The organism is Rhizobium sp. CBN3, assembly GCF_030518245.1.
Classification (GTDB): Bacteria; Pseudomonadota; Alphaproteobacteria; order Rhizobiales; family Rhizobiaceae; genus Rhizobium; species Rhizobium aethiopicum_A.
Genome location: NZ_JAULSE010000020.1, coordinates 1 through 56,678, shown reverse-complemented (window position 1 = coordinate 56,678; position 56,678 = coordinate 1). Strand labels below are relative to the sequence as shown.

The following is a 56,678-nucleotide window of genomic DNA, read 5'->3' as shown; positions in this document are numbered from 1 at the left end:
GGTCTCCGCATTCAAGAGCGACATCGCATCGCTGCGCACCGGCCGTGCTTCGGCCAACATCCTCGATCCGGTCACGATCGAGGCCTATGGTTCGCGCGTGCCCTTGAACCAGGTCGCCAACATCACCGTGCCCGAGCCGCGCATGCTGACGGTTTCCGTCTGGGACAAGTCGATGGTCAGCGCCGTCGAACGCGGCATTCGCGAATCCAATCTCGGCCTCAACCCGATCGTCGACGGCCAGAGCCTGCGCATTCCGCTGCCGGAATTGAACGAGGAGCGCCGCAAGTCGCTCGTCAAGGTGGCGCATGACTATGCCGAGAAGAGCAAGGTGGCGATTCGCCATGTCCGCCGTGACGGCATGGACGGCCTCAAGAAAGCCGAAAAGGACGGTGTAATCGGCCAGGACGAGAGCCGTGCGCAATCCGAACGCGTACAGAAGATGACGGACGAGACGATTTCCGAAATCGACCGCTTGCTTGGCGAGAAGGAAAAGGAAATCATGCAGGTCTAGTGGACCTGTGCCTTTGCCTGGAAAGACCGGACGGGAAATGTCGGAATCTGTATTTGTGACTGTGCCAGAGCATGTTGCCATCATCATGGACGGCAATGGCCGTTGGGCCAAGCAGCGCGGCTTGCCGCGCACGATGGGCCATCGCAAGGGCGTCGAGGCGGTCCGCGAGACAGTACGCGCCGCCGGCGCGGCCGGTATAAAATATCTCACCCTCTTCGCCTTTTCCTCGGAGAACTGGCGCCGGCCCGAAGCCGAGGTTTCCGATCTGCTCGGTCTGCTCAAGGCTTTCATCCGGCGTGACCTTGCCGAGCTTCATCGCCAGAATGTGCGCATCAAGGTGATCGGCGACCGCCACAGCCTGCGCAGCGACATTCTCGGCCTGCTGCTTGAGGCGGAGGAGACCACCAGGGACAACACGGCGCTGACGCTGGTCATCGCCTTCAATTACGGCTCGCGCGATGAAATCTCGCGCGCCGTCGTGAGTCTCGCGAGGGACGTCGAGTCCGGCCGCCTGCGGGCACAGGACATCACTCCCGCGCTGATCAACGCCCGTCTCGACACGGCCGGCATCCCGGATCCGGATCTCATCATCCGCACCAGCGGCGAGGAACGGCTTTCCAACTTCCTGCTTTGGCAGGCCGCCTATTCGGAATTCATCTTCATCCCGGAATATTGGCCCGATTTCAGCCCGGAGATTTTCCGCTCGGCGCTGGAAAAATTCGCCTCCCGCGACCGGCGCTTCGGTGGCCTGTCATCGCAGGCAGCCGCGGTCGGCACCTGATGCAGAGGGAATTGAAGCTCCGCATCGTTTCAGGATTGATTCTCGCGGTCATCGTTCTTGTCGCCACCTGGTATGGCGGCCCTGCCTTTCGCACCCTGGCGGTGGTGATCGGTCTGCTGATCTACTATGAATGGTCTAAGATAACCGGCATTGCGCGGGATTGGGTCGCCAATGTAGTCGGTTGGATCGGCGAAGCGGCGATCGCCTTCCTTGTGCTTGTCGGCAATTTCGAATTCGCCGCCGGCATGCTGGCCGGCGTCACCGCCGTCGGCATAGCCCTGATCATCCTGCACGGCACGAGTCGCTGGCTGCCGGTCGGCCTCTTCTATGCCGGCGCCACAGGCCTGGCGCTCGCCGCGATCAGAGGCAACGACCAGCCCGGTCTTTACGCCATGCTTTTCGTATTTGCCGTCGTCTGGGCGACCGATATCCTCGCCTATTTCGTCGGCAGGGCGCTCCGCGGACCGAAGCTTGCCCCGTCGATCTCGCCGGGAAAGACATGGTCTGGCGCTATCGGCGGCGCCGTTTCCGCGGTCGCAGCCGGCGTCCTTCTCGCCCATTTCCTCCTTCCGGGCACCGAAGTCGTCGCCGCCGGCGTGGCGCTCATCCTGTCGGTCTGCAGCCAGTCGGGCGATCTTTTCGAATCCTTCATCAAGCGAAAATTCGGCGTCAAGGATTCGAGCCGTCTCATCCCGGGCCATGGCGGCGTCATGGACCGCGTCGACGGACTGATTTTCGCCTGTTTTGCGGCGTTCTTGCTTGCTACACTATTTTCCCTGATAAAGGGGGCTGGCATGACGTCGCTCGGAGCGGCATTGTTCGGCCTCTGATGACGCGGCAGCCTGACAGAAGGAATCCATGGACGTGATGACCGGCATATATGCATTCGTGATGGGGAATATCGTCACCTTCATCCTGGTGCTCTCGCTGCTCGTCTTCGTGCATGAGATGGGCCATTACCTTGTCGGGCGCTGGAGCGGCATCCGTATACTTGCCTTTTCGGTCGGCTTTGGTCCCGAGCTATTCGGCTTCACCGACCGCCATGGAACGCGCTGGAAGATCTCCGTGATCCCGCTTGGCGGTTACGTCCGCTTCTTCGGCGACGAGGATGCGTCGAGCAAACCGGACAGCGACAAGCTCGCCGCCATGTCCGAAGAGGAGAGGGCGCGCTCCTTTGCCGGCGCCAAGCTGTGGAAACGTGCCGCGACCGTCGCAGCCGGTCCGATCGCCAATTTTCTGCTGGCGATCGCCATCTTCACTGTTCTCTTCACAGTCTATGGCCGCATGATCGCCGACCCGGTCGTTGCCGAGGTCAAGCCGGAGAGCTCGGCGGCCGCCGCCGGCATCCTTCCCGGCGACCTCCTGGTTGCCATCGATGGCGGCAAGGTCGAGACGTTTGAAGATGTGCGCCGCTATGTCGGCATGCGCCCCGGCCAAAGGATTGTCGTCACAGTCGAGCGCGGCGGCCAGAAGCTCGATGTGCCGATGGTGCCGCAGCGCGTCGACCAGACCGATCAGTTCGGCAACAAGATGGAAGTCGGTCAGATCGGCATCGCCACCGACAAGAACTCCGGCAATTTCCGGCTGCAGACCTACACGCCGCTCCAGGCGCTGCGTGAGGGCGTGATCGCCAGCGGGCAAATCGTCACGGACACCTTCAAATATATCGGCAACATATTCAGCGGATCGATGCGGGCCGATCAGCTGGGCGGGCCGATCCGTGTGGCTCAGGCTACCGGCCAGATGGCGAAGCTTGGCGTTGGGGCAGTGTTGCAGCTTGCTGCGGTGCTGTCGGTTTCGATAGGATTGCTTAACCTGATGCCGGTTCCGGTACTTGATGGCGGCCACCTGATGTTCTATGCGGTGGAAGCGGTCAGAGGAAAACCGCTGGGTGCCAAGGCTCAGGAAATTGCATTTCGTATAGGCCTGGCAATGATATTGACATTGATGGTTTTCACGACCTGGAACGACATCAGCCTGAGCTGAAGGTAAACGCGTAAGGCAAGGGAATTACTATTTATTTACGATGTTTCAAGGCTGTAGTGGCGAATGGGTCACGCTTGGAAATGAAGTAAACAGAAATTAACGCCCTCCCTTGCTTGTATGTCAAAAGCGGGTAAAACGACACACGTGACCGGAATCGGGTTCTCCCGGGGACGGGGACGAGGGAAAAAAGGTAATAGGTGAAATGAAGGCTGGTTCAAAGTTTTTGAACGCAGTATCGGCGGTTGCGCTGTCTGCTAGTGTTGTTGCTTCGGGCGCAGGTGCTTTGACGTTCGTTTCCGCTACGGCCGCCGAGGCCGCGGTCATCCAGCGCATCGATGTGCGTGGCGCAAGCCGCGTCGGCGCGGAAGCCGTCCGGTCGAACCTCACCATCACGCCCGGCAAGAGTTTCTCGAACACTGATATCGATAACTCGGTCAAACAGCTTTACGGCACGGGCTACTTCTCCGACGTGAAGATTTCGGTTTCCGGCGGCACGCTCGTCGTCAACGTCCAGGAGGCCCAGCTCGTCAATCAGGTCGTCTTCAACGGTAACCGTAAGATCAAGGACGACAAGCTCGCGACGATCGTCCAGACGCATGCTGCCGGTCCTTACAGCGACACGCAGATTCAGTCCGACATCCAGGCGATCAAGGATGCCTATGCCGCCACCGGCCGCAGCGAAGTCGAAGTGACGACGCAGGTGGTGCCGCTGGGCGAAGGCCGCGTCAACCTTGCTTTCGTCATCAACGAAGGTGACCGCACCAAGATCGATGCGATCAATTTCGTCGGCAACAACGCCTATAGCGCCGGCCGCCTTGCTGCCGTAATTCAGACAAAGCGTTCGAACTTCCTTTCGTTCCTGACCCGCAAGGACGTCTACAACGAAGACAAGCTCCACGCCGACGAAGAAGCGCTGCGCCAGTTCTATTACAATCGCGGCTATGCCGACATGCGCATCGTCTCTTCCGATGCCAGCTTTGACGAGGCAACCAACAAATACACGCTCACCTTCAACATCGAGGAAGGCCAGCGCTACGACTTCGGACCGGTGACCGTCCAGTCGACCGTCGAAGGCGTCGGCTCGGATCAGCTGCTGCCGCTGGTGCGCACGAAAGAAGGCCACCTCTACAGCGCCAAGGAAGTTCAGAAGTCGATCGAAGCGATTTCCGATCAGGTCGCCTCCGCCGGTTATCCCTTTGCGCGCGTCACGCCGCGCGGTAACCGCGACCTCAACAACAACACGATCGGCGTCGAATATCTCGTCGACCAGGGCGAGCGCGCCTATGTCGAGCGCATCGAGATCCGCGGCAACAGCCGCACGCGCGACTACGTCATCCGCCGCGAATTCGACATGAGCGAAGGCGACGCCTTCAATCAGCAGATGATCACCAAGGCCAAGCGTCGTCTGGAGGCGCTCGGTTACTTCTCTTCGGTCAATATCTCCACGCAGCCGGGCAGCTCCCCGGATCGTGTCGTGGTGGTGGTCGACGTGCAAGATCAGTCGACCGGTTCGTTCGGTGTCGGCGCGGGTTATGCCGCCGGCGGTGACGGTCTGCTGCTCGAAGCGTCGATCGAAGAAAAGAACTTCCTTGGTCGCGGTCAGTACATCCGCATCTCGGCCGGCGGCGGTCAGGAAGGCTCGCGCGCCTACGGCGTCAGCTTCACCGAACCCTATTTCCTCGGCTACCGCCTGGCGGCGGGCTTCGACGTCAACCACAGCGAAACGTCGAGCAACGACAATTACGACTACGAGGAAACCAGCGTCGTTCTGCGCGTCACGGCGCCGATCACGGAAGATCTGGCGACGACTTTCCGCTATAACTACAAGCAGATGAAGTACGACGCTGACAACAGCGATCTTTCCGATCTGTCCGCTCCGTATCAGCACCTCGTTGAGGACAGCCCGTGGACACGTTCTTCCGTCTCGCAGACGCTGACCTACAACACGCTCGATGACACGGTTCTGCCGCGCGAAGGCATCTACGCGACGGCGACGCAGGAAATTGCCGGCCTCGGGGGCGACTCGCAGTTCTACAAGATCTACGGCAAGGCTCGTTACTATCACCTGCTCGCCGACGATGCCGATATCATCGGCTCGGTTTCGGCTTCGGCTGGCTATGTCGTCGGGTTCGGCGAGCACCTGAACGTCTTCGACCAGTTCACGCTGACCAATGGCGACATTCGCGGCTTCGAGAACAAGGGTATCGGCCCGCGCGTCAGGGGTGACAACGACGATCCGCTGGGCGGTACAACCTACTTCACCGCATCGGCCGAAGCGACTTTCCCGATGCCGGGCTTCCCGCGCGACTTCAACCTGCGCGGCGCGGTCTTCGCCGACGCCGGCACGTTGTTCGGCAACGACGTTGATCTGAGGGGCGACGGCATTGAGGGCGAAGACGCCTCGCTGCGCGCTTCCGTCGGTGTCGGTGTCGTTTGGCAGTCTCCTTTCGGTTCATTGCGTCTGGATTACGCAATCCCGGTCCTCAAGGAAGACTTCGACAAGACGCAAAACTTCAAGTTTGGCATCAACAACCAATTCTGATATCGGCAGTCCGGAACTGTAAGACTCAATTCCGTTCTGGAGCATTGCCGATGGAGCAAAACGTTTTTTTTCTGCCCCATGAAGGTCTGAAGCTCGCTGAGCTGGCAGGGTTTCTTGGGGCGGAACTCGCCAATTCCGATCATGCCAATGTCATCGTCAGGTCCGTCGCCCCCATCAGCCGGGCGCGGGCAGGCGATGTCTGCTATATCCTGTCGCGCCGTAATCGCGAGGAGTTTGCGACATGCGAGGCCTCGGCGGTGATCTGCGACAAGGCGCTTGCCGATCTCGTTCCTCCGCATCTTCCGGTTATCCTTTCGTCCAATCCGCATGCTGCCTTCGCAATGGCGGGCGGCCTGTTCTACCCCGCAGCATTGCGTCCGGTCGCTCTTTCGGGTGAAAGCGGGATTGCTCCGAGCGCAGTGATTGATCCGAGCGCCAAACTCGAAAAGGGCGTGATCGTCGAACCGCTGGCCGTCATCGGTGCGCAGGCCGAGATCGGGGAAGGAACCCGCATCGGCGCGAACAGCGTTATCGGTCCGAACGTCAAGATCGGCCGGGATTGTTCGATTGCGGCTGGAGCGAGCATTCTTTGTGCGCTGATCGGCAATGGCGTCATCATCCACAACGGTGTTCGAATCGGCCAGGACGGTTTTGGTTATGCACCGGGTCCGCGCGGCATGATCAAGATCGTTCAGATCGGCCGGGTGATCATCCAGGACAATGTCGAGATCGGCGCCAACACGACCATCGACCGCGGTGCCATGGACGACACGGTGATCGGCGAGGGGACCAAGATCGACAATCAGGTCCAGATCGGCCACAACGTCCAGATCGGCCGCCATTGCGCCATCGTTTCGCAGGTCGGTATCGCCGGCAGCACGAAAATCGGCAATGGCGTGCAGATCGGCGGCCAAGCGGGAATCAAGGGACATGTGACGATCGGCGATGGCGTGCAGATCGCTGCCAAAAGCGGTATCATGACCGACCTTGCCGCCGGCGGACAATATGGCGGTATACCTGCACGTCCGCTAAAAGACTATCTGAGAGAGGCCGCGCAACAGGTATCGAAATCCAAGTTGCGCGGGAGGAACCCTGGAGGCAAGCAAAATGACTGAGGAAGCCACGACCACGCTTTCTTCGGCTGATATTACCGAGATCATGAAGCTGCTGCCGCATCGCTATCCGTTTCTCATGGTCGATAAGATCATCGGGATCGACGGAGACAACACGGCGATCGGCATCAAGAACGTCACGGTGAACGAACCGCATTTCACCGGCCATTTTCCGGAAGCGCCGATTATGCCCGGGGTTTTGCTGATCGAGGGCATGGCTCAGACGGCGGGTGCCATCTGCGCCAAGAAGGAAGGTCAGACCGGTAACCTCGTCTACTTCATGACCATCGAGAATGCGCGCTTCCGCAAGCCGGTCGTGCCCGGCGACCGCGTCGAATTCCATGTCAAGAAGAACAAGCAACGCGGCAATATCTGGAAATTCCATTGCGACGCCAAGGTTGACGGCGCACTTGTCGCCGAAGCTGACATCGGCGCGATGATCGTTCGTAAGGATCAGGCATGAGCAAGATCGCCGAAAGCGCCCGTATTCATCCGATGGCTGTCGTCGAAGACGGGGCTACCATCGGCGAGGGCGTCAAAATCGGTCCTTTTTGCCATGTCGGGCCGCATGTCGTCCTGCATGCGAATGTCGAGCTCCTGGCGCATGCGGTCGTCACCGGCCGCACTGTGATCGGCAATGGCACGCGCATCTTCCCGATGGCCGTCGTCGGCGGTGATCCGCAGAGCGTGCACCACGGCGGTGAGGAAACGACGCTGACGGTCGGCGCCAATTGCACGATCCGTGAAGGTGTGACGATGAACACCGGCACGGCCGATTTCGGCGGTGAGACGATCGTTGGCGACAACAATCTTTTCCTTGCCAATTCCCACGTCGCGCATGACTGCCGGGTCGGCAACCATGTGATCATGTCGAACAACGTCATGCTCGCCGGCCATGTCGTCATCGAGGATCGCGTGATCCTAGGCGGCGGCTCGGCTGTTCACCAGTTTACCCGCGTCGGCCGCCACGCCTTCGTCGGCGGCCTGTCGGCGGTGAGTTACGATGTCATTCCCTATGGCATGCTGAACGGTAATCCCGGTCTGCTGGGCGGCCTCAACGTCGTCGGCATGACGCGGGCCGGCATCGACCGCGCCGTCATCCACCGGGTGCGCCGCGCCTACAAGGCGATCTTCGAAGGAACGGGTTCCGTGCGCGAAAACGCCGCCGCGATCCGCGAGGAATATGCCGATTGCGAGCAGGTCGTGCAGATCCTCGACTTCATTGCGGCCGAGAGCGACCGCGCGCTGTCCTCGCCGACCCGGGGGCAGAAGGGCTAGTCCGTGGCTTTAACAGGCGACACCGCTGCGGGCCGGCTGGCGATCATCGCCGGCGGTGGCCTTCTGCCTTCCTATGTCGCCGAAGCCGCGCGCGCGGCTGGCGAAAATCCCGTTATCGTCGCGCTGAAGGACGAGAGTGATCCACGCTGGGAAGGCTATGATCACGCTGTTATCGGCATCGGCGATTTCGCCGCCCTCGAGGGTCTCTTCAACCGATACGGCGTCGGACGTGTGGTGATGTCGGGAAGCGTGCGCCGCCGGCCGGAATGGCGCGAGGTGCGCCCGACGTTGCGCATCCTGATGAAGGTTCCGGCCGCCATTCGCACACTGCTCTCCGGCGGCGACGATACGGTTCTGCAGATGGTGATCCGGTTGATCGAGGGGAACGGCCGGCGCGTCGTCGGCGCCCACGAGATCGCCCCCGACCTGCTCGCTTCCGTTGGCCCGCTTGGCGCCGCCGCGCCCGGCGAGGAAGACCGGCGCGATATCAGCCAAGCCGCCAATGCCGCCGAGACGCTTGGCCGGCTGGATGTCGGCCAGGGTGCAGTCAGCATCGGCGGGCGCGTCGTCGCGCTGGAAGGACTTGAGGGCACAGATGAGATGCTGGACCGTGTCGCCGGCCTGAGGGCCGCCGGACGGATCTCGCCGCGCCGCCGCGGCGTGCTCGTCAAGCTCTGCAAGCCGCAACAGGACATTCGCGCCGACCTGCCGGCGATCGGCGTTGCCACAATTTTGAACGCTGCGAAAGCCGGCCTTGCCGGCATCGCAATCGAAGCCGGTCGCTCGCTGGTGCTCGATCGGGCCGCAGTCATCAGCGCCGCCGACGAGGCTGGGTTGTTTGTCTGCGGCATCGACCGCGGTCTGCCGGCATGGGGGCTCGAATGAACGGAGCGCCGCTGAAGATCGCCGTCATTGCCGGGGAAGTGTCGGGCGATCTGCTCGGCGCTGATCTCATCGCTGCGCTGAAGCGGATTTACAGTGGACCGGTGGAGCTTGTCGGCGTTGGCGGCGAGGGGCTGCAGGCGGAGGGGCTGAACTCCCTGTTCGATTTTTCCGAGCTGTCGATCATGGGAGTCACCCAGGTGCTGAGCCGGCTGCCAAGGCTGTTTGGCCTGATCCGTCGCACCACGGCTGAGATCATCGCCGCAAAACCGGATATCCTTGTCATCATCGACAGTCCCGATTTCACCCATCGCGTCGCCAAGCGGGTGCGCACCGCGTTGCCCGATCTGCCGGTCGTCAATTACGTCTGTCCAAGCGTCTGGGCCTGGAAGGAATATCGCGCCACGCGCATGCTCGGCTATGTCGATCACGTGCTTGCCGTCCTGCCCTTTGAACCGGCAGCCATGCAGCGCCTCAATGGTCCGAGGACAACCTATGTCGGGCATCGTCTGGTCGCCGATCCAGCGCTGCTGGAGACACGTCGCCTGCGCGTGGGAAGGCAGCCAGGCAATGGCCCGATCCTGCTTCTTCCCGGATCGCGCTCCTCCGAGATCCAGAAGCTTCTGCCTTACTTCGAGGTCGCCACGAATGAACTCGTCGCCCGCAACGGGCCGACACGCTTCATTCTGCCGACGGTGACGCACAGGCAAGCGCTTGTCCGCGAAATGACGGCTGGGTGGGCCGTAAAGCCGGAGATCGTCGTCGGCACGCAAGCAAAATGGAAGGCCTTTGCCGAGGCCGATGCAGCCATGGCGGCGTCCGGAACCGTTATTCTCGAACTCGCCCTTGCCGACGTTCCGGTCGTCTCTGCCTACAAGGTCGACTGGATCATGCGCATGCTGACATCGGGCATCAAGACCTGGACCGGCGCGCTGCCGAACCTGATCGCCGATTACCCGGTCGTGCCGGAATATCTGAACGATGTCGTTCGCGGCGCAAGCCTTGCACGCTGGATGGAAAGGCTGTCGGTCGATACCTATCAGCTGAAGGCGATGAAGGAAGGTTACGATCTCATCTGGCAGCGCATGCAGACGGAAAAGCCGCCCGGCGAACAGGCCGCCGAAATCCTTCTCGACGTTTTGAAAAAGAAAAAACCCGGCCATTCCTGACCGGGTTTCTTTTTGAGCTCTGAAGCGATCAGCGCTTCGAAACCGGGATGTAGTCGCGCTTGGGTTCGCCGACATAGAGCTGGCGGGGACGGCCGATACGCTGTTCCGGATCCTCGATCATCTCGTTCCACTGAGCGATCCAGCCGACGGTGCGGGCAAGCGCGAAGAGCACGGTGAACATGGTGGTGGGGAAGCCCAGCGCCTTCAGCGTGATGCCGGAATAGAAGTCGATATTCGGATAGAGTTTCTTCTCGATGAAATATTCGTCGGTGAGCGCGATGCGCTCCAGCTCCATCGCCACTTCCAGCAACGGATCGTCCTTGATGCCGAGTTCGCCGAGCACTTCATGCGTCGTCTTCTGCATGATCTTGGCGCGTGGATCGTAGTTCTTATAGACGCGGTGACCGAAGCCCATCAGGCGGAACGGATCGTTCTTGTCCTTGGCGCGGGCGATATATTCCGGAATGTGGTCGACCGTGCCGATCTCGTTCAGCATGTTGAGCGCGGCTTCATTGGCGCCGCCGTGCGCGGGGCCCCAGAGGCAGGCAATGCCGGCGGCGATGCAGGCGAACGGATTGGCGCCCGACGAACCGGCGAGACGGACGGTCGAGGTCGAGGCGTTCTGCTCGTGATCGGCATGCAGGATGAAGATGCGGTCCATGGCGCGGGCAAGCACCGGATTGACCACATATTCCTCGCAGGGGACGGCAAAGCACATGCGCAGGAAGTTCGACGCATAGTCGAGGTCGTTCTTCGGGTAAACGAAGGGCTGGCCGATATGATACTTGTAGGCCATGGCGGCAAGCGTCGGCATCTTGGCGATCATGCGCAGGCTGGCGACCATGCGCTGGTGCGGATCGGTGATGTCGGTCGAGTCGTGATAGAAGGCCGACAGCGCGCCGACGCAGCCGCACATGACGGCCATCGGATGCGCATCACGGCGGAAGCCGGTGAAGAAGCGGCTCATCTGCTCATGCACCATCGTGTGATGCGTGACGCGATAGTCGAAATCCTTCTTCTGCGCAGCCGTCGGCAATTCACCGTAGAGCAGGAGGTAGCAGACCTCGAGGAAATCGCCATGCTCGGCGAGCTGCTCGATCGGATAGCCACGGTGCAGCAGCACACCTTCGTCACCGTCGATATAGGTGATTTTCGATTCACAGGATGCGGTCGAGGTGAAGCCCGGATCGTAAGTGAAGGAAGCGGTGTTCTTGTAGAGGGCACCGATGTCGATGACGCTCGGGCCGATCGTGCCGCTTTTGACGGCGAGGTCGACTGATTTGTCACCGATTTTTATTGTAGCGCTTTGATCCGTCATGCTGTCCTCCGAAATGTCGGTGGCGCCACAAAAGCGCCATAGGGGTTAAGCGTCCTTTCCGATAGCTATATGATCGTGACGCTAATGCCAAGTTACCGTGATGGCATTTTGTGCATTGCGGCATCACCTTTTAGGCACTGCAGCGATGAGCCGCACGCATAGCGGAAGCCGATGATTCGACTGACCTTTTGCTCCTTTGGTTTTTGCGTCTTATTTCAACCGATTATTCTTGCCGGATTTACGTGAAGGTTGCATTCTGACGACTTCGCGGGGTGATCTTGGGCGGGGCATGCAGGAATTGACGACAGCCGAATTGCGGCCGCAAGCGGGCGTCGGCCTTGCCGATCCGCCGGATTTTCCTGCGCCTGCGGTGGTGACTCAATCGGTAAGGACGCAGTCGCAGACCCCATTGCGTCGTCGGCTGCTGGCCGCCGCCTGGCAATCGCTGCGTGCCGGAGCCTGCATGCTGGGCGAAGAGGCCGATCATGGCCGCCTGCTGCTGTTCTCGCCGGTCTTCCTCGGAGCCGGCTCGGCCTTCTGGTTTCTCGGCGGATCGGATTTTCCCCTCGTTGCATCGCTGCTCTGCCTGCTAGTGTCGGCGGCCGCGGTTTTCCTCACCGGTCCCAGCCGGCCGGCCTTGCGCGCAAGTTTCATGGGGCTCGCACTTTTCGCCGGCGGCATGCTCTCGGCTCAGTTCGAGAGCTGGCGGGCTTCGACGGCGATCCTCGATTCATCCGTGACAACGACGGTGACCGGCCGCGTCGAACGGCGGGAAGGCGACGGCCGCGGGCGCTGGCGCTACATTCTTGCCGTCACCGGCACCGAGGCGCCGGAGTTGAAACGGCCGCCAAGACGCATCACCGGGATCGTCCGGGGCGCCGATGTGCCTTTCGAGATCGGCGACATCATCACCGGCAGGGCACGGCTGACGCCGCCGGCAGGCCCCGCACTTCCCGCGCTCAACGACTTCTCCTTCGGTGCCTATTTCGACGGCATCGGCGCCAACGGTTTCTTCTACGGTGCGCCGGAGAAGCTCGACGCGCAGGTCGGCCCGCAGGCGGCCAGGTGGACGTCGGACGCGCTGCTCGAATGGCTCTACCGGCTGCGCAGCAGCATCGGCGACCGCATAAGATCGATCCTGCCCGGCGACACCGGCGCTTTTGCCGCTGCCCTGGTGACGGATGAACGGCGCGCCATCTCGAAGACGACGACGGAGGCGCTGCGCCAGTCCGGCCTTGCCCATATCGTCGCAATCTCGGGCCTCAACATGGCGCTGTCGGCCGGCATCTTCTTCGTCGGCTTCCGGATGCTGCTCAGCCTCTTTCCCGGTGTCGCCCAAGCCTGTCCGACAAAGAAGATCGCCGCTGCCGGTGCGCTCATCGCCGTCACCGCCTATTACCTGATCTCCGGTTTCGGGGTTTCGGCCGAGCGCGCTTTTATCATGATGGCCATCATGCTGATTGCCGTCTTCTTCGACCGGCCGTCGATCAGCCTGCGCAATGTCGTTCTCTCAGCGCTCATCATCATCGCCATTTCACCTTCGGAAGTATTGGGACCGAGCTTTCAGATGTCCTTTGCCGCGACATTGGCTTTGGTATCGGGCTATCAGCTGTGGAAGGACAGGCGTGTCCGCGAAAACGCTTTTCCGAAATTGCCGATCATCAGGCCGGTGGCCGTAGTCGCCAGTTTCTTCGGCGGCGTCTTCCTCACCTCGCTGATCGGCGGCTTTTCCACCGCACTGTTTTCGATCGAGCATTTTCATCGCCTGACGGCTTATGGCCTGCCGGCAAATCTTGCGACGATGCCGATCATCTCCTTCATCGTCATGCCGGCCGGGTTGCTGGCGATGTTGCTCATGCCTTTCGGTCTGGACGCTCCGCTCTGGAAGGTGGTCGGATTCGGCCTCGATCTGGTGATTGCGGTTGCCAAGACGGTGTCCGGCTGGGGCGGGGATATCGGCATCGGCCGCTTGCCCGGCTGGTATTTCGCAATGGCGGTGGCAGGCTTTCTGCTGCTGACGCTGCTGCGTACCCGGCTGCGCCATATCGGCACATCGATCATCGCCATCTCGACCCTTATCGTGCTGCTTCTGCCGGTTCCCCGGCCGCCGGATCTGGTGATTTCGGAGGATGGCAGTCTGGTTGCGGTCGTCGCGGCTGAGGCAATAGCTTCCAACCGTGAAAACCCGCCGGATTTCATCTTCGACCAGTGGCAGCGAGCGCTGGTCCTGCCGACACATGATCCGCCGAAGATGCTGGATGGTCCGGCTATCCCGGCGGAAGGAGAAGACCGCCGTGTCAGGCTTTCCCGCGATCAGCAGAACGAAGCGAGTGCAGCGATGCGGGCAGCCGCAGCAGGCGGTGAAGCAAACCGCTTTTCCTGCGTCAAGAAGGCCTGGTGCACATCAAGACTCGGCAATGGCCATATCGTCACCGTCATCGACAATGCCGCCTATCTTGGCCCGGCCTGCGATACGGCCGATATCGTCGTGACCTCGGTCCGTCTGCGTTTCAACAACTGCCGTTCAGGTGGCGCGCTTTTCACCGGCGAGACGCTACGCAGGACCGGTTCCGTCGAATTGCGCTTCGCCGACAGCGGCCCGGAGGTCACCACCGCCTTCGATGCTTTGTCGCGACCATGGATGCGCCATCGCGCCTATGATTGGCGCAACGATCGTTTTACCGATTCCAGCCTATCCGGCGTCAGTGATAGCGACGGATGAGGCCGACGAGCTTGCCCTGCACCTTGACCCGGTCGGGCCCGAAGATGCGGGTCTCGTAGGCCGGGTTGGCGGCCTCGAGCGCGATCGAGGCACCCTTGCGGCGGAAACGCTTCAGCGTTGCTTCCTCGTCATCGACGAGGGCAACGACGATATCGCCGGGACTTGCGGTGCTGCCGTTGCGGATGATCACGGTATCGCCGTCGAAGATGCCGGCGTCGATCATCGAATCGCCTTTGACCTCCAGCGCATAGTGCTCACCGGAGCCGAGCATATCCGCGGGAACGACGATATCGTGAGTGTTGTTCTGGATCGCCGAGATCGGAACGCCGGCGGCGATACGCCCCATGACCGGCACGGAGATGGAGTTGCCATTGTCGGCGACCGGCTTTGGCGCAGCGGGGGCGGCGACCGGCTGGGGCTTGCCGAGGCTGCCCTCGATGACGCTCGGCGAAAAACCGCGACGCTGAAGACTGGGGTTATAGGCCTCCGGAAGCTTGATCACTTCGAGCGCCCGGGCGCGGTTCGGTAGGCGGCGAATGAAGCCGCGCTCCTCGAGCGCCGTGATCAGCCGGTGAATGCCGGATTTCGAGGCGAGATCCAGGGCATCCTTCATTTCGTCGAAAGAGGGAGGAACGCCGGATTCCTTCATGCGCTCATGGATGAAAAGGAGAAGCTCCTGTTGTTTGCGCGTGAGCATCGACGTCAGACCCCGTGATTGAAACAAATCCAGAACGGACACTATATGTTCCATATGTGTTCCGCAAGTAGCTAAATTTCCGTAAAACTTCGCGCCAACTCGTCGAGATTTTTATTTTCATTCGCCGGATTGGCACACATGTCTTGCATTGAGTGAGGTGCTGTCGCACATCTCTTGCCGGTTTCAGGAGGGATATTCATGAACGCGCATTCCGCCAAGTCGCACCCGCTGGATCATGTCGTGCTGCCCGTGGTCAATATCGATCTGGCGCGTGAAAGGCTCGGCAAGCTCGGTTTCACCGTCGCCGCCGATGCGCGCCATCCCTTCGGAACGGAGAATGCCTGCGTCTTTTTCGCCGACAAGACCTATCTGGAGCCGCTCGGCGTGGCGAGTGTCGAGGAGAGCGAGGCAGCGGCCCGCCAGGGCAATGTCTTCATCGCCCGCAATCGCGCCTTCCGTTTCCGCTGCGGCGAGGAGGGACTTTCTGCGCTGGCCTTCCTCAGCGAGGATGCCGGCCTCGATCATAAGCGCTTCGTCGGCAACGGCGCGAGCGCCGGTGAGATGTTGCAGTTCAGCCGACCGATGCGGATGCCGGATGGTTCGGAGAGCGTCGGCAGCTTCAAGCTGGCCTTTGCAGCTGATTTGCGCGCCCCCGATTTCTTTCTCTTTACCTGCCAGCGCATTAATTCGTTCCCGACAGATCGCGCCGCGCTGGAGACGCATGCCAATGGCGTGATCGGCATTGCCGAGATCGCGCTTTGTGCGCCGGAGCCGGCGGCATTCGCCGCCTTCGTCGGACTTGCGATGGGGCAGGCGGCGGTGGAGAAAACCGGTTTCGGCATGAATATCGCGGCATCGAATGCGAAGATCAGCCTGATGACGCCGGAAGGGCTGGAGGCCTATTTCGAGACTGCAGTCTCGTCAGCCGATCGCGGCCTGCGGGGGCGGGCAATCCTCTTCACTGTCGTCGATCTTGCCGTGACAGAAGCGCATTTGGCTGCTAACGGGGTGACCTACACGCGCAAGAACAACCGTATTCTGGTGAAGCCCACGCCCGGGCAGGGTGCGCTCTTCGCCTTCGAGGAAACACGATGAGCATCGACACGAATTCCGAAGTCAGGATCGGCGAAGGCGCAGGCCAGGTCACCTTTTCCAATACCGCCCGTCTGTCGCTGATTGCCGGCCCCTGCCAGATGGAGAGCCGCGACCACGCCTTCATGGTAGCCGGCACGCTGAAGGAGCTTTGCGCAAAGCTTGACATCGGGCTGGTCTACAAGAGCTCATTCGACAAGGCCAACCGGACCTCGCTTTCGGCCGAGCGCGGCATTGGCCTGGAAAAGGGCATGGAGGTCTTTGCCGACCTGAAGAAGGAATTCGGCTTTCCCGTCATAACCGACGTCCATACGGCCGAGCAATGCGCCGAGGTGGCCAAGGTGGTCGATGTCCTGCAGATCCCGGCCTTCCTTTGCCGCCAGACCGACCTTCTGATCGCCGCCGCCAGAACCGGCCGCGCCGTCAATGTCAAGAAGGGCCAGTTCCTGGCGCCGTGGGATATGAAGAACGTCCTGAAGAAACTCAACGCCAGCGGCAATCCGAATGTGCTGCTGTGCGAGCGCGGCGCTTCCTTCGGCTACAATACGCTGGTCTCCGACATGCGCTCGCTGCCGATCATGGCGGCGATGGGCGCTCCCGTGATTTTCGACGCCACCCATTCCGTGGCGCAGCCGGGCGGGCAGGGCGATTCCTCGGGCGGCCAGCGCGAATTCGTGGAAACGTTGGCGCGCGCGGCGGTGGCGACGGGAATTGCAGGCGTCTTCCTCGAAACCCACCAGGACCCCGACAACGCACCGTCCGACGGCCCGAACATGGTTTATCTCAAGGACATGCCGCGATTGCTTGAGAAGCTGCTTGCCTTCGACGCGATCGCCAAGGCCTGACGTTCAACAGACTGACATGATCGTGGTTTAGGCCACGACGGCATGCTGGTTCGAAGGCCGGAAATTGCAGCATTGTAATTTGCACGCCTTCGATTATGACAGGCTTCGACCGACTTATCACCCACCGAGCAGGAAGAACCCATGACTGCAATCACCGATATCATCGCCCGCGAGATCCTCGATAGCCGTGGCAACCCCACCGTCGAAGTCGACGTCTATCTCGAAGACGGCAGCATGGGCCGCGCGGCCGTTCCCTCGGGCGCCTCGACGGGCGCGCATGAGGCGGTCGAGCTGCGCGACGGCGGCAAGCGCTATCTCGGCAAGGGCGTCGAAAAGGCGGTCGAGGCCGCCAACACCGAGATCTTCGACGCGATTGGCGGCATCGACGCCGAAAACCAGATCCAGATCGACAACATCATGATCGAGCTCGACGGCACGCCGAATAAGTCGCGCCTCGGCGCCAACGCCATCCTCGGCGTGTCGCTCGCCGTTGCCAAGGCTGCCGCGCAGGCATCCGGCCTGCCGCTTTACCGTTACGTCGGCGGCGCTTCCGCCAGCCTGCTGCCGGTGCCGATGATGAACATCATCAACGGCGGCGCCCATGCCGACAACCCGATCGACTTCCAGGAATTTATGATCATGCCAGTCGGCGCCGATTCGATCGCTGAAGCCGTGCGCATGGGTTCGGAAGTCTTCCATACGCTCCGCAAGGAGCTTGCCGCGCAGGGCCACAACACCAATGTCGGCGACGAAGGCGGCTTCGCCCCCGGCCTGAAAAGCGCGCCCGAAGCCCTCGACTTCATCATGAAGTCCATCGACAAAGCCGGCTACAAGCCGGGCGACGACATGTGCCTCGGCCTCGATTGCGCCTCGACGGAGTTCTTTAAGGACGGCAAATACGTTCTCGAAGGTGAAGGCCGCACGCTCGAATCGGGCGCCATGGCCGAATATCTGGCCGAGCTTGCCGCCAAGTACCCGATCATCTCGATCGAAGACGGCATGGCCGAAGACGACTGGGAAGGCTGGAAGACGCTGACCGACCTGACCGGCAAGAAGACCCAGCTCGTCGGCGACGATCTCTTCGTCACCAACTCCGCCCGTCTTCGCGACGGCATCCGCATGGGCGTGGCTAACTCGATCCTCGTCAAAGTCAATCAGATCGGTTCGCTGACGGAAACGCTCGATGCCGTCAACACGGCGCACAAGGCGGCCTATACCGCCGTCATGTCGCACCGCTCCGGCGAAACCGAAGACTCGACCATCGCCGATCTTGCCGTCGCCACCAACTGCGGTCAGATCAAGACCGGTTCGCTGTCGCGTTCCGACCGTCTCGCCAAATACAACCAGCTGATCCGCATCGAGGAAGGCCTCGGCCCCCAAGCCCAATATGCCGGCCGCTCGATCATCAAAGGCTGATCGTTCCGATTTTCAACGGCTCGACCCGCGCCTCCCGGCGCGGGTTTTTTCTTGCGCGCTTATTACGGTCAATGAACGGTTAATCTCTGCGCGTTATGCTGAACGAATTGGTAATGCGTTCAAGAGCATGCGTGTATGTGGACAAAGCATCATAAGAAGAGAAAGCTCGGCCGCTTCGTCATCCCGGCTATGACGGTCGCCTTCCTTTCCTATTTCGGTTATCATTGCATCCATGGCGATTATGGCCTGCGGGCGACAGAGACGTTCGAGCGTCAGCGCGTCGCGCGCGAAAGAGAGCTTGCCGTCCTGAAGGCGAAGCGCGAACATCTGGAAAGCCAGGTCGCGCTGCTCAGTGACGGCTCGCTCGACAAGGATATGTTGGACGAAAAGGCGCGATATCAGCTGAATATGTCGCGTGCGGACGAGATCGTCATATTCAACCATTATTCCAATTAGCCGGAATTCGGTTAATTGGAATTTCTGATTAATTTCCAATAGCTTAGTGCCGAATACGAGCCATGCAATTATGGCATTGCTGTGGTCATATTTCTTCCCTATGGTACGCGCCATCGAGAAACGACAAACCCATAGGGAGGGTTGAATGGCGCCGCGAAAGACCGCGACCGTTTCCAGCCGCAAAACTGCAGCAAAACCAGCAGCCAAAGCATCGAATGGAGGCCCGGTAGCCGACTTCGATCGGGATGAGGAACTCAAGGCCTATCGCGAGATGCTACTGATCCGCCGCTTCGAGGAGAAGGCCGGTCAGCTTTACGGCATGGGCTTCATCGGCGGCTTTTGCCATCTTTATATCGGTCAGGAAGCTGTCGTCGTCGGCATGCAGATGGCGCAGAAGGAAGGCGATCAGGTCATCACCGCCTATCGCGACCACGGCCACATGCTGGCAACCGGCATGGAAGCGCGTGGCGTCATGGCGGAACTGACCGGGCGCCGCAGCGGCTATTCCCACGGGAAGGGCGGCTCGATGCACATGTTCTCGAAAGAGAAGCATTTCTACGGCGGCCACGGCATCGTCGGCGCCCAGGTTTCGCTCGGAACGGGGCTTGCCTTTGCAAACCACTACCGCGGCAACGGCAATGTCGCCATCGCCTATTTCGGCGACGGCGCTGCCAACCAGGGCCAGGTCTACGAGAGCTTCAACATGGCGGCTCTCTGGAAGCTGCCGATCGTCTATATCGTCGAAAACAACCGTTACGCCATGGGCACCTCGACCGCCCGTGCCACCGCCCAGTCGAATTACTCGCTGCGCGGCTCCGGCTTCGGCATCCCCGGCATCCAGGTCGACGGCATGGACGTTCGCGCCGTCAAGGCGGCAGCCGATGAGGCGCTCGAACATTGCCGCTCCGGCAAGGGCCCGATCATTCTCGAAATGCTGACCTATCGTTATCGCGGCCACTCGATGTCCGATCCGGCGAAATATCGCACGAAGGAAGAAGTGCAGAAGATGCGCTCCGAGCAGGACCCGATCGAGCAGGTAAAAGCACGCCTCATCGAAAAGGGCTGGGCTTCCGAAGATGATCTGAAGGCGATCGACAAAGATGTCCGCGACATCGTCGCCGACAGCGCCGACTTCGCCCAGGCCGATCCGGAGCCGGATGCATCCGAGCTCTACACCGACATTCTGCTCTAATCGGGGAGGGAACCCATGCCTATCGATATCCTCATGCCCGCCCTTTCTCCGACGATGGAAGAAGGCACGCTGTCCAAATGGCTGAAGCAGGAAGGTGACAAGGTCACTTCAGGCGACGTCATTGCCGAAATCGAAACCGACAAGGCGACGATGGAAGTCGAAGCCGTCGACGAAGGCGTCATCGGCAAGCTGCTCGTTGATGCCGGCACCGAAGGCGTCAAGGTCAACACCAAGATCGCCGTGCTGCTGCAGGACGGCGAATCCGCTTCGGATATCTCCGCCGCCAAGCCGGCCGCCGCCGCTCCGCAGGTGGCCCAGGAGGAGAAGCCGACCAATACCGGTTCTGCTTCCGCGCCGCTTCCGGCCGAGCCGAAGGCTGTCGTTCCGAACGACCCGGAAATCCCGGCTGGCACAGAAATGGTGTCGATGACCGTGCGCGAAGCGCTGCGCGACGCCATGGCCGAAGAAATGCGCGCCAGCGACGACGTCTTCGTCATGGGAGAGGAAGTCGCCGAATATCAGGGCGCCTACAAGGTTACGCAGGGCCTGCTGCAGGAATTCGGCGCCCGCCGCGTCATCGATACGCCGATCACCGAGCACGGCTTTGCCGGCGTCGGCGTCGGTGCCGCCATGGCCGGCCTTCGCCCGATCGTCGAATTCATGACCTTCAACTTCGCCATGCAGGCGATCGACCACATCATCAACTCGGCCGCCAAGACGCTCTATATGTCCGGCGGCCAGATGGGCGCTCCGATCGTCTTCCGCGGCCCGAACGGTGCCGCCGCCCGCGTCGGCGCCCAGCACAGCCAGGACTATGCCGCCTGGTACAGCGCCATCCCCGGCCTGAAAGTGGTAATGCCCTACACGGCATCCGACGCCAAGGGCCTGCTCAAGGCGGCAATCCGCGACCCGAACCCGGTCATCTTCCTCGAGAACGAAATTCTCTACGGTCAGCACTTCGACGTGCCGAAGCTCGATAATTTCGTCTTGCCGATCGGCAAAGCGCGCATCCATCGTCCGGGTAAGGACGTCACCGTCGTGTCCTTCGGCATCGGCATGACTTATGCGACGAAGGCGGCCGCCGAACTCGAACAGCTCGGCATCGACGTCGAACTGATCGACCTTCGCACCATCCGCCCGATGGACCTGCCAACGGTTATCGAATCGGTGAAGAAAACCGGCCGCCTCGTCACCGTCGAGGAAGGTTATCCGCAATCATCCGTCGGCACCGAAATCGCCACCCGCGTGATGCAGCAGGCCTTCGATTATCTCGATGCGCCGATCCTGACGATCGCAGGCAAGGACGTTCCGATGCCTTACGCCGCCAATCTCGAAAAGCTGGCACTTCCGAACGTCGGCGAAGTCGTCGATGCGGTGAAGGCTGTCTGCTACAAATAAGGGGAGGGTATCTCGATGCCGATCAATATCACGATGCCCGCCCTCTCTCCGACCATGGAAGAAGGCAATCTTTCCAAGTGGCTGGTCAAGGAAGGCGATAAGGTCAAGTCTGGCGATGTGATTGCCGAGATCGAGACCGACAAGGCGACGATGGAAGTCGAAGCCGTCGATGAAGGCACGGTCGCCAAGCTCGTCGTTCCGGCCGGCACCGAAGGTGTCAAGGTCAATGCGCTGATCGCCGTTCTCGCCGCCGATGGCGAAGATGTTTCCGCTGCTGCGAGCGCCGCAGGTTCCGCCGCTCCGGCCAAGGCAGAGGCCGCACCTGCGCCGAAGGCCGACGCTGCGCCGGCGAAGGCTGAGGCCGCTCCGGCCGCGGCACCGGCGCCTGCCGCTGCACCCGCGGCCGTTTCGGCTGGTGGCAACCGCACCTTCTCTTCGCCGCTCGCACGCCGCCTGGCCAAGGAAGCCGGAATCGACCTTTCTAATGTCGCCGGTTCCGGTCCGCATGGCCGCGTGATCAAAAGCGATATCGAAGCTGCCCTTGCCGGCGGCGCCAAGCCCGCTCCGGCGCCTGCCGCTGCTTCGGCTCCGCAAGCTGCTGCCCCGGCCGCAGCAGCGCCGAAGGGCGCTTCCGAGGAAGCCGTGCTCAAGCTCTTCGAGCCGGGCTCCTATGAGCTTGTGCCGCATGACGGGATGCGCAAGACGATCGCCCGGCGCCTCGTCGAATCCAAGCAGACGATCCCGCATTTCTACGTCAGCGTCGATTGCGAGCTCGACGCTCTGATGGCGCTGCGCGCCCAGCTGAACGATGCGGCTCCGCGCAACAAGGACAACGCTCCGGCCTACAAGCTCTCGGTCAACGATATGGTCATCAAGGCCATGGCGCTGGCGCTGCGCGACGTTCCGGACGCCAATGTGTCATGGACCGACAACAACATGGTCAAGCACAAGCATGCCGATGTCGGCGTCGCCGTCTCGATCCCCGGTGGCCTGATCACGCCGATCATCCGCAAGGCCGAGCAGAAGACGCTGTCTGTCATCTCCAACGAGATGCGCGATCTCGGCAAGCGGGCCAAGGACCGCAAGCTGAAGCCCGAGGAATATCAGGGCGGCACGAGTTCGGTTTCCAACATGGGCATGATGGGCGTGAAGAACTTCGCCGCCGTCGTCAACCCGCCGCATGCGACGATCCTGGCCGTCGGCGCTGGGGAACAGCGGGTCGTGGTCAAGAACGGCGAAATGGCCATCGCCACGATGATGTCGGTGACGCTGTCGACCGACCATCGCTGCGTCGACGGCGCGCTTGGCGCCGAGCTGCTCCAGGCCTTCAAGGGCTACATCGAAAACCCAATGGGCATGCTTGTCTGATAGCGAAGCGGAGGCGGAAATGACCAAGACCGTTCTTTGCTATGGCGACTCGCTGACCTGGGGTCATGACCCTGAGACAATCGGCCGTCATGAGTACAAGAATCGCTGGCCGAGCGTGCTTCAGGCAGCGCTCGGCAGCGAGGTGCGTATCATTCCCGAAGGGCTGAACGGTCGCACCACCGCTTTCGACGACCACCTTGCCGATTGTGACCGCAACGGTGCGCGCGTCCTGCCGACGATCCTGCAGACGCATGCGCCGCTCGACCTCGTCATTCTTCTGCTCGGCACCAACGACATGAAGCCCGTTGTTGCCGGCTCCGCCTTTGCCGCCTGCCAGGGCATCAGCCGGCTGGTGCGGCTGATCCGCAATCACGCCTGGCCCTTCGAATTCGACGGGCCGGAGATCCTGATCGTGGCGCCGCCGGCGATCTGCGCGACCGGCAATGTGCCCTTCGCCGCATCCTTTCCCGGCGGCATCGAGGAATCGGCAAAGCTTGCGACACTCTATCGCGATCTTGCCGACGAGCTCGGTTGTGGCTTTTTCGACGGCAATTCCGTCGCCAAGACCACACCGATCGACGGCATTCACCTTGACGCGGAAAATACCCGTGCACTCGGACGCGGGCTGGAATCAATCGTTCGGATGATGCTGGGGATCTGAGAATGACCGCCTTCGTCGTGCTGCGGCAGGCCTCACGGCGGGATGCCTCGGAGCTGGCGATTTTGGCAGATATTGCCTCGCATGGTTTTGCCTCCTGGCTCTGGTTCGCCGATGTCACGAAAGACGTCAGCGATACGCCGCTGGAGCGGGGCAGGCTGAAGATGAGCGAGGAGGAAGCCGTCGGCGGCTGGCGGGATGCGGTCGTCGCCGAGGCCTATGGCGAGGTCGCAGGTATCGCGATCGGCCATGCGCTGGACGAAGGCATCGGGGATATCGAGGCGACGATCGCGGCGACGGAGCCGATGCTCGCCTTGCAGAAAATGGTTGTGGGAAGCTGGTTCATCGGCAGTCTCGGCGTCTATCGCCACCTGCGCGGCATCGGCATCGGACGCAGGCTGCTGGAGGACCAGATCGAAAGAGCCGGTCGTCGGCCCGTCAGCCTGATCACCTCAAGCAATAATGAGGCGGCTTTGTCGCTTTATGAAAAAAACGGATTCTTGGAGGCTGCGCGCGCCGATGGCGTGCCGCTTTTCGAAAACAGCAAGAGACACGCGTGGGTGCTCATGACCCGCAGCGCAGTGTAACAAAAAGGGCAGGAAACACATGGCTGAATCCTACGACGTCATCATCATCGGCTCCGGTCCCGGCGGCTATGTCGCCGCCATTCGCGCCGCTCAGCTCGGCCTCAAGACGGCGATCGTCGAGCGCGAGCATATGGGCGGCATCTGCCTGAACTGGGGCTGCATACCGACGAAGGCGCTGCTGCGTTCGGCCGAGGTGCTCGATCACGCCAATCACTTCAAGGATTTCGGCTTGGTTCTCGAAGGCACGGTCAAGCCGGATGCCAAGGCCGTCGTCGGCCGCTCGCGTGCCGTATCTGCCCGCCTCAATGCCGGCGTCGGCTTCCTGATGAAGAAGAACAAGATCGACATCATCTGGGGCGAAGCAAAAATCACCAAGCCAGGCGAGATCGTCGTCGGCAAATCGTCCAAGCCGGTGGTCGAGCCGCAGCACCCGCTGCCGAAGAACGTCAAGGGCGAGGGCACCTATACCGCCAAGCACATCATCATCGCGACCGGCGCCCGTCCGCGTGCGCTACCCGGCATCGAGCCGGACGGCAAGCTGATCTGGACTTATTTCGAGGCGCTGAAGCCGGATGCGCTGCCGAAGTCGTTGATCGTCATGGGCTCCGGCGCCATCGGCATCGAGTTCGCAAGCTTCTATCGCTCGATGGGCGTCGACGTCACGGTGGTGGAAGTCATGCCGACCATCATGCCGGTCGAGGATGCCGAAATCACCGCAATCGCCCGCAAGCAGCTGGAAAAGCGCGGCCTCAAGATCTTCACCAGCGCCAAGGTAACCAAGGTCGAAAAGGGTGCGGGCAGCATCACCGCCCATGTCGAGACTGCAGACGGCAAGGTCCAGCAGATCACCGCCGACCGGATGATTTCGGCTGTCGGCGTTCAGGGCAATATCGAAAACCTCGGCCTGGAGGCGCTCGGCATCAAGACCGACCGCGGCTGTGTCGTCGCCGATGGTTACGGCAAGACCAATGTGGCCGGCATCTATGCGATCGGTGATGTCGCCGGCCCGCCGATGCTGGCGCACAAGGCCGAGCATGAGGGTGTCGTCTGCGTCGAAAAAATCGCCGGCCTGCCGAATGTGCATCCCACCGACAAGGGCAAGGTCCCGGGCTGCACCTATTGCAATCCGCAGGTCGCCTCCGTCGGCCTTACGGAAGCCAAGGCCAAGGAGCTGGGCCGCGATGTCCGCGTCGGCCGTTTCTCCTTTGCGGCGAACGGCAAGGCGATCGCACTCGGCGAAGACCAGGGCATGGTCAAGGTGATCTTCGACAAGAAGACCGGCGAACTGCTCGGCGCCCACATGGTCGGCGCCGAAGTCACCGAGCTCATCCAGGGCTTCGTCGTCGCGATGAACCTCGAAACGACCGAGGAAGAGCTGATGCATACCATCTTCCCGCATCCGACCGTATCCGAGACGATGAAGGAAGCGGTGCTCGATGCTTATGGTCGTGTGCTGAACGCTTGAGAATTTTCGGGGCGCCGCCCTTTTCCGGGGTGGAAAGCCACTCCGGTCGGGTGGAAAAAGCGAAAGGAAATCATCATGTCTATGGAGACGCAGGCGTTGCTGGTGTTTTTGCTGATCGGCCTGGTTGCGGGATTCCTGGCAAGTCTCGTCGTCGGTGGCGGCGGTTTGATCAGATGTCTGCTGAGCGGCATCATCGGCGCCTTCGTCGGCGGCTATCTGTTCAGCGCGCTCGGCATTTCGCTGGGCATTGAAAACGCTCTGGTCGTGCAGATCATCCACGCGACGGTCGGCGCCATCATCGTGGTGCTGGTCGCAAGGGCGGTCGCTTAGCGCAGTTTGAGGGCAGGACAGGCATGGAAAGCGTGGGCTGGATTTCGGCAATCATTATCGGCGGACTTGCAGGCTGGCTGGCCGGCAAGCTGATGGATGCACGATATGGAATTTTCCTGAACATCGTGCTTGGCATCGTCGGCTCGGTCGTCGCCACCGCTATCCTCGCCCAGTTTCATGTCCAACTGGCCGGCGGACGGCTCGGCTATTTCGTGACGGGTTTCCTCGGCGCCTGCCTGCTGATATTCGTTGCGCGACTTGTGCGGCGCTAAATTGCGACGCGTAGAGACTGTGCCGCATAGGGCGGCGGAAAGCTGACACGACAATGGTGACCATTCTCGACACGATCAATCCCGACGCCAAGCGCGTGCGTCATCCGGAGAAGGCGCATCGGCCGGATACGGAAGTCATGCGCAAGCCGGACTGGATCCGCGTCAAGGCGCCGACCTCCAAGGGGTACGCCGAGACGCGCGCGATCGTGAAGGAGCACAAGCTCGTCACCGTCTGCGAGGAGGCCGGCTGCCCGAATATCGGCGAGTGCTGGGACAAGAAGCACGCCACCTTCATGATCATGGGCGAGATCTGTACCCGCGCCTGCGCCTTCTGCAATGTCGCGACAGGCAAGCCGAATGCGCTCGACATGGCCGAGCCGGAGAATGTCGCCAAGGCGGTCAGAGAGATGGGTCTCAGCCACGTCGTCATCACCTCGGTCGACCGCGACGATCTCGAGGACGGCGGCGCCGAGCATTTCGAAAAGGTGATCTGGGCGATCCGTGCCGCCTCGCCGGCAACGACGATCGAGATCCTGACGCCTGATTTCCTGAAGAAGCCGGGCGCCTTGGAGCGCGTCGTCGCAGCCAAGCCCGACGTCTTCAACCACAATATGGAAACGGTGGCCGGCAATTATCTGACGGTTCGCCCCGGCGCCCGCTATTTCCATTCCATCCGCCTGCTGCAGCGGGTGAAGGAACTCGATCCCGCCATGTTCACCAAGTCGGGTATCATGGTCGGCCTCGGCGAGGAGCGTAACGAAGTGCTGCAGCTGATGGACGACCTGCGCACAGCCGATGTCGACTTCCTGACGATCGGCCAATACCTGCAGCCGACCCGCAAGCACCACAAGGTGGAAAGCTTCGTCACGCCCGAAGAGTTCAAGTCCTATGAGACGGTCGCCTACAGCAAGGGCTTCCTGATGGTCGCCTCCAGCCCGCTGACCCGCTCCTCGCACCATGCTGGCGATGATTTTGCGCGGCTGAAGGCGGCGCGCGAGAAGAAGCTGTTGTTGGCGGCTGAGTAAGAGTTCTGCTGCTGCGACAGGGCAAAATCCTCGCCCCCTTGAGATCGCCGCATGCCCCTCATCCGCCTGCCGGCACCTTCTCCCCGCGTGCGGGGAGAAGGGGATGTGCCGCACCGCCTCCTCAACCTTAACGCTGCGTTCGGCACGTCCCCTCTATCCGTTTTACGGGGAGAGGGTTAGGGTGAGGGGCAAGCAGCGTGGTACTGCGAGGATGACACGATGGACCACAGCGCAGATTTGCCACAGCGTCAGCAGATCGCCGACCTCGAGCAGGCGGCGGAGCATATCCGAAGAGCCCGACGCATTCTCGTCGTCGGCTGCTCCGGCGGCGGTAAATCCACTCTGTCTCTAAAAATTGCAGCGCGCTTCGGGCTTCCCTACATTTCGCTCGACCGGGACGTTTTCTGGCTTCCCGGCTGGGTGGCGCGCGACAGGGCGGAGCAGCGAAGTATCATCGCCAGCCGGATCCTCGAAGAACGCTGGATCATGGACGGCACCAACCCGTCCTCGCTGGACATCAGGCTGCCGCGTACCGATTTCGTCATCTGGGTCCGCATGCCGCGACTTCTCTGTATCTGGGGTGCGGTCAGCCGATGGGCGAAATGGATTGGCCGCACCCGACCGGAAATGGCACCGGGTTGCATCGAGAAGGTCGATTTGGAATTTCTGCGCTTCATCTGGACCTTCGAGCAGAAATTTGCACCGCGTGTTGCCGCCGGCATCGCCGAACATGGGCCCGATGTGCCCGTTCTTCAGCTAAAATCCCGCCGCCGGATGCGCGGACTCCTTGATCTTCTGGGCGCGCCCGCTTAAGTGCCGCCTATGCCGCAATTCGAAACGCACCGTTCCGTCCCGCACACGCCCGACCAGATGTTCGATCTCGTTGCCGATGTCGAGCGCTATCCCGAATTCCTGCCGCTCTGCGAAGCGCTTTCAGTCAGGAGCCGCAAGGAGCGCGACGGCAAGATTCTGCTCCTGGCCGACATGACGGTCGGATACAAGGCGATCCGCGAGACCTTCACCACCCAGGTGCTGTTGAACCGGGCCGAGCGCGCCATCGAGGTGAAATATATCGACGGCCCATTCAAATATCTGGAAAACCGGTGGCATTTCGCCGAAACGCCGGCTGGCGGCTGCACGATCAATTTTTTCATCGATTATGAGTTCAAGAGCCGCATTCTGGGCGCGCTGATGGGCTCGATGTTCGATCGTGCCTTCCGCATGTTCACCGAAGCCTTCGAGACAAGGGCGAACAGGATCTACGCCACGGTGTGACGAACCATACCAGGCGTCAGTCGGGCAGCAGCGAATGCACCATCTCCAGCGCCGTCTTGACCGTAGCCAGCCGCACCGCGTTGCGGCCGATATCGCCGTAAAGCATCTTTCGGTGGATGAATGCGCCGGTTCGTGATCTGGCGGCGAGATGCACGAGGCCGACCGGTTTTTCCGCCGACCCGCCGCTGGGTCCTGCAATGCCGGTGACGGCGACGGCGATCGTGGCGCGCGAGCGGAAGAGGGCGCCATGCGCCATCTGCCGGGCGGTCTCTTCGGAGACCGCGCCGAAGCTGAGCAGCGTTTGCTCCTGTACCCCGAGCACCTCGATCTTCGCCGTATTCGTGTAGGTGACGAAGCCGCGGTCGACGACGGCGGACGAGCCCGATATTTCGGTCAGCGCCCCGGCGATCAAGCCGCCGGTGCAGGATTCGGCGGTCGAGATCATTAGGCCGGCAGCCATGAAGTCGCGGATGATCGCCTCTGCCGCCGACTGGATATCCTCGGGAAAAAGGCTCATCGCTTCATTCCCCGATAGACGACGGTCGCCGTGGCGATCGCCGCGATGCCTTCGCGCCGGCCGACGAAGCCGATCTTCTCGTTGGTCGTCGCCTTGACCGAGCATCGTTCGATATCGATGCCGAGATATTCCGACAGTCTCGCCCGCATGGTCTCGCGGTGCGGTCCGACCTTCGGCGCCTCGGCAATCAGCGAGACGTCGGCATTCATGATCGTGCCGCCGCGCTCGCGTACAATCCGGGCGGCATGCTCGATGAAGATCTTCGAAGCCGCTCCCTTCCATTGCGGATCGGACGGCGGGAAATGATCGCCGATATCGCCGGCGCCGCAGGTGGCAAGCAGCGCGTCGGTCAACGCATGCAGCGCGACATCGGCATCGGAATGGCCTTTGAGCTTCTGATCATGCGGAATGAACACGCCGCAGAGCGTCACGCCGTCGCCCGGTTCGAGCTGGTGCACGTCATAGCCGTTGCCGGTGCGCACGTCGGGCAGCAGCGAGGCCAACAGCTTGTCGTCGGCCATGGCGATATCGCGCTTGACCGTCAGCTTGACGTTATCGGGCGTACCCTCGACGATCGTCACCGGAATGCCGGCCCATTCGGCGATCGAGGCGTCGTCGGTGAAATCGCTTCGCCCGCTCGCCGCCGCCTTCTCATGCGCGTCGAGGATCGCTGCGAAGGCGAAGGATTGCGGCGTCTGTGCCGCATAGAGGTGCTCGCGCGAGACCGTCGCCGATACGGTGCCGGCGCTGTTGGCGCGTTTCAGCGTATCCGTGACCGGCATTGCCGGCAGCACCGCCTGCGCACCATCGGCAAGGCGCACGGCAATGCGGTCGAGAAGCCCATGGTCGAAGAACGGCCGCACAGCATCGTGGATCAGCACATGGCTGACATTCTTGTCCTTGAAGTATCTTAGGCCGGCAAGCACGGACTCCTGCCTTGTCGCACCGCCATGTACTGTTTCGATCGGTGTTGCCGAGATGATATGGCGAGACGCCCTGGCAAACAGCGCCTCGTCGTCGGGGTGAATGACGACGACGATCTCAGCTGCCGCTTCCCATGTCATGAAGTTTTCAAGCGCATGGACGATAACCGGCTTGCCGCCGATCATGCGATATTGCTTGGGGCCTTCCTCGGAGGATCCGGCGCGCTCGCCGCGGCCGGCGGCGACGATGACAATGCCAGCCGATATCGGTTGCTTGGACGGCATTTGCAGCATAAATCCCCTAAATCATGCGGAATTGACCGGAGTGCTCTAACCTCTTGCTTTGGCCTTTTCCAGCATCTGCCCGAAAAATATCGATTCCGACCCGAGCCCTCTTGGCAAAGGCATGGATCTGTGGCTAAAAATAATGCAGTTCCATGGTGTGCCTGAAAGATAATCATTTGATTTGCAAGAATCTCGCAGCGCCTTTCCGAATCGGACCCGTGTCCGTGCGGAACCGCGTTGTGCTGGCGCCGATGTCCGGCGTCACGGATATGCCCTTCCGTGAGCTTGCCTGGCGCTTCGGCGCCGGCCTCGTCGTTACCGAGATGGTGGCGAGCCGCGAGCTGGTCAACGACACCGCCGAATCCTGGTCGCGGCTGAAGGGTGCAGGCTTTCGGCCGCACATGGTGCAGCTCGCCGGGCGCGAGGCGCACTGGATGGCGGAAGCGGCGAAGATCGCCGCCGATCATGGCGCCGATATCATCGACATCAACATGGGCTGTCCGGCAAAGAAGGTGATCGGCGGTTATTCCGGCTCGGCGCTGATGCGCGATCCCGATCACGCGCTCGGCCTGATCGAGGCGACGGTCAAGGCCGTCGACATTCCGGTGACGCTGAAAATGCGCCTCGGCTGGGATGAGAATTCCATCAACGCGCCCGACATAGCGCGCCGCGCCGAGGCGGCCGGCATTCAGCTCGTGACCATTCACGGCCGCACCCGCATGCAATTTTATGAAGGCCGCGCTGATTGGGATGCAATCCGTGCGGTCCGCGAGGCGATCTCCATTCCGCTGATCGCCAACGGCGACGTCGAGACCGCCGACGATGCGCAGGAAATCCTGCGCCGCTCCGGCGCCGATGCCGTCATGATCGGCCGGGGCTGCCAGGGCAGGCCGTGGCATGCCGGCGTGCTCGCCGGAGCGGCAGAACCGCGACGCGAGGAGATTGCCGATATCGCCGTCGAACATTACCGGATGATGCTCGACTTCTACGGCGAGGCAGTGGCGATCCGCCATGCCCGCAAGCATCTCGGCTGGTATCTCGAGCGGTTTGCGCCCGCACTCGCCGGCGGCGAGAAGGCTGACATCATGACCTCGCGTGACCCGCGTGAGGTGGCCGCGCGCCTTTATCACGCGCTGGCTGCAGGTGCGCTCGATAGCCGGGAGGCGGCATGACGAAGGATATGACATCTCCGCCCGACAACGCCGGCGGAACCGTTGCCATGGCCGTGCTGAACGCCATCCAGAACCCGGTCGTCATGGTCGATGAATCCGGTTTTGTCGCCTTCGCCAATTGGGAGGCGGAGGCCTTTTTCGGCGCCAGCGCGTCGCATCTGGCGCGATACCGGATCTCGACCTTCATTCCTTTCGGCAGCCCGCTGCTCGCCCTGATCGACCAGGTGCGTGAGCGCAAGGCGCCGGTCAACGAATACCGCGTCGATCTGAGTTCGCCGCGCCTCGGCCAGGACAAGCTCGTCGATCTCTACGTCGCTCCGGTGCTGAGCGAACCCGGCGCCGTCGTCATCGTCTTCCAGGAACGCTCGATGGCCGACAAGATCGACCGGCAGCTGACGCACCGCGCCGCCGCCCGCTCGGTGACCGGTCTCGCTTCCATGCTGGCGCATGAGATCAAGAATCCGCTCTCCGGCATCCGCGGCGCCGCCCAGCTGCTCGAACAATCGGTGATCGACGACGACCGGGCGCTGACCCGGCTGATCTGCGACGAGACCGACCGCATCGTCTCGCTGGTCGACCGCATGGAGGTGTTTTCCGACGAACGCCCGGTCGACCGCATGCCGGTCAATATCCATTCCGTGCTCGATCATGTGAAGGCGGTCGCAAAGGCCGGCTTTGCCCGCAATATCCGCATCACCGAGAGTTACGACCCGTCGCTGCCGGCGGTCTATGCCAATCGCGACCAGCTCGTTCAGGTCTTCCTCAACCTGGTGAAGAACGCCGCCGAAGCGGTGGGCGACCGGCCGGATGGCGAGATCATGCTGACGACGGCCTATCGCCCCGGCATCCGGCTGTCGGTCGCCGGCACGCGTGAAAAGATCTCGCTGCCGCTGGAATTCTGCGTCCACGACAATGGCCCCGGCGTGCCCGCCGATCTGCTGCCGCATCTCTTCGATCCCTTCATCACCACCAAGACGAACGGCAGCGGCCTCGGCCTGGCGCTGGTCGCCAAGATCATCGGCGATCACGGCGGCATCATCGAATGCGACAGCCAGAACAGCCGCACGACTTTCCGTGTTCTCATGCCGGCGTCGAAGGACGCCTCGCTCGAGGATGCCTCTTCCGCAAGCTCGACAGGACCTTCTCGATGACAGCCACGATCCTCGTTGCAGATGATGATGCGGCCATCCGCACCGTGCTCAACCAGGCCTTGAGCCGCGCCGGTTATGACGTTCGCATCACCTCCAACGCCGCAACTCTCTGGCGCTGGATTTCGGCGGGCGAGGGCGATCTTGTCGTCACCGACGTGGTGATGCCCGACGAGAACGCCTTCGACCTGCTGCCGCGCATCAAGAAGGCCCGCCCCGACCTGCCGGTCCTCGTCATGAGCGCCCAGAACACCTTCATGACCGCCATCAAGGCCTCGGAGAAGGGTGCCTATGATTATCTGCCGAAGCCCTTCGACCTGACCGAACTGATCGGCATCATCGGCCGGGCGCTGGCCGAACCGAAGCGCAAGCCCGCCAAACTCGAAGAGGATATGCAGGACGGCATGCCGCTGGTCGGCCGCTCGGCGGCGATGCAGGAAATTTACCGCGTGCTCGCCCGCCTGATGCAGACGGACCTGACGCTGATGATCACCGGCGAATCCGGCACCGGCAAGGAGCTCGTCGCCCGCGCCTTGCATGATTACGGCAAGCGCCGCAACGGCCCGTTCGTGGCGATCAACATGGCGGCGATCCCGCGCGACCTGATCGAGTCGGAACTCTTCGGCCACGAGAAGGGCGCCTTCACCGGCGCGCAGACCCGCTCGACCGGCCGCTTCGAGCAGGCCGAGGGCGGCACGCTCTTCCTCGACGAAATCGGCGACATGCCGATGGATGCCCAGACCCGGCTTCTGCGCGTGCTGCAGCAGGGCGAATACACCACCGTCGGCGGCCGCACGCCGATCCGCACCGACGTGCGTATCGTCGCCGCCACCAACAAGGATCTGAAGCAGGCGATCAACCAAGGCCTGTTCCGCGAGGATCTCTATTATCGCCTCAATGTCGTGCCGCTGCGCCTGCCGCCGCTGCGCGACCGCGCCGAGGATATTCCCGATCTCGTGCGCCATTTCATCCAACAGGCGGAGAAGGAAGGGCTCGGCTCCAAACGCTTCGATCAGGAAGCGCTGGAGCTGATGAAGGCCTATGCCTGGCCGGGCAATGTCCGCGAGCTGGAAAATCTCATTCGCCGGCTTATGGCTCTCTATCCGCAGGATGTCATCACTCGTGAGATCATCGATGCCGAGCTGCGCTCCGACGTGCCCGACAGCCCGATCGACAAGGGGCCGATCCGCAACGGTTCGATGACGATCGCCCAGGCGGTCGAGGAGAACATGCGCACCTATTTTGCGAGCTTCGGCGACAACCTGCCGCCGCCCGGCCTCTATGACCGTGTGCTGACCGAAATGGAATATCCGCTGATTCTCGCTGCGCTCACCGCAACGCGTGGTAATCAGATCAAGGCGGCCGATCTTCTCGGGCTCAACCGCAACACCCTGCGCAAGAAGATCAGGGAACTCGGCGTCTCAGTTTACAGAAGCTCGCGCACCGCCTGAGAAAAAGGCGGTGGGCTCCTCGTTTGCCCACCGCCACCTCCTCCCCAGTATCCGCCGCCACGGTCGGGAACAAAACTTAATCTATCCAAGCTTGAGCGCGGTTTGTATCTGCGCCGGCAAACAAAAACGCAGTGTCATCCGACGGTCACATAGTATTTGTGAGCTATTGTTTGCCGTTCACGAAATGTCATTGAAGTTGCTGCATTCGCCGCCGCCACGCCTGTGGATAAGCTGTGGATAACAGGTGGATCATATGGCTCGATCAGCGGAGGACAGCATTCCCGAATCCGCTCGCATGTTGCCTATCCGTTCCGAATCTCGTCATCTGCCGCTGCTGCTGTAGACTTCCGCCGCAACTGTCGTCGCCAGCTGCCATGGGCGCTCCGGCTGATGTCGTGGAGCGCCCTTTTCTGTACGGCCGGGCTGACCGGAGCTGCGACATCGTGTTCCATGGCGAGCAATTTGGCGGCGGCGCCTCGTATATCCTTGCGGCCGCCATAGATTATGCGGATCGATCGCTCATTGATGGTGCGACGCCGGCCTCGGACGGTCGGCCCATGTTCTAACCTGCGGGAGCTGCGTGATGGAATATCGTCGTTTGGGAAAATCGGGCTTGAAGGTGAGCGAGTTCTCCTTCGGCTCATGGGTCACTTTCGGCAAACAGGTGAATGGCGGCGACGCCGTTGATCTCATGCGGCTTGCCTACGACAATGGCGTGAATTTCTTCGACAATGCCGAAGGCTATGAAAGCGGCAAGTCGGAGGTCGTCATGGGCGAGGCGCTCAAGTCGCTCGGATGGAGCCGCGACAGCTTCATCGTTTCGAGCAAGGTCTTCTGGGGAGGTGAGAGGCCGACGCAGCGCGGCCTGTCGCGCAAGCATGTGACCGATGCCTGCCATGCGGCGCTGAAGCGGCTTCAGGTCGATTACCTCGACCTCTATTTCTGCCACCGCCCTGATATCGACACGCCGATCGAGGAAACGGTGCGGGCGATGCACGATCTCGTCGCGCAGGGTAAGGTGCTTTACTGGGGGACGTCCGAATGGTCCGCCCAGCAGCTGACCGAAGCTTATGCTGTTGCCCGGGACCTGCGCATCACGCCGCCCACCATGGAGCAACCGCAGTACAACATCTTCGAACGCCAGAAGGTCGAGGCCGATTATCTCCCGCTTTACGACCTGATCGGCCTCGGCACCACGATCTGGTCGCCGCTCGCCTCCGGCGTCCTGACCGGCAAATATAATAACGGCGTGCCGGACGACAGCCGCATGAACCTGCCCGGTTACGAATGGCTGAAGGAAAGATGGTCGAGCGATGCCGGCCGCGCTCAGCTCCGACAAGTCGGCGAACTCGCAAAACTCGCCGACGAGATCGGCTTGTCGATTACCCATCTCGCGCTTTTGTGGTGCCTCGCCAATCGCAACGTTTCGACCGTCATTCTCGGCGCCTCGCGCGCCAGCCAGCTGCAGGATAATCTCGCGGCCCTTTCGCACAGGCACAAGCTGACCGCTGACGTGTTAGAGCGCGTCGACGCGATTGTCGGAAACAAACCGGAAGAACCACGTCGCTTTTAAACAGTGGCCAAAACTGTGAGGCTGCGGGTGCTTCGCCTTGACAACATGACAAGCCGCGTTGCATTTTCGCCACAATGCGTTGCTTAAAGGTCACGCAAGGGTTTTGGACATTTCGCTCCCGATCGAGTCGTTCCGACGCTGGCTCTTCTGAGCCGGCGTTCTTTGGTTTCGATCGGATGGCGGGACGGCGGGGTGCCGTCTGAAGAGAGGCCGAATGACGCAGGATGGGGTAGCGCCGGCGGCGGCGGGCGAGGCGGTGACGACGGTGACCGATCGCCGCGCGCTTTTCGCCGTGCCTGGCCTCGTGCTCGCCGGCGGCGCGCTGCTCTGCGCCACGATCACACTCTTCATACTGCTCGGCCTGACGCCGATCGCGCCGACCTCGCATGTCGTCATCACCTCGGTGATCGTCAATTCCTTCTTCGTCCTGACGCTGCTGGCGCTGATCGCCCGCGAGGTGGCAAGGCTGCTCAAGGCGCGCACACGAGGCAGAGCGGCCGCGCGCCTGCACATCCGTATCGTCGTGCTCTTCTCGATCGTCGCGATCACGCCGGCCATCCTCGTCGCCATCTTCGCCAGCATCACGCTGAATGCCGGCCTCGATCGCTGGTTTGCGCTGCGCACCCAGTCGATCGTCAGCTCGTCGCGCAATATCGGCCAGGCCTATATGATGGAGAACGCCAGCTACCTGCAGGGGCAGACGGTCTCCATGGCCAACGACCTGGAGCGCAATCGCGCTCTCTACAGCCTCGACAGGACGGGTTTTGCCGAGCTGATGACGCGGCAGGCGAGGGGGCGCGGTCTGCTTGGCGCCTTCCTCGTCGAGCGCGACGGATCGGTGGTCGTCCAGGCCGACATCGCCACGGAAAAGCCGCTGCCGGCCATTCCGCAGGATGCGCTGGAAAAGGCCGCGGCCGGCCAGCCGACGCTGATTCCGCCCGGCGTCACCAACCTCGTCGGCGCCATTATCAAGCTCGATGCCATCCAGGGCACATTTCTCTATACGGTGCGGGCCGTCGATCCCAAGGTCATGGGCGCCATGCGCATGATGGAGGAAAACGCCACCGAATACCGCTCGATGGAGGCCAACCGCTTCTCGCTGCAGATCGCCTTCGCCGTGCTCTACATCGGCTTCGCGCTGATCGTGCTGCTTGCGGCGATCTGGACGGCAATCGCTGTCGCCGACCGCATCGTGCGGCCGATCCGGCTGCTGATCACGGCGGCCGACAGCGTTGCATCGGGCAATATGGATATCGTCGTGCCGGTGCATGCCGTCGATGGCGACGTCGCCAATCTGTCGCGCACCTTCAACAAGATGATCTCGGAAATCCGCACCCAGCGCGACGAGATCCTCGAGGCCAAGGACGAGGTCGACGACCGCCGGCGTTTCATCGAAGCGGTTTTGTCGGGCGTTACCGCCGCCGTCATCGGCGTCGAACAGGATCGACGCATCGCTATCGTCAACAGTTCGGCCGAGACGCTGATGTCGCTGTCGGCCGACGAGATGCTCGGCAAGCAGCTGGCCGACATCGCGCCCGAGATCGATCAGGTGCTGACCGAGGCGGCGGTGCGTCATCGCGGCGATTTCCGCAAGCAGATCGCGCTGGTGCGCGGCGGCACGGTTAGAACGCTGAGCGTGCAGGTCACCCGCGAGGAAGTGCGCGACATGAGCGAATCCTACGTGATCACGCTCGACGATATCACCGATCTCGTGATCGCCCAGCGCTCGACCGCCTGGGGTGACGTGGCAAGACGCATTGCCCATGAGATCAAGAATCCGTTGACGCCGATCCAGCTGTCCGCCGAGCGCATCCAGCGCCGCTACGGCAAGCAGATCAACCAGGACGACCGCACCGTCTTCGATCAGTGCACGGATACGATCATTCGCCAGGTCGGCGATATCGGCCGCATGGTCGACGAATTCTCGGCTTTCGCCCGCATGCCGAAGCCGACCAAGGAGCCGAGCGACCTGCGCGATATCTTGCGCGACGCGATCTTCCTGCGCGAGATGGGCAATCATCACGTCACCTTCCTCTCGGAGTTCGGCGATAAGCCGCTGGAGGGCCTGTTCGACAGTCGCATGCTCGGCCAGGCGTTCGGCAATCTCATCAAGAATGCCGTGGAATCGCTGGAAGCCGTCCCGAGTGACGAGCGCGACGAGCGCAAGGTTCTCGTGCGCGCCGCGCTCGATGTGGCCCGCGACCGTTTCACCGTCGACGTGATCGACAATGGTCGCGGCCTGCCGGTGGAAAACCGCCATAGCATTCTGGAACCCTATATGACGATGCGCGAAAAGGGCACCGGCCTCGGGCTGGCCATCGTCAAGAAGATCATCGAGGAACATGGCGGGCAGCTCGAGCTGCATGACGCGCCCGCCGATTTTGACCGGGGAAGAGGGGCCATGATCCGCGTGCATCTGCCACGCCTGGAGCCTGCGCCCGCCGCTCCCGCAGCCAATGACAAGGAAAGCGCTTATGGCCTCTGATATTCTCGTCGTCGATGACGAGCACGATATTCGCGAGATCGTTTCCGGCATTCTCTCCGACGAAGGCCATGAGACACGCACGGCCCATGACAGCGACAGCGCGCTGGCGGCGATATCAGATCGCGTGCCGCGGCTGATCTTCCTCGATATCTGGATGCAGGGCAGCAAGCTCGACGGCCTGTCGCTGCTGGACGAGATCAAGACCCGTCATCCCGATCTCCCCGTCGTGATGATCTCCGGCCACGGCAACATCGAAACCGCGGTCTCGGCGATCAAACGCGGCGCTTTCGATTTCATCGAGAAGCCTTTCAAGGCCGATCGGCTGATTTTGATCGCCGAACGCGCGCTGGAAAATTCCAAGCTCAAGCGCGAGGTTTCCGAGCTGAAACGGCGCACCGGCGACGCCTTGGAGCTAATCGGCACTTCGGTCGCCGTCTCGCAGCTGCGCCAGACGATCGAGAAGGTGTCGCCGACCAACAGCCGCATCATGATTCTCGGCGCGTCCGGTTCCGGCAAGGAGCTGGTGGCCCGGATGATCCACAAGAAGTCGGCCCGCGCCAATGGCCCGTTCGTGGCGCTGAATGCTGCCAACATCACGCCCGATCGCATGGAAGTGGCGCTGTTCGGCACCGAAGGCACGCCTGGCCAGGCGCGCAAGATCGGCGCGCTCGAGGAGGCCCATCGCGGTATCCTCTATCTCGACGAGGTCGGCGAAATGCCGCGCGAGACGCAGAACAAGATCCTGCGCGTGCTTGTCGATCAGCAGTTCGAGCGGGTCGGCGGATCCAAGCGCGTCAAGGTCGACGTCCGCATCATTTCCTCGACCGCCTATAATCTCGAAAGCCGCATCGCCGAAGGCTGGTTCCGCGAGGATCTCTATCATCGCCTGGCCGTCGTGCCGGTGCGCGTACCGCAGCTTGCCGAGCGGCGCGAGGATATTCCCTTCCTCGTCGATCAGCTGATGCGCCAGATATCAGAACAGGCCGGCATTCGTCCGCGCCGCATCGGCGACGATGCCATGGCGGTGCTGCAGGCGCATGACTGGCCGGGCAATATCCGCCAGCTGCGCAACAATATCGAGCGGCTGATGATCCTTGCCCGCACCGACGGCCCGGACACGCCGATCACCGCCGACATGCTGCCGACCGATCTCGGCGACATGCTGCCCAAGGTTTCGGCCAAGAACGACTATCACATCATGACGCTGCCGCTGCGAGAAGCCCGCGAGATGTTCGAGAAGGATTATCTGATCGCCCAGATCAACCGCTTCGGCGGCAATATTTCACGCACCGCCGAATTCGTCGGCATGGAGCGCTCGGCGCTGCACCGCAAGCTGAAATCGCTCGGCGTCTGATCCTGGCGGCGCGGCCAGCCGCCGCGCCGCGTCTCTCCCACATCCCGAAGACCAGGTTTCCCATGCCGAGAATCGCCTATGTGAACGGCCGCTACGTCAAACATTCCGATGCCAGCGTGCATATCGAGGATCGCGGCTATCAATTCGCCGACGGCGTCTATGAGGTCTGCGAGATCCGCCACGGCTATATCGTCGACCTCACCCGTCATCTCGATCGTCTTGGCCGTTCGCTCGGGGAACTCAGCATCGCCTGGCCGATGAGTCGGGCGGCGCTGACGCGGGTCATTCGCGAGACGCTGCGCCGCAACCATGTCCGCAACGGGCTTTTCTACCTGCAGGTCACACGTGGCGTCGCCCGCCGCGACCATGTCTTCCCGGCCGACGGCACGCCGCCCTCGCTTATCATAACTGCCAAGAGCACCGACCCGAAGATCATCGCGGCCAAGAACGCCAACGGCATCAAGGCGATCACCGTCACCGACAACCGCTGGGACCGCGTCGACATCAAATCCGTCGGCCTGCTGCCGAATGCCATGGCCCGCCAGCAGGCCAAGGAAGCCGGCGCCCAGGAGGCGATCTATGTCGATGGTGACGGCATGGTAAAGGAAGGGGCGGCGACCAATGTCTGGATGGTCGATTCGGATGGAACCTTGGTAACGCGGCCGGCCGAACACGGCATCCTGCGCGGCATCACTCGCACCACATTGATCGATGTGGCCGCCAAGCTGGGCTTGAAGATCACTGAGCGGAATTTCTCTGTTTCCGAAATGCTCGCAGCCCGCGAGGTCTTCCTGACGGCAGCCACAAGTATCTGTTTTCCGGTCGTTTCCATCGATGGCCAAGCCATCGCCAACGGCCATCCCGGCAGCGTCTCGCAGAAAGTCCGCGAAGCCTTTTTCGACGTTGCGGAAAAGATTGCGATTTGATACCAAGATTTGCTGGACCGGTGGAATGAGGGTGTTGCCGGTCTCGCATGGAGAGGTTGATTGATATTCTACCGGCCAACACGGGTCGGCAATAAAGAAAGAAGCGGCGCGATGGCGGAACGTTCTCAGAATTTGCAGGACTTATTTCTCAATACTGTTCGCAAACAAAAGATTTCCCTGACAATCTTTTTGATCAACGGCGTGAAACTCACGGGTGTTGTTACCTCCTTCGACAATTTCTGTGTTCTGCTTCGCCGTGACGGCCACTCGCAGCTCGTGTATAAGCATGCGATCTCGACGATCATGCCGGGTCAGCCGATGCAGATGTTCGAGAGTGAAGAAGCCGCGTCCTAACAGGATCAGCCGTCATTTCGACACGCGATACCAAGAACGATTCGATCATCCCTGAGGCCGCCAAGCACAGGGACGATATGCGCGCGACCGTCGTCGTGCCGGTTCTGAAATCGCGCAGCCGCGGTGGCCAGACCGAATCGGCCTCGACCCGCACCCCGGAAAGCCGGCTCGAAGAGGCGACCGGCCTTGCCCAGGCAATTGACCTAGACGTCGTCAACGGTTCGATCGTGCCGGTCAATGAGCCAAGACCGGCGACTTTGCTCGGCACCGGCAAGATCGAGGAGATCAAGGCGCTGCTCGACGAGCGCGATTCCGGTCTCGTCATCGTCGATCACCCGCTGACGCCGGTGCAGCAGCGCAATCTCGAAAAGGAATGGAACGCCAAGGTCATCGACCGCACCGGCCTGATCCTCGAAATCTTCGGCCGCCGCGCCTCCACCAAGGAGGGCACGCTGCAGGTCGATCTGGCGCACCTGAATTATCAGAAGGGCCGGCTGGTCCGCAGCTGGACCCACCTCGAGCGCCAGCGCGGCGGCGGCGGTTTCATGGGCGGCCCCGGCGAAACCCAGATCGAAGCCGACCGGCGGCTCTTGCAGGACCGCATCATCAAGCTCGAACGCGAGCTGGAGCAGGTCGTGCGCACCCGCCAGCTCCACCGCGCCAAGCGCCGCAAGGTGCCGCACCCGATCGTCGCGCTCGTCGGCTACACCAATGCCGGCAAATCGACGCTGTTCAACCGCATCACCGGCGCCGGTGTGCTGGCCGAAGACATGCTGTTTGCGACGCTCGACCCGACGCTGCGCCGCATGAAGCTGCCGCATGGCCGCACGGTCATCCTGTCCGACACGGTCGGTTTCATCTCGGACCTGCCGACCCATCTCGTCGCTGCCTTCCGCGCCACCTTGGAAGAGGTGCTGGAAGCTGACCTCATCCTGCATGTCCGCGACATGTCCGATCCGGACAACCAGGCGCAGAGCTCCGACGTGATGCGCATCCTCGGCGATCTCGGCATCGACGAGGCCGAAGCGGAGAAGCGGCTGATCGAGGTCTGGAACAAGATCGACCGTCTCGAGCCTGAGGTCCACGACACCATGGTGCAAAGAGCGGCCGGCGCCAGTAACGTCGTCGCCGTCTCGGCCGTCAGCGGCGAGGGCGTCGACACGCTGATGGATGAGATCAGCCGCAGGCTGTCCGGCGTGATGACCGAAACGACGATCCGCCTTCCCGTCGACAAGCTGGCGCTGCTGCCCTGGCTCTACGACCACGCCATCGTCGACGCCCGCGAGGACAATGAGGACGGCTCGATCACGCTCGACTTGCGCCTGTCGGAGACCGAAGCCGCCGAACTCGAACGCCGCATCGGCAATGGGCCGAAGCCTGCGAAAGAGGATTGGGAGCGGTAAGTGGGGCCGTGAGCATGTCCATTTAAAGACAGCTCACCAAGGGCCTAGTTGCTCGACTGAGTGAGAGGACGCGGGGACACTGCGACATCTCCCTTCTCCCCAGCGGGGAGAAGATGCCGGCAGGCAGATGAGGGGGTGAGCGGCAAAGCCGCGAATGCGCTGAGTGCAAGCGAAGGGCAATGAATGGCGTGCCGTGCGGCCCCCTCATCCGACCCTTCGGGCCACCTTCTCCCCGCTGGGGAGAAGGGGGATGTGGCAACGCTCTGGCTCTTTCGGCCGGCTAGTTTGGCGAGAAGCAACCTCAGTCTCCGTCATCCTCGGCCTTGAGCCGAGGATCCATGCCACCGGCGCTGGTGGATGCGGTGTGGATGCTCGGCTCAAGGCCGAGCATGACGGAGGGTGGGGCTGCCGTCACCGCCCGCTCGATCGCCTTGGCCGCCTGCCAGATCTCCTCCATCCGCTCCAACGTCGCATCCTCAAGCGTCTCGCCTTCTGCTTCAAGAACCTTTTCTATATGATTGAAGCGACGCCGGAATTTCGTGTTCGTTCCACGCAGCGCCTGCTCCGGATCAGCCTTAACATGCCGGCCGATATTGACGACCGCGAAGATCAAATCGCCGAGTTCGTCGCTGACCTTGGCGCGGTCTCCGTCCCGAAGTGCGGCCCGCAATTCGCCGATCTCTTCCTCGATCTTGTCGAGGATCGGCTCGGGCGCCGACCAGTCGAAGCCGACCTTGGCGGCGCGTTCCTGCAGCTTCAGCGCCTCGGTCAAAGCCGGAAAGCTGCGCTGCACCGAGCCAAGGAAGCCGCCCTTGAAATCCTCGGTGATCCCGCGCCTTGCCCGGCGCTCGGCGCGCTCGCGTTTTTCCGCCTGCTTGATTTCGTCCCACTGGATCTTCACCGCGTCGGGTGTGTCGGCGTCCGAGCGGGCGAAGACATGCGGGTGGCGGCGGATCATCTTGGTGGTGATGGCGTTGACCACGTCGCCGAAGGAGAATTCGCCGGCTTCCTCGGCCATGCGGGCATGGAAGACCACCTGCAGCAGCAGGTCGCCCAGTTCATCGCAGAGATCGTCCATATCGCCGCGCTCGATCGCGTCGGAGACTTCATAGGCTTCTTCGATCGTGTAGGGCTTGATCGTCTGGAAATTCTGCTCGATGTCCCACGGGCAGCCGGTTTCGGGATGGCGCAGCGCCGCCATGATCTCGATCAGCCGTGAAATGTCTTTGGAAGGTTCCATGGTGCCTCAGTTCAGCGGAATGTCGTTGGCGCTCTTCGACGACTGGTAGGTGGCCGACAGCGCGTCGTAGCGCGCCTTAATGCGGGCAGTCTGCGCCTTCAGCGCGGTCCTCAGGGAAGCCTCTTCGGTCTCGACCAGATCGGCGATGGCAAAGCTGTTCCAGAAGGCGTTTTGCCTGCGATAGCCGCCGGGTTCAAGGCCGAAGACCTCCCTCAGGATCTTCAGGTCGTGCGGAATGGCGAAGGCGTCGCGGGAATCCTCATGGCTGAAGAAATAGTAGAAATTGTCGAAGCCCGCCCAGGTGATCGCCGACATGCACATGGTGCAGGGTTCGTGCGTCGACAGGAAGATCAGATCCTTGGTCGCCGGTTTGTCGCCAAGCTCGTAGAAGCGCTTCAGCGTATGCACCTCACCATGCCAGAGCGGATTGTCGAGCTCGTTATTGGTCTCGGCGACAACGAGCGACAGATCGGATTTGCGCAGGATCGCCGCGCCGAACACCTTGTTGCCCAAGGAGACGCCGCGTTCGGTCAGCGGCAGGATATCCTCTTCGATGACCGAAAGCAGGCGGGCGGCGATGGTCTTGTCAGCCATTGGTGTCTCCGGTTTTTTTCCAGTCTATCGTCTTGGCGGCACGAGCGAAATGCGGCAAACGCCGATGGACGTCGTTTGTCACAGGCTTTACACTGCACCGCAACAAAGAGAGTGGGAACAGGTGGTTGTCGTCAGCTCGGTTGACTTTTCTCAAATCGCCGATGAGGCGAGCAAAAGAATACGCGCTTGCCGGGGCTTTCGGATTTCTGTTCCTTCAATCGCTTGTCGATCACGGGCATATTCTGGCAACTTCGAAGTGGATTGGTAATGTCTCCCAAGACTGAGCAGCTTTCGGTATTTCCAGCCTTCTTTCGCGTGGAAGGCCAGAAGACGGCTGTCTTCGGCAATGGCGACGAGGCCTTCGCCAAGGTGCGGCTGCTCTTGAACACGCGGGCACGGATCGTCGCCTACGCCGACCGGCCGGAAGCCGATTATCATGCCTTCCTGATTGCCAATCGCATCGAGGCGGTGCGCGCCGGCTTTTCCGCCGGCCAGGTCGAGGGTGCGGCCCTCGTCTTTGCCGCCACCGGTGACGAAGCAGAAGATCGCCGGATCGTTGGTGCCGCCCGCGCTGCCAGAATTCCAGCCAATGCCGTCGATCAGCCCGATTACTGCGATTTCTTCACGCCGGCGCTCGTCAATCGCGCCCCGGTCGCCGTTGCGATCGGCACCGAAGGGGCAGGGCCGGTTCTGGCGCAGATGATCCGCGCCCAGATCGATCAGCTTCTTTCCCCCTCGCTCGGGCGTCTGGCCACGCTGGCGACGCGCTATCGCAAATCGGTCGATCAGCTGGTGCCCCGCGGCGTTTCCCGCCGGGTCTTCTGGCGCCGCTTCTTCTCCGGCCCCGTTGCCGATGCGGTCGCCAACGGCAACCTGTCGCAGGCCCGCCACGCCGCCGACCGGCTGCTCACTTCGATGGACCAGATCGCCGGCCATGTCTGGCTTGTCGGCGCCGGTCCGGGGGCTGAAGATCTGCTGACGTTGCGCGCCCAGCGCGTGATGATGGAAGCCGATGTCATCGTCTATGACGCGCTGGTGCCGCAGGCGATCGTCGACATGGGTCGCCGCGATGCCGAGCGGCTTTCCGTCGGCAAGCGCAAGGGCTGCCATTCGAAGTCGCAGGAAGAGATCAACGAACTGCTCGTCGAGCTCGGCCGCCAGGGCAAGCGCGTCGTCCGGCTCAAGTCAGGCGATCCGCTGGTCTATGGCCGGGCAGGGGAAGAGATGGCCGCGCTGCGCGCCGCCGGCGTCACCTATGAGGTCGTGCCCGGCATTACCTCGGCCTTCGCTGCCGCCGCCGATTTCGAGCTGCCGCTGACGTTGCGCGGCGTCGCCTCCTCGCTCGTCTTCACGACAGGCCACGATCTCACTGGCGACGTGCTGCCCGACTGGGCAAGCCTTGCCGTCTCCGGCGCGACGATCGCCGTTTACATGGGCCGCACCGTTGCCGCCTCGGTCGCCGAGCGGCTGATGCAGGCCGGCATTCCCGCCGAGACCACCGTCGCCGTCATCGAAAATGCCAGCCGCGCCGAGCGCCGTCTGCTGCATGGCACGCTCGCCGACCTGCCCGATCTGCAGCACCGCGACGAGCTGACCGGGCCGGTTATGGTCATTATCGGCGATGCGGTCGCCGGCGCCAATTTCGAACTGTCCGAGCCGCTGGTGCGTGCGAACGCCCGGCTCGAGGAACTTGCAAGGAGCTGAATATGGGTGACAAGGTTCTGACGGCCAACCGGCTGACGGATGGCATTGCCGTCTGGCTGGATGCCAGCGGCAAATGGTCGACCTCACTGCAGGAGGCGCTTGTCGCCCGTCACAACGAAGCCGTCGAAGCGTTGGAAGCCATTGGCAAAAAGTCCTATGCCGACAATGAGGTCGTTGACGTCGCCGTCGTCGACGTCCAGGAAACCAACGGCATTCTCTGGCCGTTGCGCCTTCGCGAGCGCATCCGCGCGCAAGGGCCGACCATGGAATATGCGCCGGGCTACGCTCCTGCCGATCCCGAATTCATTGCAGTCTGAGGAAGACGATGTACCGTTACGACGAATTTGATCATGCCTTTGTCAGCGAGCGCGTCGAGCAGTTCCGCGACCAGGTTCAGCGCCGTCTTTCCGGCGAGCTTGCCGAGGATGCATTCAAGCCGCTGCGCCTGATGAACGGCGTCTACCTGCAGCTTCATGCCTATATGCTGCGCATCGCCATTCCCTATGGCACGCTGAGTGCGCGCCAGCTGCGCATGCTCGCTCATATCGCCCGCACCTATGACCGCGGCTATGGCCACTTCACCACGCGCCAGAACCTGCAGTTCAACTGGCCGAAACTGTCGGACATTCCCGATGCGCTGGCCGATCTGGCGAGCGTCGAGATGCACGCGCTGCAGACTTCGGGCAACTGCATCAGAAACGTCACCGCCGACCACTTCGCCGGTGCGGCCGCGGATGAGATCGCCGACCCGCGTCCCTATGCGGAAATCCTGCGCCAGTGGTCGTCCGTCCACCCGGAATTCTCCTTCCTGCCGCGCAAGTTCAAGATTGCCGTGACCGGCGCCGAGCGCGACCGCGCCGCCATCCAGGTCCATGATATCGGCCTGCACCTGAAGAAGAACGACAAGGGCGAAATCGGCTTTGCCGTCTATGTCGGCGGTGGCCAGGGCCGCACGCCGATGATCGCCAAGCTGATCCGCGACTTCCTGCCCGAGGAAGACCTGCTCTCCTACACCACCGCGATCGTGCGCGTTTACAATCTGCATGGCCGCCGCGACAACAAGTACAAGGCCCGCATCAAGATCCTGGTGCATGAGACCGGCGCCGAGGAGCTGGCGCGTCAGGTGGAGGCCGAATTCGCCGCCCTGAAGGATAGCGAGCTCAAGCTGCCGGAACAGGATGTCGAGGCGATCGCCGCTTATTTCGCGCTGCCTGATCTGCCCGAGCGCGCCGAGGGCTGGGAAAACCTCGCCCGCTGGAAGAAGGCCGATCCGGCTTTCGCCCGCTGGGTGCAGCAGAATGTGCAGCCGCACAAGAACCCCGATTACGGCATGGTGACGATCTCGCTGAAGCCGATCGGCGGCATTCCGGGCGACGCCACCGACGCGCAGATGGAGGCCGTCGCCGATCTGGCCGAAGAATATGCCTTCGACGAAATCCGCGTCAGCCATGAGCAGAACCTGATTCTGCCGCATGTGGCGCTGGCCGATCTCGAAGCGGTCTATCGCGGCCTCGTCGCCATCAATTTGGCCGAAGCCAATGCCGGCCTGATCACCGATATCATCGCCTGTCCGGGGCTGGATTATTGCGCGCTCGCCAATGCGCGCTCCATTCCGGTCGCGCAGGAAATCTCCCGCCGCTTCGGCAGTCCCGAACGGCAGGCCGAGATCGGCGAGCTGAAGATCAAGATCTCCGGCTGCATCAATGCCTGCGGCCACCACCATGTCGGCCATATCGGTCTGCTCGGTGTCGAGAAGAAGGGCGCCGAACTCTACCAGATCACGCTTGGCGGTTCCGGCGACGAACATACCTCGATCGGCGAGATCATCGGCCGCGGCTTCGAGCCGGACCGGGTGACGGATGCGATCGAGACGATCGTCGACACCTATCTCGGCCTGCGGCTCGATCCGTCCGAAACCTTCCTCGCCGCCTATCGCCGCGTCGGGCCGCAGCCTTTCAAGGATGCGCTCTACGGCTCGGCCGCCGAAGCGGCTTAAGGAGGGGATGATGACGAAGATCTGGAGAGAAACCGGTTTTGTCGACAACGATCTCTGGGTTGTTGAAACCGACGAGGTGAAGGCAACAGGCGCACAGAAGCCGCTGCTCAGCCTCGACGAGCTGATCGCCAGGGCCGATCAAAGCAACGATGTCGGCCTCGGCGTGCTGATCAAGCCGGCCGACGACGTGCGCCGGCTCGAGCCCTACCTCGATCGCCTTGCAATCGTGGCGGTCGCCTTTCCCGCCTTCAACGACGGCCGCGCCTTCAGCCATGCCTCGCTGCTGCGCCAGCGCCTCGGTTATGCCAATGAGCTGCGCGCCGTCGGCGACGTGCTGATCGACCAGATCCCGCTGATGCTGCGCGTCGGCATCGACAGCTTTTCCGTGACCAACGCCACGGCGCTAAAGCGGCTCGCCGAAAACCGTCTGCCCGCCATTCCCCATCATTATCAGCCGGCGGTGCGTGACGCCGAAGCCGGCAAGGGCTATAGTTGGCGCCGTCAGGCGAAGCCGGCCGCATAAGCCGCCGGTCCGCCTCTTTACGATGGCGGAATATAGCATGAAGACATTCGAAATCGCGGTGATCGGTGGCGGCCTCGCCGGCATGATCGCCGCCATTGCGCTTGGCCGCGGCGGCCGCAGCGTGGCGCTGGTGGCTCCCATTGCCGCAAATGAGGACCGGCGCACCACGGCGCTGATGGATCAGTCGATCCGCTTCCTCGATCGCCTGACGCTCTGGGAAAAGCTGCGCTCGGCGGCAGCACCCCTCACCAGCATGCGCATCATCGATGGCACGGACCGGCTGCTGCGGGCGCCCACCACCACCTTCCGCGCTGCCGACGTCGGGCTCGATGCCTTTGGCTACAATTTTCCCAACAAGGCGCTGACCGAGATCCTCGAAGCGGCCACCGCCGGCGAGGGCAATATCACCCGCTTCACCGATATGGCCGAATCGATCGTGATCTCGCCCGAGAGAGTGTCGATCACGCTTGTCGGCGGTGAAACGCTCTCGGCCGATTTTGCCGTCGGCGCCGACGGCCGTGGCTCGAAGCTGCGCGAGGCGGCAGGTATCGGCGTGCGCAACTGGTCCTATCCGCAATCGGCCATGGTGCTGAATTTCGCCCATTCGCTGCCGCACCAGAATATCTCCAGCGAATTCCACACCAAACACGGCCCCTTCACCCAGGTGCCGCTGCCAGGTAGCCGCTCCAGCCTTGTCTGGGTGCAGGATCCCTCCGAGGCGACCGCCCGCATGGAACTGCCGCTGGCCGAACTGGGCTCTCTCGTCGAGGCGCAGATGCAATCCATGCTCGGCAAGGTCGATGTGGAGGAAGGCGTCCAGGTCTGGCCGCTCTCCGGCATGATGGCTCATCGATTCGGCAAGGGGCGCATCGCGCTGATCGGCGAGGCGGCCCATGTCTTCCCGCCGATCGGGGCGCAGGGGCTGAATCTCAGCCTGCGCGATATCATGGTGCTCACCGACATTCTCTGCGACAGGGCGGAACTGCCGCTGCCAGCCGATGCCGGCGAAAGCTTCGACCGCCGCCGCCGCGCCGACATCATGACGCGCACGGCGAGCGTCGATCTGCTCAACCGCTCGCTGCTCTCGGATTTCCTCCCCGTGCAGATGCTGCGCGCTGCCGGCCTGCACATCCTCTCGGCCATTCCGCCGCTGCGCAACCTCGTCATGCGCGAGGGCATCGAACCCGGCCGGGGCTTCCGCGATATTCCCGATAGCTTAAGGGAAAAGCTGAAGCGGAAGAAGGCCTGAGCGGATCGCAATCAGCCAGAGCGAAACGCTCGCCACCGAAAGCACCGTGGTGATCAGGATCGTCGCCGATGCGCGTTCCTGCCAGACGCCATATTGCTGGCCGATGACGAAGACATTGGTCGCCGTCGGCAGGCAGGCCAGCAGCACGGCCGCCTGGATCCAGACCGGCTCGAAACCGCCGATAACAGTCAGCGCGATGAAAACCGCGATCGGGTGCAGGATCAGTTTCGCCGGCACGATATAGGAAATCTCGGCCGGAATCCGCTTCAGCGGCCTCAGAGCCAGCGTCACGCCAATCGCGAAGAGCGCGCAGGGTGCGGCGGCCTGGGCAAGGTAGTCGACGAGGCGCTGGAACGCCAGCGGTTGATCGATGTGCAAGGCGGCGACGGCAAAGCCTGCCGTCGTCGACAGGATGAAGGGATGCAGCGCCACCTTGCGGGCGATATCGGCGGCAAGCTGGCCCGGCGAGCGCTTGTCGTCCCCGGCTGCCGCCATCAGCGCCGGCGCCACGATGAAATGCAGCGCGTTCTCGAAGCAGATGATCAGCGCCACCGGCACGGCAGCCCCTTCGCCGAGCGCAAGCAGCGCCAGCCCCGGCCCCATATAGCCGATATTGCCATAGGCGCCGGCAAAGGACTGGATGGTGCATTCATCAAGAGGATTGCCGCGCAGGAAACGGCCGATCACAAAGAGCAGGATGAAGATCGCATAGGTCGCGGCAATATCCGTGACGATGAAATCGACCCGCGTCAGCTCTTCGATCGGCGTGCGCGAGACGAGCTTGAAGAAAAGAGCGGGCAGGGCGGCATAGATGATGAAGGTGTTCAGCCAGCCGAGCGCCTCGGCCGGCTGCTTCGTCGCCTTGGCGGCGGCATAACCGATCAGGATCAGGCCGAAGAACGGCAGCAGCAGGCTGATGATGTCGGCCAAGGGAAAGTCCGGTTTTCGCGGGATGGTCGGCGGGGAAGAATCTCTTCTAGCCGATTTGCATCAGGATCGGAAAGGTCTGCTGGAACCAGATCGCCACATCGCTGACCCAGCCGAACAGGAAGGCGAGGCCGGTCAGGATGAGGAAGACGCCCATCACCTTTTCCACCGTGCCGAGATGACGGCGGAAGCGCGACAGGAAGCGCATGAAGGCGCCGGAAAAGCCGGCGGCGATCCAGAAGGGGATGGCAAGACCGAGCGAATAGATGGCGAGCAGCCCGGCGCCGGATCCGACCGTCTCGCGCGCGGCGGCGACGCCGAGGATGGCGCCGAGCACCGGCCCGATGCAGGGCGTCCAGCCGAAGGCGAAGGCAAGGCCCATAATATAAGCGCCGGTCAGCGTCGCCGGCTTGCCGCCGGCCTGGAAGCGCGCTTCGCGGGCAAGCAGACCGATTCGGAAGAGGCCGAGGAAATTCAGCCCCATGACGATGATGATCAGCCCGCCGATCTTGGAGAGCAGATCGAGATGCTGGCGAAGCGCCATGCCGATGCTCGACGCACCGGCGCCGAGCGCCACGAAGACGGTGGCAAAGCCGAGCGTGAAGAGCAGCGCCGAAAAGAGCACGTCGCGCCTGATATCAGGCGACACCGCCACCGCGCCGCCGCCGCGGAACTGCTCAACGGAGATGCCGGCCATATAGCAGAGATAGGGAGGGACGAGGGGGAGCACGCAGGGCGAAAGAAAGGATAGCGCCCCTGCCAACAACGCGCTCCACAGGGAAATATCGGCAATCGACACGCATTCTCTCCGGCTGCAATCTGCGCCCTGTTCCTAGCCTCGCAGGCCCGGGATTGCCAATCACCTTTTTGCGTGGGCGACAAATCTGGCTTTGTGCGCCAGAGAAATGTGTCCTACCTTCGCAAAAGCCGAATTTTTCGGTTGACCGCAATGGGTCACCTGCCTATGTTCCGCCCACTTCCAGCCGGGGTGCCTCACACCCGCGGAGAGGGAGAGCGTAGCTCAGCCGGTAGAGCAACTGACTTTTAATCAGTAGGTCTCGGGTTCGAACCCCGACGCTCTCACCAAAAACAAAAAAACAACCGCATATAGTGTTTCGAATGCGGAGCGAGCGCTCCCGTGGATCCCGGTTTCGCCGGAGTTGTGGCCCGCGCACTCGAAAAGAACGCCATCTTCCGATCTGCATCGCTCGTTGCGCTTGGAACGCCTTTTTGCCGCAGCCCAGGAGCTTTTCAAGCATCGGCACGACGAAGGCGGATTTACCGGCTGGCTCGCGACTCGCCTTCCGCGTCTCCCGCAAAGCTCCGCTTATCAAGCGATTGAAATCTTCAAAGGCGGCGTCGCGAGCTACCACGTTTATAAGAGCGAGTTTCATGGCATTTATCATCCGCGTATATGAGGCGACGATGTCGATTAGTCGGAGGCAACGGAAGAAGTCACCTTGGGCCAACTGCAACTCTGCGCAGATTTACTCGGCCTTGATTCCACGGCAGCAATCTATCAATCCGGCTTTAAGCGCCTGATTCATAGGTCCTCCCCCTCAAGCGAGCAGACTTCGAGATCGTCTTCGTCGAAAACTATCTCGGCCAACCGATACGGGGGGCCATCAAACCAGCCCATCGCATCTGCCTGCTCATAAGTAAGCGATTCGTGCTCCTTCCTGCCATCAGCCTGGACGGTCGTCATCTCAACCGGGTGGATGCCAATCGCGACAACTGTGCGCGTGCCGACGTCGGTACACCTCCACCGACTTTTCCCGCACCAGAACTCCAGACCGATCTGAAACTCCGAGTGTTCCATGTATGACCTCCCTGATTTCGTATGTGATGATTGCAAATAGCCGAGTGTCGGGTCTCGAGGCTGCTGCTATCTTGTAAAAGTCGAATCGGGAGGATCACAAACCTGACTCGCGCCGAACAGGGCGCTTTGTCCAATCCAGCCACGCTCGGTTTATGATAGTTGTTTCCTTAACCGGAGCGCCCATGGTCCAATACTGTCGGCCGTCGATGTCAAGGTAGACAGAGCTTCTACTAGTTGGCTCAAACCACCTTCGTTCGCCCTGCGTGCGGATGAATGAGACGGCTTCCTCAAACAGGGCCTGGTCCTCCGGCGGATCATCGAATTGTCGTACCGAGTATTCGTGCGGCCACTGCGGCATGGTTTTCGCGTAACGCCAGTGGCGCGTGCCGATGAATTTCTTGAAGTCATCAATGCTATCCATTGGGTCTCGTCTTTGGTCCCGAAGTTCAAGAGGCTAATCATGCGACTGCTCATGACCCACCTCGCCCAATTCAGCTCGCTCTCCAAACAGGGAGAGTTGCTGTGCACGCAGGGGCTCGCCTACCTTCTTCAAAATCCGGATGCGCGCAAGAGCTTTGGGGACCATATCTCCAAGACGGTGGGCCGAACTATCAACTCCGACTTGACTTGGCGAGCTGAGGCTCGACAGAAAGACGGTGCCCGCCCCGACTTGGAGGGCTGCACGGCTGACGGAAAGCTCGTGGTCAAGATAGAGGCGAAATTGGGCGCGGCGTTTGGCGAGGGCCAACTCAGTTCGTACCTTGGCGACCTTCAAGAAAGCCCTCATAGTGGAATGTTGCTGGTTCTGGTCCCTCAATACCGCGTTGCTGCGATGAAAGCGTCGGTGCCGAATGCGTCCCCTCTTACCGGGGATGGTCCTTGGCAGCACAATGCAACGTCCGACTTGACCGTTGCGGTGATCGATTGGGAGGGGGTTTTGGTTACTCTGAGAGACGTTCGCTCGGACCCGTTCCGTGGTGACCTCGCCCAATTTGAGGCCATGTACAGGGTCCTTGCGGGCCACGACATAGAGCCACTGAGGAGTGTCTCTGAACTGCTCGCTTGGCGCGAGCGGAAAGAGGTATTCGTCAATCTCGTGGATCGGGTTACCCGCCGCTTGGCGCAGCAGAGCCGAGTCCTCCCGATGGGCAAGGATCCAGACGACTACCAGCGTCGATATGTCTGCCTACCGCTTGGCGCCGAGCAGCCCTGCTTCAGCGTGGGGGTCCGCGATCCTTTTGCGGGGTACACGACGCCTATTTGGCTGCGGTTCCACCGTCTTACGCCCAAGTTCTCGGTTATCCGCGAACGTCTTGTCGCGTCTGGCTTGTCGCAGCAATTAACTGAGTGCGGCGGCCACATCTGGATACATCTCGATATTCCGCTCAATGCCGATGGCGAAAGTCTGGTTGACTCGTTGGTTGAGCAAGCACAATGGGTTATCGAGGTCGCGTACCAGCCATTGTGACACACAGACGTGTATCCCACCAAATCTCTCAGAGGCGGCAATTATGCTTGCCCCGGCGACGACTGGTGAATCGGTGACTGCCCCGGTTTTCTCACAGCGCCCCTGCCGTGCAGACCCCTTGAACCCACCGCCGCCGATATCGGGTTTTCCGGCAAGGATGTTCATGAGGCCCGGTTTACCCCCGGCGATGCGGAGCAGATGGCCGACAAGAGCGGCTTCAAAGTTTCGCGGTGCCGACGTTCAGCTCACAGCCCGCGCAAAGTCCGGCAGTCTCCATCGGGCGACGGTGAGCCCACGCGGGCGATCACCGTTTATGATGGTTCACCTGCCGCTTGGAACCAAACGCTATTCTCGGCACTACTGTCGCCTGCCGACAAGGCCGTGTTTATGCTCGGTCCCGAACACCGCGCGTGTGGGTCCGTCTCTGGCCCAGCCGCGCAAGAGTTTTCCGGCAGGCGAGCACGGAGCCGTACCCATACACCAAAAGAAGTAAATTCCGCCTTGGCGGTGCGCCTATTGGGCGATCTTGACATCTGCGTGCATTCCCACAACCTGCAGCTATGGGGAGTGGTCGTGATTATGGGGGATTCATGAGTGTTTGTAATCACGTAAAATCAGCTTGCTTATTTGCCTCTTTGACGTTGCTTTCGGCTAATCAAGCATTCGCGTTCACTCTTACCCGCCGCATCAGGGTCCCCGACTGGATGGATCCGTATATGGCCATGTTTTTGGTTTTCTCATTATTTGGTTATCTGGGATTGGTAGTGACGAAACCACGCGGAGTGCCTGTTAAGCAGCTTTCCAGGGTCAAAATTTCACCCCTCGCCAACTTCTTTCGCGTCTTCTTTGGCACCATGTTTCTCATATTCATGGCTATGCTGTTTGTAGGCATGGCCCTTCGTCGGTACGCAGAATAGAGCCTCACGGATCTTCCCACCGAATCATCTTGCCCGAAGCGAAAGTTGCGCCCTGAGGTTGAAATCATGTGTCGGTTCCTCTTTGATGGCAGGGGCGATCATTGCTCTGTAGCCCGGAGACTGCGATGGATATGACCACCCTCAGCGAACGCTTTTTTGGCCTGTCCTTCCTGATCCTCTGGGTGTTGCTGGCAATCCTGATCTTTAGCGCCGTGCGTCATGGGTTGAATGCAGAGCCGAAGGACGATGACCGGTCCCGCGTGCAGGAGCGGTCACATGGACGCATAGTCCGGCATCTCCTCGAAGGCGACAGGCGGAACAGAGCCATGGCCCAGGCTGTCGAGGCCAAGGCCAAGTCCTATTTCGCGCGCCGCATCGGTAAGATCCATCTGGCAGCGCTGGCCTTCTTCATGGCGACGACCCTGTTTCTGGCGCTCTGGAATCGCTACGAGGTCAAAATGCAACGGGCATCCCAAATCCCAGTTACATCACCGCTGCAGCACGATGCTGACTGACTTCGGGCAATCGCTATTCCGGCGAATACAGCCCACCTGATGTTTCGTCAGCGTCAAAAAATTCTCCGGGTGAGATAGTGCGCGGGTCTTTAGTCTGCCCGCCTTTGGCGGGTTCAATCGCCCTCTCCAAAAGAAGGTGCCTTTCCATCAAATTGCTCAGCTTTCGAGCCGTTGCGGACCGCAGGTCAATTGCTCATAGTTCGCCAGCGTTGGGGGATCATGCATGTTCAATGTTCCGAAATACCTGATCGCATTTTACATGAGCTTGGCGATGCAGACCGCCTCGGCCCAAACAGTTGAGCCCGGCAGGTGCTACAACGAAATGGCAGACGTCATCGCAACGATAGATGCAGTGATGTCACGCGAGAAGGCAGATATTTCCGGCTACAGCAAGCGCTTGCAGCAAAGATTACCCAAGGGCCCCTGCGATATTGAGGCAATTCGCGCCGTAGCGAGGAGTTCTCCTCATTTCCGATGGCACAAGATTGGTAAAATGTCTGACATGTTCAGGTTCTCGAATGAAGAATTGGTTTCTGATTTTTGGATTGATTTGAATACGAAGGAAATACCTCAAGACTCTTTATGGATACGCGTCAAAAAGACGGAATACGACTATGAATAAAATCGGTCGGTCCCTGACGTGCTGCGAAGCGATGGCGCAAGTCATCGGTCCTGGTGACCGAGTTGGACGCATTTCCCATCTAGCTCATCTCCGCTGATAGCTTTGATCAATCTTTGGCGGCCGCCATGGTCCGAACGGCTCGTTCTGAAATGTTCGCCCTCGGCTGGCGAGAAACCTCTAGGGCTGCGACGCACCCGACCCAATCACCGCTGGACGATCACGCGGGTTCCCGGCTGGACCATATCGTAAAGCTCCTCGACGTCCTCGCGGTACATCCGGAAGCATCCGCTTGATGCGTTGGTGCCGATGGAGGAGGGGTCGTTGGTGCCGTGGATGCGGAGAAGTCCGTCGGCAAGGTAGATCGCCCGGGTGCCAAGCGGATTTGCGGGCCCGGGCTTCACCACTTCCGGGAGCCTTGGGTTCTTCTGGCGCATGCTGGCTGTTGGCCGCCATTCGGGATGCAGTCGTTTCGACACGACCCGCGTTGTCCCGTACCATTGTTTGCCTTCGCGGCCGACGGCGATGGGGTAGGCAAACTGCTCACCCGCTGACGTCGTGTAGATAAGGGTGTGCTCACGCGTGGCGATGACGATGGTTCCTCTTCCAATTCGCGTCGATGGCTCCCGAGGTTCTTGAAGGGGTTCCCCATAGTCAGGAGGAGGGGGATAGGGGCTGTAAGGGTCATCATAGCCATAGCCGTCGTATTCACCATATCCGTCATACGGCGCGTAAACTTGGGCTTGGGCATGTGCCGCTATCAGAAATAGGGCCGCAGCAAGGAGAACCAGCAATCTCATTCGTCGCATCCGCCTGTTATACAATCATGATTGGGTCGAATTCTATGGCGGCACTATGGCGGGCTGGATTTCGATTTGACGGTGATCTTCCGTCGCTCCCGTTCTTCGCTGGGTTCGCGTATCGAGCCCACGAACCCCCAGGCGAGGGCTTCCAAAGGAAGCTGCGACGAGTGTTTGTTTTGCTGCGCGAGCCTTCGCAAAGCCCAAGGGCTGGCTGCGCATCGCCACGCTCTAGGTGTGGAGCCTCAACAGGTTGTCCTGGGTAAGAGCGAGTCTGCTGATTGGTGGTTTTGAATTTAGGCTTCCGTGAGGCCTGTGCCAATTGTAGCGATGGAGCCA

Annotated in this window: 53 protein-coding genes, 1 tRNA gene and 2 pseudogenes (1 of these 56 running past the window's edge); 44 read left to right on the top strand and 12 right to left on the bottom strand. The window is 61.6% G+C overall.

Annotated features, from left to right (window positions below; genetic code table 11):
- From frr to lpxB, 10 genes are all read left to right on the top strand, one after another.
- Window positions 1-511 carry the 3' portion of a ribosome recycling factor gene (frr, locus tag QWJ46_RS24495; protein ID WP_004678618.1) on the top strand. The gene continues 50 nt to the left of window position 1, outside the view, so 511 of the gene's 561 nt are visible here — the last part of the coding sequence; its start codon lies beyond the left edge, outside the window; it ends in the stop codon at window positions 509-511.
- 37 nt (window positions 512-548) lie between these two features.
- Entirely contained in the window at window positions 549-1,292 is a 744-nt protein-coding gene (locus tag QWJ46_RS24490) for an isoprenyl transferase (protein ID WP_088394209.1), read from the top strand.
- The gene (locus tag QWJ46_RS24485) at window positions 1,292-2,122 is read left to right on the top strand and encodes a phosphatidate cytidylyltransferase (protein WP_302754297.1); all 831 of its coding nucleotides are present in this window, start codon (window positions 1,292-1,294) and stop codon (window positions 2,120-2,122) included. Before QWJ46_RS24490 ends, QWJ46_RS24485 begins: the two co-directional genes overlap by 1 nt.
- A 28-nt stretch (window positions 2,123-2,150) precedes the next feature.
- Window positions 2,151-3,278 (top strand): RIP metalloprotease RseP, encoded by a 1,128-nt coding sequence (gene rseP / locus QWJ46_RS24480; RefSeq protein ID WP_302754296.1) that lies wholly within the window; start codon window positions 2,151-2,153, stop codon window positions 3,276-3,278.
- A gap of 202 nt (window positions 3,279-3,480) precedes the next feature.
- Window positions 3,481-5,820 (top strand): outer membrane protein assembly factor BamA, encoded by a 2,340-nt coding sequence (gene bamA, locus QWJ46_RS24475; protein ID WP_302754295.1) that lies wholly within the window; start codon window positions 3,481-3,483, stop codon window positions 5,818-5,820.
- 50 nt (window positions 5,821-5,870) lie between these two features.
- The gene (gene lpxD / locus QWJ46_RS24470; RefSeq protein WP_184456926.1) at window positions 5,871-6,935 is read left to right on the top strand and encodes a UDP-3-O-(3-hydroxymyristoyl)glucosamine N-acyltransferase; all 1,065 of its coding nucleotides are present in this window, start codon (window positions 5,871-5,873) and stop codon (window positions 6,933-6,935) included.
- Window positions 6,928-7,395, top strand: coding sequence for a 3-hydroxyacyl-ACP dehydratase FabZ (gene fabZ, locus QWJ46_RS24465; RefSeq protein WP_064802290.1), 468 nt, complete (start codon window positions 6,928-6,930; stop codon window positions 7,393-7,395). Before lpxD ends, fabZ begins: the two co-directional genes overlap by 8 nt.
- The gene (gene lpxA, locus QWJ46_RS24460) at window positions 7,392-8,210 is read left to right on the top strand and encodes an acyl-ACP--UDP-N-acetylglucosamine O-acyltransferase (RefSeq protein WP_184456923.1); all 819 of its coding nucleotides are present in this window, start codon (window positions 7,392-7,394) and stop codon (window positions 8,208-8,210) included. Before fabZ ends, lpxA begins: the two co-directional genes overlap by 4 nt.
- 3 nt (window positions 8,211-8,213) lie before the next feature.
- On the top strand, window positions 8,214-9,095 hold the full coding sequence (locus QWJ46_RS24455) for an LpxI family protein (RefSeq protein ID WP_184456921.1): 882 nt from the start codon (window positions 8,214-8,216) through the stop codon (window positions 9,093-9,095).
- Window positions 9,092-10,261 (top strand): lipid-A-disaccharide synthase, encoded by a 1,170-nt coding sequence (lpxB, locus tag QWJ46_RS24450; protein WP_302754294.1) that lies wholly within the window; start codon window positions 9,092-9,094, stop codon window positions 10,259-10,261. The genes QWJ46_RS24455 and lpxB overlap by 4 nt, the downstream gene beginning before the upstream one ends.
- A 28-nt stretch (window positions 10,262-10,289) precedes the next feature.
- On the opposite strand, the gene gltA is transcribed toward lpxB, so the two are convergent.
- Window positions 10,290-11,579, bottom strand: coding sequence for a citrate synthase (gene gltA / locus QWJ46_RS24445; protein ID WP_008526864.1), 1,290 nt, complete (start codon window positions 11,577-11,579; stop codon window positions 10,290-10,292).
- A gap of 289 nt (window positions 11,580-11,868) precedes the next feature.
- On the opposite strand from gltA, the gene QWJ46_RS24440 reads away from it, so the two are divergent.
- Window positions 11,869-14,301 (top strand): ComEC/Rec2 family competence protein, encoded by a 2,433-nt coding sequence (locus QWJ46_RS24440; protein WP_302754293.1) that lies wholly within the window; start codon window positions 11,869-11,871, stop codon window positions 14,299-14,301.
- On the opposite strand, the gene lexA is transcribed toward QWJ46_RS24440, so the two are convergent.
- A complete protein-coding gene (lexA, locus tag QWJ46_RS24435; protein ID WP_184456915.1) occupies window positions 14,282-14,998 on the bottom strand; it encodes a transcriptional repressor LexA in 717 nt (238 codons plus the stop codon). The two genes, QWJ46_RS24440 and lexA, sit on opposite strands and share 20 nt — an antisense overlap.
- A gap of 198 nt (window positions 14,999-15,196) precedes the next feature.
- Between lexA and QWJ46_RS24430 the strand changes: the two genes are divergently transcribed.
- From QWJ46_RS24430 to QWJ46_RS24360, 15 genes are all read left to right on the top strand, one after another.
- Complete coding sequence (locus QWJ46_RS24430) at window positions 15,197-16,093, top strand: VOC family protein (protein ID WP_184456914.1); 897 nt, start codon at window positions 15,197-15,199, stop codon at window positions 16,091-16,093.
- Window positions 16,090-16,935, top strand: coding sequence for a 3-deoxy-8-phosphooctulonate synthase (gene kdsA / locus QWJ46_RS24425; RefSeq protein ID WP_302754292.1), 846 nt, complete (start codon window positions 16,090-16,092; stop codon window positions 16,933-16,935). Before QWJ46_RS24430 ends, kdsA begins: the two co-directional genes overlap by 4 nt.
- 141 nt (window positions 16,936-17,076) lie before the next feature.
- The gene (gene eno / locus QWJ46_RS24420) at window positions 17,077-18,351 is read left to right on the top strand and encodes a phosphopyruvate hydratase (protein ID WP_302754291.1); all 1,275 of its coding nucleotides are present in this window, start codon (window positions 17,077-17,079) and stop codon (window positions 18,349-18,351) included.
- A gap of 135 nt (window positions 18,352-18,486) precedes the next feature.
- Window positions 18,487-18,807, top strand: coding sequence for a septum formation initiator family protein (locus QWJ46_RS24415; RefSeq protein WP_064802306.1), 321 nt, complete (start codon window positions 18,487-18,489; stop codon window positions 18,805-18,807).
- Window positions 18,808-18,952: 145 nt separating this feature from the next.
- Window positions 18,953-19,999: a pyruvate dehydrogenase (acetyl-transferring) E1 component subunit alpha gene (pdhA, locus tag QWJ46_RS24410; RefSeq protein WP_011425209.1), complete on the top strand. Its 1,047-nt coding sequence runs from the start codon at window positions 18,953-18,955 to the stop codon at window positions 19,997-19,999.
- A gap of 15 nt (window positions 20,000-20,014) precedes the next feature.
- On the top strand, window positions 20,015-21,397 hold the full coding sequence (locus QWJ46_RS24405; protein WP_184456908.1) for a pyruvate dehydrogenase complex E1 component subunit beta: 1,383 nt from the start codon (window positions 20,015-20,017) through the stop codon (window positions 21,395-21,397).
- A gap of 15 nt (window positions 21,398-21,412) precedes the next feature.
- Complete coding sequence (locus tag QWJ46_RS24400; protein ID WP_302754290.1) at window positions 21,413-22,765, top strand: pyruvate dehydrogenase complex dihydrolipoamide acetyltransferase; 1,353 nt, start codon at window positions 21,413-21,415, stop codon at window positions 22,763-22,765.
- Window positions 22,766-22,784: 19 nt separating this feature from the next.
- Window positions 22,785-23,426, top strand: a complete 642-nt coding sequence (locus QWJ46_RS24395; RefSeq protein ID WP_184456904.1) for an SGNH/GDSL hydrolase family protein — start codon at window positions 22,785-22,787, stop codon at window positions 23,424-23,426.
- A 2-nt stretch (window positions 23,427-23,428) separates the two neighbouring features.
- The gene (locus QWJ46_RS24390) at window positions 23,429-24,010 is read left to right on the top strand and encodes a GNAT family N-acetyltransferase (RefSeq protein ID WP_302754289.1); all 582 of its coding nucleotides are present in this window, start codon (window positions 23,429-23,431) and stop codon (window positions 24,008-24,010) included.
- A 19-nt stretch (window positions 24,011-24,029) separates the two neighbouring features.
- Entirely contained in the window at window positions 24,030-25,475 is a 1,446-nt protein-coding gene (lpdA, locus tag QWJ46_RS24385) for a dihydrolipoyl dehydrogenase (RefSeq protein ID WP_302754288.1), read from the top strand.
- Between the two features lie 75 nt (window positions 25,476-25,550).
- On the top strand, window positions 25,551-25,805 hold the full coding sequence (locus QWJ46_RS24380; RefSeq protein WP_011425215.1) for a GlsB/YeaQ/YmgE family stress response membrane protein: 255 nt from the start codon (window positions 25,551-25,553) through the stop codon (window positions 25,803-25,805).
- A gap of 23 nt (window positions 25,806-25,828) precedes the next feature.
- Entirely contained in the window at window positions 25,829-26,077 is a 249-nt protein-coding gene (locus QWJ46_RS24375; RefSeq protein ID WP_085778064.1) for a GlsB/YeaQ/YmgE family stress response membrane protein, read from the top strand.
- A gap of 53 nt (window positions 26,078-26,130) precedes the next feature.
- Complete coding sequence (gene lipA / locus QWJ46_RS24370; RefSeq protein WP_302754287.1) at window positions 26,131-27,102, top strand: lipoyl synthase; 972 nt, start codon at window positions 26,131-26,133, stop codon at window positions 27,100-27,102.
- Window positions 27,103-27,321: 219 nt separating this feature from the next.
- On the top strand, window positions 27,322-27,915 hold the full coding sequence (locus tag QWJ46_RS24365; protein WP_302754286.1) for an AAA family ATPase: 594 nt from the start codon (window positions 27,322-27,324) through the stop codon (window positions 27,913-27,915).
- A 9-nt stretch (window positions 27,916-27,924) separates the two neighbouring features.
- Window positions 27,925-28,377, top strand: a complete 453-nt coding sequence (locus tag QWJ46_RS24360; protein ID WP_302754285.1) for a type II toxin-antitoxin system RatA family toxin — start codon at window positions 27,925-27,927, stop codon at window positions 28,375-28,377.
- Between the two features lie 16 nt (window positions 28,378-28,393).
- Here the strand turns inward: QWJ46_RS24360 and QWJ46_RS24355 are convergent, their stop codons facing one another.
- Window positions 28,394-28,894, bottom strand: a complete 501-nt coding sequence (locus tag QWJ46_RS24355; RefSeq protein ID WP_302754284.1) for a CinA family protein — start codon at window positions 28,892-28,894, stop codon at window positions 28,394-28,396.
- Complete coding sequence (locus QWJ46_RS24350) at window positions 28,891-30,111, bottom strand: bifunctional 2-C-methyl-D-erythritol 4-phosphate cytidylyltransferase/2-C-methyl-D-erythritol 2,4-cyclodiphosphate synthase (protein WP_302754283.1); 1,221 nt, start codon at window positions 30,109-30,111, stop codon at window positions 28,891-28,893. Before QWJ46_RS24350 ends, QWJ46_RS24355 begins: the two co-directional genes overlap by 4 nt.
- A 143-nt stretch (window positions 30,112-30,254) precedes the next feature.
- Between QWJ46_RS24350 and dusB the strand changes: the two genes are divergently transcribed.
- The 9 genes from dusB (at window position 30,255) to hflX (ending at window position 41,968) form a co-directional block, all read left to right on the top strand.
- On the top strand, window positions 30,255-31,274 hold the full coding sequence (dusB, locus tag QWJ46_RS24345; protein ID WP_302754282.1) for a tRNA dihydrouridine synthase DusB: 1,020 nt from the start codon (window positions 30,255-30,257) through the stop codon (window positions 31,272-31,274).
- A complete protein-coding gene (locus QWJ46_RS24340) occupies window positions 31,271-32,425 on the top strand; it encodes a nitrogen regulation protein NR(II) (protein ID WP_302754281.1) in 1,155 nt (384 codons plus the stop codon). Before dusB ends, QWJ46_RS24340 begins: the two co-directional genes overlap by 4 nt.
- On the top strand, window positions 32,422-33,873 hold the full coding sequence (gene ntrC / locus QWJ46_RS24335) for a nitrogen regulation protein NR(I) (RefSeq protein ID WP_085778072.1): 1,452 nt from the start codon (window positions 32,422-32,424) through the stop codon (window positions 33,871-33,873). Before QWJ46_RS24340 ends, ntrC begins: the two co-directional genes overlap by 4 nt.
- Window positions 33,874-34,456: 583 nt before the next feature.
- Window positions 34,457-35,446 (top strand): aldo/keto reductase, encoded by a 990-nt coding sequence (locus tag QWJ46_RS24330; protein WP_302754280.1) that lies wholly within the window; start codon window positions 34,457-34,459, stop codon window positions 35,444-35,446.
- A 214-nt stretch (window positions 35,447-35,660) separates the two neighbouring features.
- Entirely contained in the window at window positions 35,661-37,931 is a 2,271-nt protein-coding gene (locus QWJ46_RS24325; RefSeq protein WP_302754279.1) for a PAS domain-containing sensor histidine kinase, read from the top strand.
- Window positions 37,921-39,285, top strand: a complete 1,365-nt coding sequence (locus QWJ46_RS24320) for a sigma-54 dependent transcriptional regulator (RefSeq protein ID WP_011425228.1) — start codon at window positions 37,921-37,923, stop codon at window positions 39,283-39,285. Before QWJ46_RS24325 ends, QWJ46_RS24320 begins: the two co-directional genes overlap by 11 nt.
- Window positions 39,286-39,347: 62 nt before the next feature.
- Complete coding sequence (locus QWJ46_RS24315; protein WP_302754278.1) at window positions 39,348-40,211, top strand: D-amino-acid transaminase; 864 nt, start codon at window positions 39,348-39,350, stop codon at window positions 40,209-40,211.
- Between the two features lie 111 nt (window positions 40,212-40,322).
- Entirely contained in the window at window positions 40,323-40,565 is a 243-nt protein-coding gene (hfq, locus tag QWJ46_RS24310) for an RNA chaperone Hfq (RefSeq protein ID WP_003539403.1), read from the top strand.
- A gap of 77 nt (window positions 40,566-40,642) precedes the next feature.
- Window positions 40,643-41,968, top strand: a complete 1,326-nt coding sequence (gene hflX / locus QWJ46_RS24305; protein WP_302754277.1) for a GTPase HflX — start codon at window positions 40,643-40,645, stop codon at window positions 41,966-41,968.
- A gap of 406 nt (window positions 41,969-42,374) precedes the next feature.
- On the opposite strand, the pseudogene mazG reads toward hflX, so the two are convergent.
- A pseudogene (gene mazG, locus QWJ46_RS24300) lies at window positions 42,375-43,208 on the bottom strand (nucleoside triphosphate pyrophosphohydrolase); the annotation flags it as partial.
- A gap of 6 nt (window positions 43,209-43,214) precedes the next feature.
- Window positions 43,215-43,802, bottom strand: coding sequence for a nucleoside deaminase (locus QWJ46_RS24295; RefSeq protein ID WP_302754276.1), 588 nt, complete (start codon window positions 43,800-43,802; stop codon window positions 43,215-43,217).
- A gap of 267 nt (window positions 43,803-44,069) precedes the next feature.
- Here QWJ46_RS24295 and cysG point away from each other — a divergent pair, with 267 nt between their 5' ends.
- Genes cysG through QWJ46_RS24270 form a run of 5 tightly spaced genes read left to right on the top strand, consistent with a single transcriptional unit; the run spans window position 44,070 to window position 49,274 of the window.
- Entirely contained in the window at window positions 44,070-45,506 is a 1,437-nt protein-coding gene (gene cysG, locus QWJ46_RS24290; protein ID WP_302754275.1) for a siroheme synthase CysG, read from the top strand.
- 2 nt (window positions 45,507-45,508) lie between these two features.
- Complete coding sequence (locus QWJ46_RS24285; protein WP_302754274.1) at window positions 45,509-45,823, top strand: DUF2849 domain-containing protein; 315 nt, start codon at window positions 45,509-45,511, stop codon at window positions 45,821-45,823.
- An 8-nt stretch (window positions 45,824-45,831) separates the two neighbouring features.
- Complete coding sequence (locus QWJ46_RS24280; protein ID WP_302754273.1) at window positions 45,832-47,502, top strand: nitrite/sulfite reductase; 1,671 nt, start codon at window positions 45,832-45,834, stop codon at window positions 47,500-47,502.
- 10 nt (window positions 47,503-47,512) lie between these two features.
- Window positions 47,513-48,025, top strand: a complete 513-nt coding sequence (locus tag QWJ46_RS24275) for a DUF934 domain-containing protein (protein WP_184456866.1) — start codon at window positions 47,513-47,515, stop codon at window positions 48,023-48,025.
- Between the two features lie 37 nt (window positions 48,026-48,062).
- Entirely contained in the window at window positions 48,063-49,274 is a 1,212-nt protein-coding gene (locus QWJ46_RS24270) for a UbiH/UbiF family hydroxylase (RefSeq protein WP_302754272.1), read from the top strand.
- Here the strand turns inward: QWJ46_RS24270 and QWJ46_RS24265 are convergent.
- Window positions 49,242-50,204, bottom strand: a complete 963-nt coding sequence (locus QWJ46_RS24265; protein WP_302754271.1) for an AEC family transporter — start codon at window positions 50,202-50,204, stop codon at window positions 49,242-49,244. The two genes, QWJ46_RS24270 and QWJ46_RS24265, sit on opposite strands and share 33 nt — an antisense overlap.
- Window positions 50,205-50,250: 46 nt before the next feature.
- Window positions 50,251-51,000, bottom strand: a complete 750-nt coding sequence (locus QWJ46_RS24260; protein ID WP_302754270.1) for a cytochrome c biogenesis CcdA family protein — start codon at window positions 50,998-51,000, stop codon at window positions 50,251-50,253.
- Window positions 51,001-51,211: 211 nt separating this feature from the next.
- On the opposite strand from QWJ46_RS24260, the gene QWJ46_RS24255 reads away from it, so the two are divergent.
- Window positions 51,212-51,287: transfer RNA gene (locus QWJ46_RS24255), tRNA-Lys, on the top strand.
- 457 nt (window positions 51,288-51,744) lie between these two features.
- On the opposite strand, the gene QWJ46_RS24250 is transcribed toward QWJ46_RS24255, so the two are convergent.
- On the bottom strand, window positions 51,745-52,020 hold the full coding sequence (locus QWJ46_RS24250) for a hypothetical protein (RefSeq protein ID WP_184456859.1): 276 nt from the start codon (window positions 52,018-52,020) through the stop codon (window positions 51,745-51,747).
- A 94-nt stretch (window positions 52,021-52,114) separates the two neighbouring features.
- Window positions 52,115-52,441, bottom strand: a complete 327-nt coding sequence (locus tag QWJ46_RS24245; protein ID WP_184456857.1) for a hypothetical protein — start codon at window positions 52,439-52,441, stop codon at window positions 52,115-52,117.
- A gap of 39 nt (window positions 52,442-52,480) precedes the next feature.
- Here QWJ46_RS24245 and QWJ46_RS24240 point away from each other — a divergent pair, with 39 nt between their 5' ends.
- The 3 genes from QWJ46_RS24240 to QWJ46_RS24230 all read left to right on the top strand — a co-directional run bounded on the left by QWJ46_RS24240 (window position 52,481) and on the right by QWJ46_RS24230 (window position 55,542).
- Window positions 52,481-53,488: a PD-(D/E)XK nuclease family protein gene (locus QWJ46_RS24240; protein ID WP_302754269.1), complete on the top strand. Its 1,008-nt coding sequence runs from the start codon at window positions 52,481-52,483 to the stop codon at window positions 53,486-53,488.
- Window positions 53,489-54,530: 1,042 nt separating this feature from the next.
- Window positions 54,531-54,920, top strand: coding sequence for a hypothetical protein (locus QWJ46_RS24235; protein ID WP_302754268.1), 390 nt, complete (start codon window positions 54,531-54,533; stop codon window positions 54,918-54,920).
- A gap of 223 nt (window positions 54,921-55,143) precedes the next feature.
- Window positions 55,144-55,542, top strand: a complete 399-nt coding sequence (locus QWJ46_RS24230) for a hypothetical protein (RefSeq protein WP_184456851.1) — start codon at window positions 55,144-55,146, stop codon at window positions 55,540-55,542.
- Window positions 55,543-55,745: 203 nt separating this feature from the next.
- Here the strand turns inward: QWJ46_RS24230 and QWJ46_RS24225 are convergent, their stop codons facing one another.
- Together QWJ46_RS24225 and QWJ46_RS24220 are read right to left on the bottom strand one after the other, a co-directional pair.
- Window positions 55,746-56,339 (bottom strand): L,D-transpeptidase, encoded by a 594-nt coding sequence (locus QWJ46_RS24225; RefSeq protein ID WP_302754267.1) that lies wholly within the window; start codon window positions 56,337-56,339, stop codon window positions 55,746-55,748.
- Window positions 56,340-56,570: 231 nt separating this feature from the next.
- Window positions 56,571-56,678, bottom strand: a pseudogene (locus QWJ46_RS24220) (IS481 family transposase); the annotation flags it as partial.

Coding starts and splice junctions, on each gene's coding strand:
- QWJ46_RS24320 (WP_011425228.1), top strand. CDS start 37,921: ATGGCCTCTGATATTCTCGTCGTCGATGACGAGCACGATATTCGCGAG.
- QWJ46_RS24395 (WP_184456904.1), top strand. CDS start 22,785: ATGACCAAGACCGTTCTTTGCTATGGCGACTCGCTGACCTGGGGTCAT.
- lpxB (WP_302754294.1), top strand. CDS start 9,092: ATGAACGGAGCGCCGCTGAAGATCGCCGTCATTGCCGGGGAAGTGTCG.
- lpxA (WP_184456923.1), top strand. CDS start 7,392: ATGAGCAAGATCGCCGAAAGCGCCCGTATTCATCCGATGGCTGTCGTC.
- hfq (WP_003539403.1), top strand. CDS start 40,323: ATGGCGGAACGTTCTCAGAATTTGCAGGACTTATTTCTCAATACTGTT.
- ntrC (WP_085778072.1), top strand. CDS start 32,422: ATGACAGCCACGATCCTCGTTGCAGATGATGATGCGGCCATCCGCACC.
- lpdA (WP_302754288.1), top strand. CDS start 24,030: ATGGCTGAATCCTACGACGTCATCATCATCGGCTCCGGTCCCGGCGGC.
- QWJ46_RS24490 (WP_088394209.1), top strand. CDS start 549: ATGTCGGAATCTGTATTTGTGACTGTGCCAGAGCATGTTGCCATCATC.
- dusB (WP_302754282.1), top strand. CDS start 30,255: ATGGTGTGCCTGAAAGATAATCATTTGATTTGCAAGAATCTCGCAGCG.
- QWJ46_RS24245 (WP_184456857.1), bottom strand. CDS start 52,441: ATGGATAGCATTGATGACTTCAAGAAATTCATCGGCACGCGCCACTGG.
- QWJ46_RS24325 (WP_302754279.1), top strand. CDS start 35,661: ATGACGCAGGATGGGGTAGCGCCGGCGGCGGCGGGCGAGGCGGTGACG.
- eno (WP_302754291.1), top strand. CDS start 17,077: ATGACTGCAATCACCGATATCATCGCCCGCGAGATCCTCGATAGCCGT.
- QWJ46_RS24240 (WP_302754269.1), top strand. CDS start 52,481: ATGCGACTGCTCATGACCCACCTCGCCCAATTCAGCTCGCTCTCCAAA.
- QWJ46_RS24235 (WP_302754268.1), top strand. CDS start 54,531: ATGGATATGACCACCCTCAGCGAACGCTTTTTTGGCCTGTCCTTCCTG.
- fabZ (WP_064802290.1), top strand. CDS start 6,928: ATGACTGAGGAAGCCACGACCACGCTTTCTTCGGCTGATATTACCGAG.
- lpxD (WP_184456926.1), top strand. CDS start 5,871: ATGGAGCAAAACGTTTTTTTTCTGCCCCATGAAGGTCTGAAGCTCGCT.
- pdhA (WP_011425209.1), top strand. CDS start 18,953: ATGGCGCCGCGAAAGACCGCGACCGTTTCCAGCCGCAAAACTGCAGCA.
- QWJ46_RS24415 (WP_064802306.1), top strand. CDS start 18,487: ATGTGGACAAAGCATCATAAGAAGAGAAAGCTCGGCCGCTTCGTCATC.
- QWJ46_RS24485 (WP_302754297.1), top strand. CDS start 1,292: ATGCAGAGGGAATTGAAGCTCCGCATCGTTTCAGGATTGATTCTCGCG.
- QWJ46_RS24270 (WP_302754272.1), top strand. CDS start 48,063: ATGAAGACATTCGAAATCGCGGTGATCGGTGGCGGCCTCGCCGGCATG.
- QWJ46_RS24390 (WP_302754289.1), top strand. CDS start 23,429: ATGACCGCCTTCGTCGTGCTGCGGCAGGCCTCACGGCGGGATGCCTCG.
- QWJ46_RS24330 (WP_302754280.1), top strand. CDS start 34,457: ATGGAATATCGTCGTTTGGGAAAATCGGGCTTGAAGGTGAGCGAGTTC.
- QWJ46_RS24400 (WP_302754290.1), top strand. CDS start 21,413: ATGCCGATCAATATCACGATGCCCGCCCTCTCTCCGACCATGGAAGAA.
- QWJ46_RS24280 (WP_302754273.1), top strand. CDS start 45,832: ATGTACCGTTACGACGAATTTGATCATGCCTTTGTCAGCGAGCGCGTC.
- lipA (WP_302754287.1), top strand. CDS start 26,131: ATGGTGACCATTCTCGACACGATCAATCCCGACGCCAAGCGCGTGCGT.
- QWJ46_RS24440 (WP_302754293.1), top strand. CDS start 11,869: ATGCAGGAATTGACGACAGCCGAATTGCGGCCGCAAGCGGGCGTCGGC.
- QWJ46_RS24340 (WP_302754281.1), top strand. CDS start 31,271: ATGACGAAGGATATGACATCTCCGCCCGACAACGCCGGCGGAACCGTT.
- hflX (WP_302754277.1), top strand. CDS start 40,643: ATGCGCGCGACCGTCGTCGTGCCGGTTCTGAAATCGCGCAGCCGCGGT.
- QWJ46_RS24350 (WP_302754283.1), bottom strand. CDS start 30,111: ATGCTGCAAATGCCGTCCAAGCAACCGATATCGGCTGGCATTGTCATC.
- bamA (WP_302754295.1), top strand. CDS start 3,481: ATGAAGGCTGGTTCAAAGTTTTTGAACGCAGTATCGGCGGTTGCGCTG.
- cysG (WP_302754275.1), top strand. CDS start 44,070: ATGTCTCCCAAGACTGAGCAGCTTTCGGTATTTCCAGCCTTCTTTCGC.
- kdsA (WP_302754292.1), top strand. CDS start 16,090: ATGAGCATCGACACGAATTCCGAAGTCAGGATCGGCGAAGGCGCAGGC.
- QWJ46_RS24405 (WP_184456908.1), top strand. CDS start 20,015: ATGCCTATCGATATCCTCATGCCCGCCCTTTCTCCGACGATGGAAGAA.
- lexA (WP_184456915.1), bottom strand. CDS start 14,998: ATGCTCACGCGCAAACAACAGGAGCTTCTCCTTTTCATCCATGAGCGC.
- rseP (WP_302754296.1), top strand. CDS start 2,151: ATGGACGTGATGACCGGCATATATGCATTCGTGATGGGGAATATCGTC.
- QWJ46_RS24230 (WP_184456851.1), top strand. CDS start 55,144: ATGTTCAATGTTCCGAAATACCTGATCGCATTTTACATGAGCTTGGCG.
- QWJ46_RS24285 (WP_302754274.1), top strand. CDS start 45,509: ATGGGTGACAAGGTTCTGACGGCCAACCGGCTGACGGATGGCATTGCC.
- QWJ46_RS24380 (WP_011425215.1), top strand. CDS start 25,551: ATGTCTATGGAGACGCAGGCGTTGCTGGTGTTTTTGCTGATCGGCCTG.
- QWJ46_RS24275 (WP_184456866.1), top strand. CDS start 47,513: ATGACGAAGATCTGGAGAGAAACCGGTTTTGTCGACAACGATCTCTGG.
- QWJ46_RS24225 (WP_302754267.1), bottom strand. CDS start 56,339: ATGAGATTGCTGGTTCTCCTTGCTGCGGCCCTATTTCTGATAGCGGCA.
- gltA (WP_008526864.1), bottom strand. CDS start 11,579: ATGACGGATCAAAGCGCTACAATAAAAATCGGTGACAAATCAGTCGAC.
- QWJ46_RS24360 (WP_302754285.1), top strand. CDS start 27,925: ATGCCGCAATTCGAAACGCACCGTTCCGTCCCGCACACGCCCGACCAG.
- QWJ46_RS24365 (WP_302754286.1), top strand. CDS start 27,322: ATGGACCACAGCGCAGATTTGCCACAGCGTCAGCAGATCGCCGACCTC.
- QWJ46_RS24315 (WP_302754278.1), top strand. CDS start 39,348: ATGCCGAGAATCGCCTATGTGAACGGCCGCTACGTCAAACATTCCGAT.
- QWJ46_RS24250 (WP_184456859.1), bottom strand. CDS start 52,020: ATGGAACACTCGGAGTTTCAGATCGGTCTGGAGTTCTGGTGCGGGAAA.
- QWJ46_RS24430 (WP_184456914.1), top strand. CDS start 15,197: ATGAACGCGCATTCCGCCAAGTCGCACCCGCTGGATCATGTCGTGCTG.
- QWJ46_RS24355 (WP_302754284.1), bottom strand. CDS start 28,894: ATGAGCCTTTTTCCCGAGGATATCCAGTCGGCGGCAGAGGCGATCATC.
- QWJ46_RS24375 (WP_085778064.1), top strand. CDS start 25,829: ATGGAAAGCGTGGGCTGGATTTCGGCAATCATTATCGGCGGACTTGCA.
- QWJ46_RS24295 (WP_302754276.1), bottom strand. CDS start 43,802: ATGGCTGACAAGACCATCGCCGCCCGCCTGCTTTCGGTCATCGAAGAG.